Here is a 57,296-nt window from a genome sequence, read left to right as displayed (position 1 = left end):
CCCTGTGAGCGTCCGGAACGCCTGACGGGCCTCCTCCAGGGCCAGTTCCTCGTCGCGGAGGTCCGTGGCGACGGAGAGGGCTTCGGCGCGGGCCAGCTGGTGATCGGCCTCCGAGGTCTCCCCGGCCCGGGCGGTCCGCTGGGTGTCGGCCTCCAATTGGCGGGCGACCTTGAGGCGCTGCCGGGCGAGCTCGGCGCGGCGCTCGGCCAGCGCGACCTGCCACTGGGCCGTCCGGACCTCCCCGGCGACCGCCAGCTGGCGCACGGCGATCTCGGCGTCGGTGCGCGCCTGCAGCGCGTCGGCGGCCCGGACGGTCGCCGCTCCCTGGCCGGGCAGCCAGAGCGGGACGCCGAGTTCGGCCTCGTACTCGCGCCGTCCGATGTTCCGGTTCAAGTAGTCGCTCGTGTGCCGCAGCGTGACCGCCGGAGCGGCCGGGACCAGCGCCTCCCCGGCGCCGCGCCGGGCGGTGGCCACGGCCCTCTGGGCCTCCAGGCTCCTGACTTCGGGATTGAGCCTCCAGGCGCCCTCGACCGCGTCCCGAAGCGTCTGCGCTCCGGCCGGGAGCGCCAGCAGGCACACGGCGACGGTCGTTGCCGCCGCTTGCTTCATGAGCGTCCACCCAGAATCACGCACCGAACGACCCTCCCACTCTGGGGTGGTTCGGCCCACGGGAGGAGAGACGCGGAAGCCAACCCGGCGTGACCGCGGCGTAACGCTCGTACTCGGCGCCGAACACCCGGAGGGCTTCCCGCTCCTCGGACTGGGCCAGACGGACGTACATCAGGACCAGCAGCGGGAACATCGCCAGCGTCAGGATGGTCGGCCACTGGAGCAGGAAGCCGAACAGGATGCCGATGAAGGCGATGTACTGCGGGTGCCGGACATGGGCGTACACGCCCGTCGTGGCGAGCCGGTCTTGCTTCTGCGCCGCGTGGAGCACTTTCCAGGCCGCCGAGAGCAGGACAAAGCCCGCGAGGATCAGCACGTTGCTGAGGATGTGCAGCACGTTGAAGTGCGGGTTGCCCTCCAGGCCGAAGACGGTCGACCAGAGGTGCCCGGCGTCGTGCGACAGCAGGTCGAGGCCCGGATGGCGGGTCTGGAGCCAGCCCGAGAGCAGGTAGATGGTCAGCGGGAAGCCGTACATCTCGGTGAACAGGGCCACGATGAAGGCGCTGAACGCCCCGAAGGACCGCCAGTCCCAGGGCGACTGCGGCTTGCCGAAGCTGAAGGCGAAGATGATGAAGATGGCCGAGTTGAGGGCGACCAGCATCCACAGACCATAGGCCGAGGCTTCGTGCATCATGGCGTGCCCCGCTTGTTCGGCCGGTCGGCGTCACCATTCCCGCCGTGGCCGCCATGCCCGTGACCGCCATGCATGAACAGGTGCATCAGCGGGCACAGGAGCAGGACGAGAAGCGGAAGCGCGTCGAGTGCATGGTCGACGTGGAAGAGCGACAGGTACACCGCCGCCAGGGCGGCCGCGCCGAGTCCGGCCAAGCCGGTCCAGGTCCGGTACCAGGGCGTGCGCGCCTGCGGCTCGGGAGCGTGATGGGTGTGTTCGTGGTGCGTCATGGCCGCCTCCTCACATCATGCCCATGGGGCCGGGAAGCAGCCGGTCCGCGAGCGTCCTCTGCTCGTCGGTCAGCACGGCGTAGAGCGGCTTGGCGGCGGACTCCAGGGCCTTCAGGGCGTCGAGCCGGGTGGCGAGCGCCTTCTGCTGGAAAGCGAGCCGGTCGGGCCAGGAGGTGGGCATGCCGCCTTTGGTCATCTGCTCGTGCATGGCTTGATGGGCCTTGGCGTTCGCCCGCAGGCTGTCGGCGAAGGCGTTCCACTGCGGTGCTTGGGCGTCGGCGATCTTGAGTTCGGCCTTCAGGAACGCGATGCGGCCCTCGACGTGCTCGAAGGGCAAGCCCATTCCACCCTGCTGGCCCATCATCATCTGTCGCATCATGGACATCATGCCGGGCCCCATCATCCCGGACCCCATCATCCCGGCTTGGCCGTCCTGCTGGCCCGACATGCCGCCCATCATCGAGCGCATTCTGAACATCGGGTTCGAGCCATCCCGGACGGACTCCACGCGGGAGCGCCGGGGACGCAAAAGCCAAGCGCACGAGGGCCGGGACCGGCGTCCTTCGCCGAGCCGAGGCTCAGGTCGGGCGCGGGCGGACTCGTGGCGTCAGATGGTCAGAGCGGGGGGCGGATAGCCGGGTCGATGCCGATGCCGTCCGGCGTGGCCAGGGCAGGCAGATGCTGGGACGCGTTCAGGCGCGGGGTGAACGCCTCGACCATCGCAGCGGGGAGGCCTCCGTGCATGGTGACGCACTGAGCGACGCTGCAGCAGGCCCCTTCGTCGAGCAGGCCAAGGTCCCCACACGGAGACTCCTCGTGCTCGTGGTCCGGGACGGTCGCGATGGCATCGCCGTGGTCGTCGATCAGAGCGTGCTCGTGAGGAGTCTGGGACGCATGGTGAGGCCCCAGGTTGGCGTGGCTCGGCGCGGCATAGACGAGCAGCGTGGCCAGCATCAGCAGGCTCACCACCACCCTCCTCACCGACGACCGCGTCACACGCCACATGGCGTTTGCCTCATCTTGTGGGAACCGCGCGGCACCGCAGTGCCCACCGCACCCTTATGGAAACCTACGACCGTTTCCAGGCCCCTGCAACAACAGATGGCTTCGGCAACGATCCCGACCAAGCGTCGGAGAAGGAGTGCGTCGGAATGCCACCCGCACCTTCGAACAGACCGGAGATGCCACAAGACGAACCCTGCACCTTCCAGCCGCTGGAAGGTCAAGGGCAAAATCGAACGCGTCTCCTGTCCGGTCATCGGCGCCGGGTTGATGCCGGTCAATTCCCGGACCTGTGATAGGGGCTACGCTTGGCATGGCCTGGGAGGTCCCAGGTCGTTGGTGACGATGGCAGACATGACGCGGTTGGGCCACATCTTCGCCGTTCTGGCGTTCGCCTTCGCGCTCCTGGTGGGCGCGGCGGGCGGAGCCATGGCGCATGTGGAGGCCCATGGCGGGCCGATCGACCACCGTTCCCATCACACGCCATCGCCTTCGGCCCCGTCGCACGGCGACTCCCACAAGGCCGCCCTCGTGGTCATGGCTCCGTGTTGCCCGGCGGCCGAAGCCCCGGCGGACCATGTCGCCGCCGTCGCGGTGACGATGGTGGAGACGTCCTGGCACCCGCGGCCCGACTACGCCCCGAACGCCCGGGACATCGCACCGGACACGCCCCCTCCGAAGACCGTCCTCTGATCGGCCGAGCGCCCTGACGCCGCCTGCGTCGGACGCCCGGCCACGCGCCGCCCGACCGTCGGCGTTCGCGAGCGATTCCGACCACGCGACCAGAGGACTCTCACGATGTCTGAGAGGCATTTCACGACCCGTCGCGGCTTCATCGCCGGACTGGGATTCGGCGCCGTCTCCCTGTACGGCGCCTGGGCGGCATTCGGGGCCGCGCCGCTCCCCTTCGGCGGCAAAACGGCCGCTGCCCCCGAACCCGACGCTCACGGCGGCGGTCATGGCGGCCATGGTGCCGCCGAAGCACCCGCCGAGGCCGGTAGCCACGGTGGTCACGGGGCTTCGGCGGGCATGGCGCCCGAGGAGTTCCGCTTCGAGCACGACTACTTCATCCAGCGGCACACGCAGGAGGACGGCAGCGTGAACCCGCACGTCAGCGAGGCCACGCACAGCCACGCCGCCGAGGGGCACGATCACGGCCATGACGCCGGTGGCGAGCCGGTGGACGTCTACCTGATGGCCCAGAAGTTCGCCTACAGCCCGGACGTGCTGCGGCTGAAGGCCAGGCAGGCGTACCGGTTCCGCATGATGGCGGACGACATCACGCACGGCGCGTCGATCCAGCTGGGTTCCGCCAGCCGCATCATCCGCCTGCGGCCGAACACCGTCGCCGAGCAGGTCATCACCTTCACCAAGCCGGGCGAGTACCTCGTGTACTGCACCGTCTACTGCGGCCAGGCGCACGACGCCATGCAGGGCCGCATCGTCGTCGCGTGACCCGGGGAGGACCCACCATGGATACCATCTCAACGAACGTCGCCCCGGTCGGCTCCAAGCCCGCCCTGGCGGCGCGCATCAAAGCCCTGCCGACGCCCGACAAGGCGCTCCTCAAGCTGCTGTTCGGTGCCGCCCTGCTGGCGCTGGTGCTGGGCTTGATCGGAGGCTTTGTGACCGCACTGGCCCGTGCCGGTGCGCTGACCTTCTTCCCGGACGATGCCTACCGCCTGCTCACCCTGCACGGCGTGTCGGTGTTCTTCTACTGGCTGTACCTGATCCAAGCGGCCCTCCTGCTCGTGCTCGCCGCTGCCGAGAACGGACGCGGGCTGGCGTTGCGCCCGTTCGCCTGGTTGGGTGCTGCGCTGATGCTGGCGGGCTTCGGTGTCAGCGAATGGATCTCCTACACCGGCACGCCGCTGCTCTACGACGGCAGCCCGGAGCTCGCCACGGACGATCCGCGCTCGGTCGGGTTCTTCGCGCTGGGCTACCTGCTGCTCTCCGGCGGCCTGGTCGCCTTGGCCGTGAGCGGCATCGCGACGGTGCTCCAGCCCCGGCTGCGTGGCGAGGCGGACGCATTCACCTCCATCGGCTTCGCGCTGTTCGCCTGGGCGGGGTTCCTGGTGGTCAGCGCCATCGCAGCGACGAACGCCTTCCGGGCGTGCTGTGGTCGCTGGGCGCCGGGCCCTTCCCGGCCGACCACGGCACCGAGTGGCACATCCTGTTCCACAACCTGCACTATCTGCCGCTGATGGCGACGGTGCTGATGTGGTACGTGCTGACCGAGCACCTGACCGGCGTGAAGTCCATCCACGGCGCGCGCATGTCCAAGATTGTCTTCGCGGCGTATCTGGTCTTCGTGCCGCCGACCAGCCTCTACCACATGTTCCTGGAGCCGAACTTGTCCGAAGGCGTGCGGGTCGTCGGCTCGCTGCTGTCGCTGTTCGTCTCGGTCCCGACGCTGGCGGCCTTCGCCATCATCGTCTCCTCGCTGGAGGCCAGCGCCCGGGCGCGTGGCGCAACCGGTTTCTTCGGCTGGATGCGCGGGCTGCCGTGGGACAACCCGGCCATGACGAACATGGGCTGGGCGGTGGTGAACATGATGGTCGGCATCACCTTCGCCTTTGTCCTGATCCAGGGCGAACTGGCGCCGATGCTGTCGGACACCTTCTTCGTGCCCGGCTACTTCCACTTCTTCGCGGTCGGCGTGCTGACCCAGACCTTCCTGGCCGCCATGATGGTGATGCTCCCGGCGTTGAGCGGCGGCAGCCTGTGGCGCCCGGCTGTGCTGAGGCGCATGCCGGTGGTCGTGACCATCGGACTGCTCATCTTCGGCGCCGCGGGCATCACGGCCGGGTTCATGGGCGTGCCGCGCCGGGTGTTCGACGTGAGCTACGGCGGCATGGCTCCGGCCGCCTGGCCGGTGTTGATGGCGCTGGTCGGCATCGGCGCCACCGTCTTCGCGGTCGCCATCTCGGTCACGGTCTACGGCGTCGTCCGCACGCTGCTGTCGCGGCGCGCGCCAGTCGCGACCAAGGTGCCGGTGGTCGACTGGCGGGCTGGGGCACGCGGCGTCGGCGCGGCACCCGCGTGGACCGGCCCCGTGTCGGTCGCGGCGCTGGTCGCGGCCATGTACGTCTTCACCATCATCGCGTTCAAGTTGATCCAGTCCCTGCCGATCGTCGCGCTCGGCGGCGGGCATGGGCACTGAACGCGGGAGACCCGTCATGAAGAACGATGAACTCTGGCTGGCCCTGGCCATCGTCGCGGTGTGGGCAGTGCTGGCAGCCGTATACGCCTTCGTCCCCAGTCTTGGCATGCCCGGCTACGTCCGGGTCTGGGGCGGCGGCGCCGTCGTGTTCCTGATGCTCGCCAGTGTGCTGTTTGCCTTCGGCCGCAGGTCCCGCAAGGACTGAGCCGCTTCGCGACGGGGCCACGGGGGCCGAAGCATCGCTCCCCCCCGTGGCCCCGGTCTCACTTCTTCACATGGGTCCGCCCAGCGCTTCGTCTCCATGCACGCCGCCGCTTGCAACAGCTTCAACCTCCAGCGCCATCTGATCTCCCGCCGCGCCCTGCGCACCTTTCGGGAGCGGGTGATGGCCGATCGGCGGGCCCCGACCTCCACGGCGTGAACCCGTCGGGGGCTCCGGGCTTCCTGCGCGTCGGTCCAGTTCGCATGCCCTCCGACCAGGGGTTCCGGTGACGCCGCTACCGTGGGTAGCCGGCGAATTTGTTGACGGAGATGGAGGTCGCCGCCACCTGCACATGCCGGGCGAGTTCCTGCTCGGCCGACTCCGGTGTCCAGCGGGTGGTGGGGACGGAAATGTTCAGGCCGGCGACCGCGTGCCCATGCTCGTCGGTAATGGCGGCGGCGACCGAGATGTCGCCCATCACCGTCTCGTTGGTCACCACGGCGTAGCCTTTTTCCGCCGCCTCCTGGACACGGGCGCGCAGACGGCCGGGGTCGTTCACGGTGAAGGGGGTGAGCGGGCGGAGGTCGGTGCGAGCCAGGATTTCCTCCTGCTCCGCCGCCGACAGTCGCGACAGGATGGCGGTGCCCGACGCGGTGAAGTAGGCGGGCAGCCGGCTGCCGACCATGATGTCGATGTTCACCAGATGGCGGCCGGGGAAGCGGGCGACGAAGACGATCTCGTGGCCGTCCAACTCCTGCAGATTGGCGGTCTCGCCGACGCTGCGGCTGATGTCCAGCAGGTAGGGCGACGCCTTCTCGATCAGATCGTTCGCCCGCAGGTAGTTGTAGGAGAACTGAAGCAGCTTGGGGCTGAGCGCGTAATTACGCGTGCCGTGGACGCGCCGCAGATAGCCCAGCGTCTCCAGCGTGTAGACCAGCCGCTGGGCGGCGCTGCGGTCCAGCCCCGCCGCCTTGGCGATCTCGGACAAAGGCATCTGCCGATGCGGGCCGTCGAAGGCGTGCAGGATCTGGAACGTCTTTTCGGTCGAACCGACAAACAGCGACGACTCGCGCGGGTCGGCTTTCGGTTTCACGGCCGGTGCGGTGTCGGTCTGTTGGGCGTCGCCGTCCGCCATGCCGCCCGTTCTGGTGGTCTTTCCGGCCTTCATCGGTGCTCGTCCTCGCGTCGTCGGCATGGTTCGCCTACGCATAGCATCCGGCGCGCCGGATGCCACGCGCAAGCGTTGCCACCGGTCAGGCCACCGCGGCCGCCGGCAACCCTTCATAGGTGGTCAGAAGGCGCGCCAGTTCGCTTTTCAGCGCCTCGCGCAGCTCCGCCCGCGGCTCGCGCAGCGGCGCCAGCATCGCCGGGGCGTTCACGCCGATGAGGTCCATCACCGACTTCATCGGGCCGGGGTTGGTCTCGGCGAAGGCGAGATTCATCATCGGGATGAGGGTGCGGTGGACCTCCAGCGCCTCGGCGGTCTTGCCGGACGAGGCGAGGTCGAAGACCATGCGCCAGGCGCGCGGCAGGAGGTTCGCCGTCACCACGATGCCGCCCTTGGCGCCCGCGGCCACATGCAGCGGGAACAGCGTGTCCTCGCCGCTCAGCATGGCGAAGGACGGGTCCAGCCCGGCCATCGTGCGCAGGAAATGGTACATGTCGGTGTTGCAGGCCTTCATGCCGACGATCCGCTCGTGGCGCGACAGCTCGTGCAGCACCTCCGGATCGACGGCGATGCGGGTGCGGTAGGGGATCTCGTAGATCAGGATCGGCACCGGCGACTCGTCGGCGTAGCGCAGGAAGTAGTCGCGGATGCCGGCCTGGGTCGGGTTGGTGTAGTAGGGCGTCAGGACCAGCAGGCCGTCCACGCCGGCCGCCGCGAAGTCGCGGCCCGCGGCCAGGGCGTCGTGGTAACCGGTGTCGAGCACGCCGGCGATGACCGGCTTCCTGCCGGCCATCGCCTCGACCGTCAGCGCGGCGAAGCGGTTGCGCTCGGCGCGCGCCAGCGCGCCGTACTCGCCGGTGCCGCCCAGCGGAACCACCCCGTCGATCCCCTGGCGGTTCAGCCAGGAGAACAGCGCCTTCGACGCCGCGACGTCGATGGTGCCGTCGGCGGTCACCGGCGTCGGGGTGGCGGGCAGAATGCCGCGGAGTTTGGTGGCATCGAGCATGATGTATCCTTGGAAGTGCGAAGAGGTGGAGCGTCGGTTCCGGTGCGGATCAGGAGGCCAGGCTGCGCCGGCGCAGCCGATCCGCGGCGTAGATCAGCACCGCGACGAAGACGAGAAGACCAGTCGACACCGCCGCAATGACGGGGGAGACCTGCAGCGTCACCTCGTCCCAGAACTGCTTGGGCAGGGTGGCGCTGAGACCGCCCGACGAGAACAGCGAGATGGTCAGCTCGTCGAAGGAGGTGGCGAAGGCGAACAGGAAGGACGACAGCATGCCGGCGCCCAGGATCGGGAAGGTGACGTGGCGCAGCGCGGCCAGCGGACGGGCGCCCAGGCTCTGCGCCGCGAGGTCGAGCCGGGTGTCGTAGTTGCGCAGCACCGCCGTCATCGTCATCACCACATAGGGGACGGCGACGACCGTGTGGCCGATCACCAGGCCCAGGATGGTGCCGACCAGCCCCATCTGGGCGAACAGGTAGAACATGCCGACGGCGATGATCATGCGCGGCACGATCACCGGCGACAGGATGAAGGCCAGCATGGCGCCCTTGCCCCGCATCCGGGTGCGCACCATCAGGAAGGCCGCCGGCACGCCGATCGCCATCGACAGCAGGCCGGTGCCGAAGGCCACCACCAGCGAGCGGGTCAGAGCCTGCATCCACAGCGGCGACTGGAAGAGCTGCTCGTACCATTGCAGGGAGAAGCCGGTGGGCGGCCAGGCCAGACCGGCCTCGCCGAAGGACAGCGGGACCATCAGGAAGGCCGGCAGGCTGATCAGCACCAGCATCGTCCACACCAGCGTCCGCAGGCCGGCGGACGGCATCTCGCCGGTGCCGCGCGGGCGGCGGCGCGGGAACAGGCCGATGAGCGCGTCGCTCGCCGCACCCAGCAGCCCGAGCACCCGGCCGCCCAGCCGCCGCATGGCGGTGTCGCGGTTGTGCGCGGCCCCGGCGGTCTCGCCGGTCAGCGTCGCGAAGCCGAAGACGCGGTCGTAGAGGACGAACACCGCCAGCACCACCGTCAGCAGCAGCACCGAGATGGCGCCCGCCAAGCCCCAGTTCAGCGTTTGCTGGATCTGGTCGATGATGAGCTGGGTGATCATCGTCTCGCGCCGCCCGCCGAGCAGGGCCGGCACGATGAAGAAGCCGATGGCCGTCACGAAGACCATGATCGCCGCGGCGGCGACGCCGGGCAGCGACAGCGGGAAATAAACGGTCCAGAAAGCGGTGCCGGGACGCGCGCCGAGCGTGCTGGCGGCACGGGGCAGCGTGCGGTCGATGTTCTCCATCACCGCCAGCATGGTCATCACCGCCAGCGGTAGCATGGCATGCACCATGCCGACCAGCACCGAGCCGAAGCCATAGAGCAGGTCGATGGGCCGGTCGATGATGCCCAGCGACATCAGCGTGCCGTTGATGACGCCGTTGCGGCCGAGGATGATCACCCAGGCAAAGGCGCGCACCAGGAAGCTGGTCCAGAAGGCCAGCAGCACCCAGAAGATCAGGCGGCTCTTCGCCGGCCCCTTGGTGACCGAGATCAGGTAGGCGATGGGGTAGGCCCCGGCCACCGCGACCAGCGTCGTCGCCAGCGAGATCTTCAGCGTGATCCACAGCACGGTGACGTAAAGGCTGGACGAGAAAAGCTGCTGGTAGGGCGCCAGCGAGAAGCCCTGGCCGTTGTAGACGCTGAGCGCCAGGAGTTGCCCGACCGGGAAGACCAGGAAGACGGTGAGGAGCAGGACGATGGGGGCGCCCATCAGCACCGGCTTGCGCCAGGCCGGCGGGGCGCCGCGCCGTGGGGCGGCGTGGGGCATGGTCATGATCTGGTCGCTCATGTCAGGCCGCCTTGGCCGTGGTTGCGGGCATCGCCGCCGGGCCGCTGTCCGCGATCACCACGGCGTCGCGGCTGTCCCAGGACAGCGCCATGACGTCATCGATGCGGATGGCCTCGGCCTCGTTGCGGGTGGCGAAAGCGGCGACCAGCGGCGGCAGGGCGGCGTCGAGCGGCTGCATGTAGATCTTGGTCAGGCTGCCGGTGACCATCACGTCGGACACCCGGCCCATCACGGCCGTTTCATCGCCGGAAGGACGGGCGATGTTCAGGTTCTGCGGCCGCACCATCACCCGCACCGGGGAGCCCGGCGGCAGGTCCTGGCCGTTGGCGAGCGCGCGGCCCGGAATGCCGGCGCTGCCCAGCCGGATCTCCGCCTCGTCACCCAGCCGCGGCCCCAGCGAGGCCGGCAGCAGGTTGGACTCGCCGAGGAAGTCGGCGACGAACAGGGTGCGTGGACGGAAATAGAGGTCGGCCGGCGTGCCGAGCTGCTCGATGCGGCCGGAATTCATCAGGCAGATGCGATCGGACATCGTCATCGCCTCTTCCTGGTCGTGGGTGACGTAGACGACCGTCGTTCCCAGCTCGCGGTGCAGATGCTTGATCTCAAGCTGCATGTGCTCGCGCAGCTTCTTGTCCAGGGCGCCCAGCGGCTCGTCCATCAGGATGATCGACGGCTTGTAGACCATGCAGCGGGCCAGGGCGACGCGCTGCTGCTGGCCGCCCGACAGCTCGCGCGGATAACGCCCGGCGATGTGCGGCAGATGGACCATCTCCAGCGCTTCCTGGGCGCGCTTCTTCGCCTCGGCCTCCGGGATCTTCCGCATCTTCAGCGGGAAGGCGATGTTCTCGGCGATGGTCATGTGCGGGAACAGGGCGTAGTTCTGGAAGACCACGCCGATGTCGCGCTCGTAGGGCGGAGCGTAGGTCACGTCCTGCGCGCCGATGCGCACGACTCCTTCATCGGGCGGAACCAGCCCGGCGAGCAGACTGAGCAACGTCGTCTTGCCCGACCCCGACGGGCCGAGCAGGGTCAGGAATTCACCGTCGGCGACCACGAGATCCGTGGGGGCGAGCGCCACGAAATCGCCATAGCGCTTGGCGAGGCCCTGGACGGTTAGGCTGGACGACGACATGGCAGGTCTCCTCGCGTCGAAAGGGGAATTGGGAAAATGCGGGAGTCCCGCGACCGGCTCCGCCATGCGGGCGGGTCCGGTCACAGGTCCTCAGTCGGGACGGAGCGTCCCGTCGCCTCAGCTCAGCAGCCAGGCGTTGTAGCGCTCGAGCACCTTCTGCTGGTTGTCCAGCCAGAACTGCGCGTTGATCTTGACGCCCTTCTCGATGTTCGCCGGGAAGGTCGGGCAGTTGGGGGCGATCGCCGGATCGATGTGCTTGAAGGCGTCGGGCAGGGTGACGCCGGCCGGGAAGTACTTCACCAACTCCGCCTGCCGCTTCGGATCGCAGGTGAACTTGATGAACTGGCGGCAGGCGTCGGCGTTCGGGGTGCCGGCCAGGATGGCCCAGTTGTCGAGGCCCCAGATGTTCTGGTCCCAGACGATGCCGACCGGAGCGCCGGCGGCGATCGCCGCCTGCGGGCGCGACACCCAGGTCGGAACGAGATCGACCTCGCCGGAGATCAGCATCTGCTCGACCTGCGCGCCGCTGGTCCAGAAGATGGGGATGTCCTTCTTGATGCGGTCCAGCGTCTTGAAGGCGCGGTCGAAGTCGCAGGGATAGACCTCGCCGGTGGGCACGCCGTCGGCCATCAGGGCCTGCTCGATGGTGTCGAAGGGATGCTTGCGCAGGGCGCGACGGCCGGGAACGCCGGCGACGTCGTAGAAGTCCTTCCAGGAGGCCGGCGCCTTGCGGCCCTTGAAGGCGTCGGTGCGGTAGGCCAGCACGGTGGTGTAGACGTTGGTGCCGACGCCGTATTCCGACATGTACTGCTTGGGAATGGCGGCGACCGCCGGATCGTTCTCCAGCCCGTGCTTCTCCAGCATCGGCTTGTCGCCGCTGGTCAGCATGAGAATGGCCGGCTCGCTGATCTTGGCCATGTCCCAGGTGTAGGACTTCGCCTCGACCATCGAGCGGATCTGCGCCGTCGGCTCGGCGTTGGCCTGGACGCCGACGACCTCGATGCCGGTGACCGCGGTGAAGGGCTTGTAGAAGACCTCGCCATAGGCCTTGGTGTAGATGCCGCCGTCGTCGCGCACGACGATGCGCTTGTTCTGCGCGCGGGCCGGGCTCCAGATCGCCGGCATGGCGAGCGCCGCGGTGCCGGCGGCGCCGGCTTTCAGCAGGGTGCGGCGGGACCAGCCGGTTTGACGTGTGCTCATGTCGGAACTCCTCAGGATGGGCCGGGACGGCGGATGGGCGGGGAAAGGAAGGCGAGAATCAGCCGGGCGGCAGCAGCCGTCCGGGATTGAGAATGTTCTGCGGGTCGAGCGCTTGCTTGACGGTGCGCATCAGCGCCAGCTCGGCCGGCGGCTTGTAGCGGGCCATCTCGGCGAGTTGGACGCGGCCGACCCCGTGCTCGGCGCTGAAGGTGCCCTTGAGCCGAGCGGCCTCGTCGTTGACGGCGTGGCGGAGCGCGGCGGCGAGCGCGTCGCGGTCGCCCGATGCGGCGGCCTCCCAGGCGTCGAAGGTGAAGAAGGGGATGAAGTGGACGTTGCCGTCGCCGAGATGGGCGACGACGATCACTGGCAGGTCGGGCACCAGCGCGCGCACCGCCGCGGTTGCCCCGGCGATGAAGGCGGGCGCCGCCGACAGCGGCACTGCGCAATCGGTGGTCAGGCCGACGCCGGCCTTCTTGTTGGCCTCCGACACGCTGTGTCGGACCTCCCACATGGCGTGGCGCTGCGCCTCGCTGGACGCCAGCGCCGCGTCGCTCAGCAGCCCGTCGGCGAAGGCGTCCTCCAGGATCGCTTGCAGTTCGGCGTCGAGCGCCTCGCCGGACCCGTTGTCCGACAGCTCGATCAGCACATGCCAGTCGGCCTCGCTCTCGATCGGGCTGCGGCGGCCGGGGACATGGCCGACCACCAGATTGAGCTGCAGACAGTTGATCATCTCGAAGGCGGACAGCCGGGCCGCGCTGCGCTCCTGAACGCGGGTCAGCAGGGTCAGCGCATCCTCCGGCGACGCCATCCCGACCCAGGCCACCGCGTGACGCGTCGGCAGCGGGTGCAACTTCAGCGTCGCCGCGGTGATGATGCCGAGCGTGCCTTCCGAGCCGATGAACAGATGCTTCAGGTCGTAGCCGGTGTTGTTCTTGCGCAGGCCGTACAGGCCCGACCAGATGGTGCCGTCGGCCAGCACGACCTCCAGTCCCAGCACGTTCTCGCGGGTGTTGCCGTAACGCAGGACCGAGGTGCCACCGGCGTTGGTGGCAATGGTGCCGCCGATCTGGCAGGAGCCCTCGGCGCCCAGGCTGACCGGGTAGAGCCGCCCGGCCGCCGCCGCGGCCTCCTGCACGGTGGCGAGGACGCAGCCGGCCTCGACCTCCATGGTGTTGTTCACCGGGTCGATGGCGCGGACCGCGCGCATCCGGGTCAGGCTGAGAATGACCGGGGCGGGTCCCGTCTCCGACGGAACGGCGCCACCGCACAGGCTGGTGTTGCCGCCTTGCGGCAGGACCGGCACGCCATGCTTGGCGCAGCAGCGTACCACGTCGGCCACCTGTCCGGCGTTGGCGGGACGCGCGAGGCAAAGCGCCGGTCCGCGATAACGCCCGCGCCAGTCTTCGGTGACGGCATCCAGATCGGAGGGGGCGGTCAGGACGGCGTCGGCGCCGATCAGGCTCGTCAGTTCAGCGATCACGTCCACCCGCGATCTCCTTGATCTATCCAATTTTTCAATCGCTATGCGATTGCATCAACCGAAATATGATAACTTGAGTTTTGTACTCCAACAAACCTCTTTTTGCGGAACGTGTGAATTTTCGGTGCGCGGAAGCGTCGGTCCGCGCACTGCCTGGGGATGGGGTTGATGCATGGTCGGTCCTTCCGCCGTTTTAAAAAGGCGAAGAACGGCTACCCGGTGCTCAGGCGCACGGAGGCGTGAGGGAGGAGCGCTGGCTTGGTTCCTTGATCGTCAGGCGGCGCGGACGGACTCCAGGCATCCAAGGGCGAGCATGCGGCTGAGGACGTGGACAGCAATCTGGGTTTCGACCCGCTGCGCCGGGCGGGAGTGGGCCTGCAAGGCGTCGCCGATGATCCGCTTGCAGCGACTCATCGCGCCCTCTGCCCCGGCCCTGACATTGTAACCCGAGCTTGTCTGCCAGCTCACGCGCCCGCGCTCGGCGATGACCGCGGCAACCGGCTCCGCGACTTGGTCGAGCGAGGGCCGGAGTTCGGCGGCATCATCGACCTTCTTTCCGGTCAAGGCAGCGGCAATGATCGTGCCGCTCCCGACGTCGACGCCCAGGCGCAGCTTCCGCCAAGCCCGCCCGCTCAGCGTGGAGTGATCCAGCACCGGCAGGTCCAACCCCATCAACGCGAACAACGAGCTGACCAGCCCTTCGGTCTGCCGCAGCGGTTGGCGAAACACCGCCCTCAGGATCAACGCCGTCTCGATCGCAAGGTCCGAGTAGCGCGCCTGGCCACCCGGCATGGTGGTTGTGGACGAAGTGTGGCACGCCATCGTGACCGAAGCCGGTGTGAACGACATGTTCGCGCTCAAGGCCGCTCGCGACACAATCAACACAGGCGAGGACGGCACCGACGAACCTCGTGCTGGTACTCACCGGCTCCCGCCGCGACAAGTTAAGCCGTTTGAACACCTCGATAATCCGCATTTCAGCCTCGGTTGATGGTGAGACTGAGGGCGTCCGGGCGTGAGAGCTTTGCCTTTTGAGGGCTGAAGCGCGATTTCTGGCTAAAAATGCGGGAATATGCAGCGGTTTTGGCACTATACGGGCGCAGTTCGCCCCTCGAGCCAGATCAGGCGTCGGAAATTGTGGGCGAGATTGGCGATGCCGATCTTCACCGTCGCGCGCCCAAGACCGATGGTGCGGATGAACAGCCCCATGCGCTCCTTCTGTTCGGCGAACACATGCTCGACGGCGGATCGTACCGCCGAACGGGCGCGGTTGGCGCGTTGGTGCGGCCCCGGCATCGGCCTTCCCTTCGGCTTGCGGACATGCACCATGCTGCGGCAGCGCGCCGCCGCGATGGTCGCTTCGTTGGCCGTCGAGCGGTAGGCGCTGTCCGCCCATGCGCGCCGTCGTGCCGTGCGGCGTCGGTGACGATGAAGCGCCGGATCAGACGGAACCGGCGGTCACTGGTGATGTGCAACTTGTCGCCGAAGGACGGGATCAGAACGCTAACCGCGCCACCGTCTTTCGAGGCGTCCAGTCGCTATAAGATCGCGCCTGCAGCAAGAGTTTGCAACGAAGCCTGCTGCACAGTGGACAACGCAGACATACTCAAGTATTTCACACACCCGTGAAGGTTCCAAGACCATACAATAGTATGGCAAGTTCGAAATCTAATGTTCTGTTGTTCTGATCATTGATTGTTGAAGTTGTAATATTGAGTTGCGCTGACCCGCTCCGCTTTGCTATAGAACTCCACCAATGTGGTGGCGTTGCTTTTTGCTGAAAGCATGAAAGATGCCTACCGATGAAGGCAATGCGCATGTTTTGCGAACCGGGGCGACAAAGTATCGGCAAAAAATGCCGAACGCATGGGAAGCCTGATGCTCTCAATTAACAGAATTCTAATGCATTCTAATGGCGCCGAAATTAACTATGTAATTATCGCATGTGTCGAGCATTTTTTTCTGTTAAAACAACGAGACTGTAATAATGGCTTGCAGCTGTATGATTGATACAAGAGTATTGAAATTTTGCGCTTTTCGAAATCGCTGCGCACCCACTTAGAGCGCGGATCGATAACTCGCTTCTACAGGGCCACTTAATTGATTTTGTTTGGCCTGAACGAGGTCTTGATCAGGGCCCTTCATTTAGAGGCAGAAGAATGAAAAGTACGCTTTTGAACGACTACATCGTTGCTTCAGTGGGCGGCATGCGTGAAGCGTTAATGGTCAAGTCAGATGCCCTAAAAAATGCGGCCTATGAGCAAAAGATATCAGCATTGTGTCTCACCGCACTTTACGCCACCGGGAAAGATGAAGTCATCGTCTTGGTTGACGAGACGTTAACACCCGGTGCCACGCCGGTAGAACGCAGGATTATTGTTCAGTACTCCCAGCGTTCTCGAGTGCATGATCTCGTTGCGCTCATCAGGGGACAGTTGATGAGCCAAGGAGAGCAAGACCCTGGGTGCGCGAATTTTGAGGAAACCGACTTCCGGGGTGTAAGATCGATTGATCACGCCAACGGAATCCGGCGAGATCCATCCTATGAAGGCATTATCTTTGCATTTGGAGACGATGGCCATATATTGATCGACTTTCCGGAAGCTCGCTTCAGCAAAGAGACGATCAATCTCATTGCGGGTCAGCTTGTCAGAATTGCCGAAGAGATTACAAGCTGCGATGCCGAGCGCCTTGTTTCCGACGTGGTGGAGGCACAGAGCACTGATGTTGAACTCATCAAAAGGATTAACAACACAGATACCTCGTTTGAATTTGTACCAGTTCATAAATATCTCTCAATCAACGCGCACTATCGGCCGAGAGATATTGCCTGCATTTCCTCCGATGGACAGCACACCTATGAAGATCTGAACAGATACGCGAATTCCATTGCGCAGGCGCTCCATCATTGCTTAATTCGCAAAGGTGACGTTGTCGCCGTGCATATGGGCCGCCATTCGGCTGCATCGCTGGCCGCAATCTATGGCATACTCAAGCTCGGGGCTGTTTATCTCCCGATCGATCCAGCTTGGCCCGACGCTCGCAAGAACCAGATCCTCAGCACGGCTCGGGCGAAAGCCGCCGTAACAACGACGCTGACAAAATCCTCCTTGTTTGACGCTCTGGACATTCCGACCGTGTGCGCCGAGCAAGCCGCAGCAATGAATGTCCTAGAAGACATCAGCTGTAATGTCGCTCCAAATGATCTCTGCTACATTATATTTACGTCGGGTTCCACAGGAACGCCCAAAGGGGTTATGATCGATCATGGCGGAATCTCAAATCGCATAGTTTGGATGAAGGACGCTCTCGACGTTACTGATCGAGAGATCATTCTGCACAAGACTCCCCTCGTGTTCGATGTATCAGTCTGGGAAGTGTTTCTCTGGGCCGCCGCGGGAGCTAAGGTTGTAGTGCTCAACCACGGGCTGGAGCGCGACCCGGACCAGATCCTCGACGCGATCGAAACGCATCGTGTGACGTTGCTGCACTTCGTGCCGTCGATGCTGGACGCGTTCCTGAGCTTCATAACCGCCATTGAGGCGACAGGTGGGCTCCAAACCCTGAGAATGATCTGCTGCAGCGGTGAAGCTCTGCAGGGCTATCATGTCACGGCGTTCAAGGGCCTTAATCTCGCGGCAACTCTGGTCAATCTGTATGGACCGACTGAGGCGAGCGTCGATGTGACCTGCCTGCTCGAGTCACAGATGGACATGCGCCGCCAGATTACTATCGGCTATCCGATAGCCAATACGAAGCTTTACGTCCTGAACGAACGCGGCAACTTCTGCCCGACTAATGTTCCCGGAGAACTCTACATCGAAGGCATTCAGGTGGCGCACGGCTACGTGGGCGCCCCGGATCTGACTGCCAAGAGCTTCTCGGAAGCGACGCTGGCTTCGGGAAGAAGCCGATACAGAACAGGTGACCTCGCTCGAATCAGGCCGGACGGGCAAATAGAATTCTTGGGGCGAATAGATCATCAGGTGAAGATCAACGGTCACCGGATCGAGCTGGGGGAGATCGAGCATTGCATCCGGGCAGTTCCCGGTGTGATTGAATGCTCAGCTTTCTTGGCTAAGAGCGGCCGGTTTGCGGGCTCGCTATGCGCAACCTACACTGCGAAAGCGGAAATTGCTCCGGCCGATGTCCGGGCGGCGCTGTCCCAACAGCTCCCAAGCTACATGATTCCGTCACAAGTCTTGCTTGTTGCCGCGATACCAACAACGGCAAACGGCAAAAGAGATACAAAGCAACTGGAGAAGCTCCTGTGAACCAGCCAACCGCACAGACGATCGAGCGCACCGTTGCAACGGTCATTCAAGACACGTTCCGGTTGGCCGTCCCCATATCCCGACAGAACTCATTCTCAGAGTTGGGTCTTGACTCGATCAAACAGGTCCGTCTTCTCGGGGAGTTGCGGAAACTCTGGCCTCACATTCGCATGAGGGACCTGTACAAACACAGCACGATTGCGTTGCTGGCGCGCTTTCTAGCCGAAAATGAGACGGGGTCGTCCACCGAGAGAGCCGGTACGCTACCGCTGCCTTTATCGGTCTCTAGGGCGGTTTTCGAGCACGCGGCAAGAAATCCGAAGGCTTGGGCTGTCGAAGACAGTCGTGGAGCGCTCAGCTACGAGACGTTGTGGCGAGCGGCGCACACCCTCTCGGAACGGCTGAACTCGACCTCGCGCAGGTCCGGCCGCGTCGCAATAACCGTTGGAAAGTCAAGGGAACTCGTCGTCGCCTATCTGGCCTGCCTGATCGCTGGTCGGGCGTTTTGTCCGATCGACCCCGCCGAGCCATCCGCCCGGTTGGAGCGCGCGCTGACTATTCTCGATCCCGACGCAATCATCGGGCCGGCGGTCCCCGGCGGCAACCCGCAACTGTGGATCACCAATGCCGATCTCCAAGCGGCCGAACGCGGGAACGGCAAACTGGCAGAACCGCCGCCGGAATGGCCTGGCGAGGAATGCTACGTGTTCTTCACGTCCGGCTCGACAGGCATCCCCAAAGCCGTCCTGGGCCGCAGGTCGAGCCTCTCGCATTTTCTCGCCTGGGAGTTGGAACTCCTGAAGCTGGATAGAACCGCCCGCGTGTCGTTCCTCTCCGCCAAGACCTTCGACCCGAGTCTGAGAGACATTTTTGCGGCTCTGCTTGCGGGCGGGACGTGCTGCATCCCCGATGACGAAGATCTTCTTGATCCTTGCTCCCTCGCACAGTGGTTGGAGACCTCCCGCATCACCACCATCCATATCGTGCCGACGCTGTTTCGGACCATCGCGCCGTTTTTCGAGACGCAACCGTTTAGCGCGCTCCGGCATGTTCTCTTTGCCGGTGAAGTCCTGCGCGGAAGCGACGTCCAGGCGATTGCATCACCAATCCAGGCCGGAATGACCGTTTTCAACCTCTATGGTCCCACCGAAACGACTCTGGCGAAGTTCTTCCATAGGGTATCGGCCGGCGATATGGGAAAAGCCGTCATCCCGGTCGGGCGCCCGCTGCCGGACACGTGGGTACAGATACTTGATGATGGCGGCTTGCCCCCATCGCCCGGCGCATTGGGGCGCTTGGTAATCGAGACGCGTTACCCCTCGCTCGGCTACATCGCAGATCTCGGTGTCGACACCCACCATTTCCGCGAGGGGAAATCCTCCGATGTCGTGCAGTACGACACGGGTGACCTTGCCAGGATGACCGATGATGGGCTCGTCGAAGTCGTGGGACGCAACGACGGCCAGGTGAAGATCAACGGCAGACGCGTGGAATTGGCTGAAATCGACGGCGCCCTCCTGAGCATGCACGGCGTTGCCAACGCCATCAGCGTCGTCGTGCAGATTGCGCCGGAGCGCATCCTGCTGATCGCCGTCATTCAGGCACAGGGTGCGTTCAACGAAAGCGATGTCAAGGAAAGGCTGCGCTCGCTCCTTCCGGAGTACATGCTCCCGAACCGGATACTCTCGGTGCCTCAACTTCCCACCAACAAGCATGGGAAGATTGATCGGAGCGCGATCAAAGCGTGGGTGGAGCAGTCGGTGCGACCTGCGGCACCCGGCATAACCTCCGTGGTCGGCAAGGACTTGCAGCGCGCCCTGACTATTGTTGCCGACGTGCTCGGCGTGGATGCCGGAACGCTGGATGGCGAGACGTCGCTGGCCGCCAACGGGGCGAACTCTCTGCTGATCGGCCGGCTTCGCGCGAGGCTTAACAAGGAGTTTGGGTGCAGGATCTCGCTTGCGGACCTCTTCAAGCTTAAGTCCTTGAACGCCATTCTGCCGCTTACCCAAGCCGCCGGCACACAGGCTGTGGCAGGGCTGGAGGCGGCCGTGGAAGCCCCGCGCGGTGAAGCGGTCAGTTCCATCGAGCGCCGCCTCATCGTCGCCGAGCTAATTTCCAAGGTCCGGGGAAGCTACAACGTTCCCAACGCCCTGGAGTTGCAGGGTCCGCTCGACGTGGAGACGTTCACCCGGGCGATCATTCGGGTTGTCGCGTCCAACCCAGTCCTGGCATCGCGATACACGAACAGCGGCGGCCAGTATTTCGCTGTGCGATCGAAGGATCCCATATGCGTCCCGTTCACGGACGTGACGCAGGGTACGGATGATTTCGATCTGGATCGGGCATTGCAGGATCTCGCCTTCGAGCCTTTCGACTTGGAGCGGACGTGCGCGAGATTTCACCTGTACAAGACGGCGGAAAAGAGATTCGTCTTCGTGTACGTCTTTCATCACGTGGCCTGCGATGCGCGAGCGCTGGACGTGTTCCTCGACGCCCTATTCGCCTGCTACAACGCTGGGCGAGACGGGCAATGGCCCGAACTGCAGCCGAGACCCTACTCGGATTATCGCCTCTATGAACGGAGCGCAGCGTTCGCGCGCCAAGCGGATCTGAACGCCGAATACTGGCGGCAGGCGCTGGACGGCTTCGAACTCAGGAGGTTCCCTTCCGACAACGTCCCGGCCGAACAGGCCCAAGGCCTGTACGCGTTCCGGCGGGACACGATCCTGAACGCAACCGCCAAGGGCAGCATTGAGCGGACGGCCCGGTCACTGGGCGTTACGCCCTTCACGCTTTTCGCCACCGCGATCCAGGTGCTTCGCCATAAGTACGGTTGCGGTCTCGATACGGTGATCGGCATAACCGCGCTGAATCGAGAGGAGGAGTTCGGCGACGTCATCGGCTGCTTCGTCAACACACTGCCGGTGAGGCTGACGAGCAACGGGCAGTCCGGATCCTGCGGGGAACTCATCGCCGAGAACCAGGGTCTTATCGCGCAGGCGCTGTCCCACCAGTACCTGCCTGTGGAAAAGCTGGGGATTGCAGGCTCCTACAGCGGCACGGGCGATGCCCTGTTCGATACCATCCTCACCTATCACTCGCGACGGGAAAGCCCAAGCATTCAGTTCGAGAAAGCCCATCATCCCGATCTGATTAGTCAGCCCTTGGAAATTGGCCGCACGTTCGCCAAGGCGGATCTGGTCTTTTCCATTGTTGAGCGGGAAGACAATTTTTCCTTGAGCATCGATTTCGATGAGGCGCTCTACACACCCGCATTGGCGGATCAGGTCCTGGCGCACTACGTCCGATGCGTGGAATCGCTTGCCGGCCAACCGGCCCTTACACCCAACGATCTGACGCTGCTGTCCGCCGACGAGGTCGGTGAGCAGCTTGCTATCCTAAACAATCTTCACTCCGCCTTCCCGGAACGCGATACGCTCCTTTCCATCTTTCTGAGGGTGGCCGAGGGCCACGCAGACTCCGTGGCGATCTCCGCCGGAGCAGCAAGATGCACATACGAGACCCTGTCCGCCCGGGCCGAAGCGATACGGCGTGAGATCACGGCCAAGCAACTGGATGCTGTGGCGGCACACTTCGTCGCCATCATCGCCGATCCAGGCGTGGACATGATCGCATCCGTGTTCGGCATCTTCGCGGCCAACCGAGGCTACCTGCCGATCGACCCGACCTCACCGCTCGAACGGATCAGGTTCATTCTCAACGACAGCGAAACCCAGACGGTTTTGACCACCAGGAAGTATGCCCATTTGGTGCCGTCCAATCGGATGGCCGTGTACTTCGAGGACATCGGCGAGTGCACGGCCCCGCTGCAACCGCAACAGAGCGGTTCCGCCCTTGACGCCGCGTATATGATCTATACTTCCGGCACCACTGGGCGGCCAAAAGGCGTCGTTATCAGCCACCGGAACGTGGTCCGTCTGCTGTTCCCCGAGAACGCTCTGTTCGACTTCGGCTCTGCCGACGTGTGGCTCCTCTTCCACTCGTTTGCTTTCGACTTCTCCGTATGGGAAATCTTCGGCGCCCTGCTGTTCGGCGGCCGTCTCGTTGTGCCAGCGCGTGAGGATTGTCGGGATCCCGTACGGGTCATCCACATGCTGGTCGATGAGAAGGTCACAATTCTCAATCAGACGCCATCGGCCTTCTACAGCCTGCTGGGCGTACTGGCGGGGCACGACGATTTGCGGCGGAAGATCGGGCGCAGCCACATTAGGAAGGTGATTTTTGGTGGAGAAGCCCTAAGCCCAGTGCGCATCACCCCGTGGACCCAGATGCTGCCCGATTGTGAACTGATCAATATGTATGGCATCACCGAAACCACGGTTCACGTGACCTACCGCAAACTTGATGCCGATGCCCTGCAATCCCCGCGCAGTTCGATCGGCCGGCCCATCCCGACGCTGGCGCTCGCGATTGTCGACGAGGAGCTCAACTTTGCTCCTCGGGGGGTGGCGGGCGAGATCGTCGTCGTCGGTGACGGCGTGAGCGAGGGATATTGGAAACGGCCCGACCTGAACGCGGAGCGGTTCGTTACTCTTCCGTTCTATCCAGGCCGCCGTGGCTACCGGTCCGGCGATCTGGCGCGTCTCCACTTCAATGGAGAACTGGAATTCCTCGGCCGCAAGGATCATCAGATCCAGCTGCGCGGCTTCCGGATTGAACTGCAGGAGATCGAATCCGTTGTTCTCTCGCATCCGGACATACGGGAGGCGCGGGTTATCTGCCGTGGTCAAGGTGAGCACGCGAATCTCGTATGCTGTTACACGTCCGATCGGCAGCTTGGTGCCGCTGCGCTGCGCGATCACATTGCGCAGCAGTTGCCCTATTACATGCTGCCTGGAGCGCTCGTGCAGGTGCCGGCGATGCCGCTGACCACCAACGGCAAGATCGACGCCGCACAGTTGGATCGGATTGTTGCCTCGAACCGCCTTGCTCCGCGGCAGGGGGCTGTGTGGACGCCGACGGCACCGCAGGAACGTGTGCTCCACGACGCGCTCGCCGCATCCCTGGGCGTCCCGGAACTCTACGTCGACGACAACTACTTTGATCTCGGCGGGGATTCGATAAAGGCTCTGACCGCCGTATCCAAGGCGAACGGCCTTCTTTCGATTGCCGACATCTACCGGAACCCAGTGATGAGCGGTCTGATGGCAGGCATTTCATCGGCTTCGAAAACATGCCGATCGGTCACCTCTTTCCATGACCGGCCCGCAAGACCAAAATTCTCGGTAATATGCGTGCCTTATGCAGGCGGCGAAAGTTCTGATTACTTTGCGTTGTCGCAAGCGTTGGAAAGCCGGTGCCCGGACGCTTTCCTGTGTGTGGGAAACTTGCAAGGGAACGGGCACAGCCGCCTGCCCATCAGCGACGACATCGAAGCGCTATACCGGGAGTGGGAAAGCGCAAACGCTCTACAAAAGGATGTTCCGACCATTGTTTATGGACATTGCGCCGGAGCGGGGCTTGCTTGTGGCTTTGCCCACCATCTGGTCACGCGCGGATACACGGTTACCGCCACCGTCGTCGGCGCTACGCTTCCGCCCGCCTTCGCCGGCGCCGACCACCCCGGGAATCCCTGGGACACCGCGTCCGCCGATGACATCTGCACATACCTGGAGAGCATTGGCGGAATCAAAGGTCTTGAAGACGCCAATCTGCGTGCGGCCGTCGTCGGTAACTTCACTCGGGACGTCGCTGTCTACCGCCGAGTGTTCTTCGATCTGAGGGGCGGTACCAAGCTGCCTGTTCCGATGCTTGTGATCTTGGGTGGCTGCGACCCTTCAATAGATGCGACGGTCGATCCTGACCAAGCGTGGCGGCAATACGCGGCCAACATCACCGTCACTCTGTTGGAAAAGGCCGGCCATTATTTCAACCGAGACTGCGCTGAGGAGTTGGCTGAGTTGATACTGGGTATCGGCACCGGCCATCCCCCCGCCGCAGACACAGGCCAACCACGCGTCGCCTGTGCTCCGTGCGTGGCCGAGGCGGCTCTCTGAAGCTCGCGCCTTCTAACCATGGCTGTCCGGCCCGACTCCACGCGAGGCGGGCTGGGCACCGGTGCGGCGGGTGAACCGATGCATCAAGACAAACCACAGCGCATTGACACGGAGGGATGCAAGTGTCCAGGTCAAAGGCGTCGCGCGCGCAAGAAAACATGTATTTCGTCCCCGCCGCGTCGGGCCGGGCCCGTGGGCAGTACAACACCTGTGTCGCGTGCCGGATCGATCGCCCAGTGTCGCGCGCTGATCTGGTTCGCCGGGTGTCGGAGGTCGTAAGCGCCCACCCGATGCTTGGATCCGGCTTCTTTCTGGAAGAGGACGGTTTGCATACCGCATCACTCGGCATCGATTATGAAGATTGTGTGCAGATTATTTCAGATTGGCGGGAGGTGAAGTGGGACTGCGAGTTTGATCCTGAAACTCCTCCTCTTTTCAGGATTTACATTATTGATGAACTGGTCGTTGGCGAAGGTGTATATTTAATATTCGTTGTCGACCATATTCTGGTTGATGCGATCGCCGCCACAATGTTCATGCAGTCCATTGTCTCTGGGCTGCCGGGCATGACGAAAGGTCCGGGGCCATTGTATACGCCCTACGGCGAGTACGTGGCCGAGGAGATGGGATACCTCGGCAGCGACGAATACGCACAGGACGCGGAATACTGGCGCGGCCCGCTCACGACGTACAACAAACTCGATCTGCCGGTGCTTCGGTCAGATAACGGAGCCCCCGACGCTTCCGATTGCGCGGTGTGGATGTTGTCGGAAGAAGAGGATCAAGGACTGCATCGTTACGCTCGGCGCCTTTCGATCCCACCGGCGGTCTGTTATCTGGGCGTGATCTTCAAGGCGTTAGCTGAAAGCCTCAAAGCAAAGGATGTTGCGGTTCTCCTGGCCTATGCAAATCGCCCCTCCCTGGTAAGCGCCTCCGCTTTGGGAATCACGCTCAATTCCCTGCTGCTCCCCGTTGAGGATGTCGGCGCGCGCAGTCTGGACGAGGTCGTGGAGTCCTTGGAAGTGGCATTCTTCTCAGCGATGGAACGGGGACGTTTTCCGATCAGTGACGCCAAGCAAATGGCGGCACGGCCACTGCCCGACATCGTCGTGAACATACTTCCCTCCAACACCACGGACCTGAAGGATTTTGCCGGTGACTACAAGGAATTTCCGTTTTTCGACGACAAGCCCAAGAATGCAATGACAATATATGTTTACCCGGAGCCCTGCGCTTCCATCCGAGTGGTTGCCTCAGGGCTGGATGATTTTTCGATTATTCAGAGTTTGCTGGATTCTGTGAAGAAATTTGTCCATCAACTTGGAGCTGAAAGGATTCCGTCATGAGGGGCGGTTGGGTGCGGGATTACTGGGTGTTCTTTGCGGCATCGTTGCTGGCATTGCTGTCAGTGAACTTCATAGTGTACTCATCTGGGTGGTATCTGCTGCATCTTGGCAGTTCCCCTATGTCTGTGGGAGTGTCGTTCTTCCTGTTCTTTGCGCCGGGTGTGCTCATCCTTCCGATCATGAGCACCGCTCTCGCCAGAAAGGGCGTCGCTCGGTCATTGGTAAAGCTGCAGGTGGGCAGCGCGAGCACGGTTGCCGCGATCGGCGTATGGCTGCTCTTCAGCCCGTCGCCCGCCGCGGCGTATATACTGATCGCCACTCTTGGGATGTTCTTTGGCTATTATTTTCCCTCTTTGTACGTGCTGGTAAAGCGGATTGTGCCGATGGAGCATGTCCCCCAACGCGTGGCGCAATTGGAAGTCGCCGTCCAACTTGGAAGCATCTTGGGGGTGGTGGCCGCGGGGTTTCTGTTCGCACACCTGGGGTTCGTTTTTCTGGTGTTCTCGTCGGCGGCCATGGCGTTGTTGGCAGGATTTTCATACGCATGCATCACACCCGGCATCGTGGATGGGGATGAGCATCCCCGGGATTCTCAGAAAGGATGGGCGTTCGGCAGCACGGTCAAATGCCTGGGGAACCTCGTGTCGCGCCAAGAGGCACGCTCGAGAGGGTGGTTTCTCGTCTGTCATGGGTTGCCGCAGGTAGTGGTTCTTTCCCTGAACATTCCAATTCTTCTGTATGTTCAGGATTCAATGAAGGCGGGCTCTGACATCTATGGAATATTTGATGGTATCTTCGGCGTGGGCTCAATGCTCGCCGGATTTGCATGCATGAGGTTTTCAGCACTTTTTGGAAAAAAAGCGTTTGCCATCGCGCTTCCGGTTGGGACGATGATAGTCATCGCGATCGCACGCTACGTTCCGACGGATGGCATAGCGCCATTTGCCTGGATTTTCATGGCGTCGTTTGTCCTGGGGATCACGAAAGTCCAGGGGCGCACGCTTGCGATCCAATTGTTCTCGGCGTCACAGGCAAGTGGCGAGATTGTTGCCACTCAAATGCTCAATACCATCATTTTGCTGCTATCCTGTTGGGTGTTCACCATCCTTTCTGCGGACGTGTCGGCAGAGGACATCTTTGCAATCTCTGCATTTATATTGGTTCCGTACGTGATAACTTTGCTGATCACTACTGGACTGGCTCGCGATGAACACGCCAATACTCAACAAGGCGCTGTGCGATCTCGCTGAATCTTGAGGTGGCCTGCCCTTCTCCCGACGTTAAGGGGAGAGCAGGTTGAGGGTGGTGAGCCGCGGCGATGGATCAAAACATCTTCGTATGGATTCTCGATCTTGGCGGGGAATCGCTTGGTGGCGGACTTGAGCGTGCCGCGTGTGTTCTGAGCGATGCCGAAAGAATGAAAGCGGCGCAATATGTGAATGAACTGGCGCGGGCGCAATTCCTGGCAGGACGATTGCTGCTGCGGTTTGCGGTTTTCTCGGAATTTTGCGATCCGACAGCCGCTCTAGGTGTCAACCCATGGCGGTGGACCACGGGCGCTCGGGCGGATGGAAAGCCTGTGATATCGGGCACGGACGTTCCCGTCGGCCTCACGTTCAACCTGTCCCACAGCCGGCACATTGTGGCATGCGCCGTGGCCAGAGGTCGCGAGGTGGGAATAGACGTCGAGCATGAGAAGTGCCTTGATTTCGAGGAACTTGTAGAGGTGTGGTGCTCCCCTGCCGAGGCCGCGATCATCAGCACGCGCCACGGAAAAGCGCGGATGGAGATGTTTTACACGCTATGGACGTTGAAGGAGGCCTATCTGAAGGCTCGCGGCGTAGGCCTGATCTATCCGATAAAGGACGTGAGCTTCAAGCAGCCCACCAAAGGATCCATGATCCGAGTTTCTGATTCTAATGACCCCAGTGCCACGCATCAATGGCGGTGCATGCCGCTTACTATGCCCCTAGGGTACCGTGGAGCCCTCTGCTGGGAAATACGACACTCGCGAGAAGCTCTTGAACTTGCCTGCCGGACCGTGGATTTGGCGTCTCTGCTGCATTATCTTAAGGATATTGGCAATCAAGGGCGTATGCAGCAGCATGAATAACAAGGGAGGCACCGTCAAGTTCCGGGTGCCTTCGGCGGGTTGTGTCGGTATGAGTTTGCTCTTTGATGGCGGAATGTTGTTGGGACCCGGTCTGGCGGGCCGTTCAGGAATATGGCTGGAGGATCGAAAGACGCCTGGGTCCTGCGCCACGGTAGGAAGGCTGTTGGCGCAGCCCCATCCGTTGTCGCCATGACGAGCCCAAAGCGCCCCCCGCGCGGCGGCCGGTCAACCCCACAGCCGCCTCCGGCCGTGGCCGCCCTTCCCTTCCGGGTCACCCACATGCTGACCGACCGCGGCAGGCGCTTCACCGCCGCCGGCTTCAAGGCCGCCTGCCACGCCCTGGGCGCGCAGCACCGCACAACCAATCCCTACACGCCGCAGACCAACGGCATGGTCGAACGCTTCAACGGGCGCATCGGACGGGAGGTGCTGATCATGTGCATCGGCACGTACAACGCCCTGGAGCGCCCGCTGCACGGCTACAAGCTTGCCCACAACGCGCCCGCCGGCAACGCGTCCTCAAGGGCCACTCACCCGACGAGATCGTCCGCGTGCGCCTGAACGTAAAACCCGAGCTGACCAACCCCGTCTACTGACCTCCCAGTCCGGGCGACCTCACCAAAACCAAGGTTGCCGCTCAGCACACGGTGTACGTCGCCAAGACCGTATCGCATCCAGGCAGAGCTGGAAATGCGCAACATCGCCCTCGCGATCATCAACCGCATCGTCGATGGCCTGCAGAACGCCGACCTTGCTGGCGCCCCATGCCAAGTCTCCGGCCCGGAGCGGTAAAAGCCCTGTTTAATACAGTGTGACGTTACCGTAGCACGGGCTCTCGCACCCCAGTTGCTACTTTCGAAACCGCCTCCAGCTGCGGCTCAATCATCCCAGGACCCGACATCCTCGGTCCATTCTCCGGGAGCACGCCGGGAGCACGCAATGAAAGGTCGACTTAGTTTCGTTCTCGCGGCTGCCATGGGCATGATGGCGGCGGTGGCTTTGGGCGCAGAGACCGTCCCGATGCCGTCGGAGACCAATTTCCAGGTCGAGACGACCGGGGACCTCGTGCGGCTGTGCGAGGCGCAGCCCACCAACACCACCGGCATCGCCGCGCTGCACTTCTGCCACGGCTTCGCGGTGGGCGCCTACCAATACCACCAGATCGTAACCGTGGCAGAGGGCAGGAAACGGCCGTTGTTCTGCGCGCCCGACCCGCAGCCGTCGCGCAACGAGGCCATCGCCGGCTTCGTCTCCTGGGCGACGCGGAACCAGCAGCAGATGGGCGCGCCGCCGGTCGAAGGGATGTTCCGCTATCTGGTCCAGCGTTACCCGTGTCGCGCCTTGACCTCCACTTTCTGATCTACGAACAGCCTCAGATATCAGCCGGGGTGGGCACGGACATGACACTCGGACATTTTCTCGCCGTCGCGGCCGTGGCGCTTCCGGTTGCCGCCTGCAGCGACATGACCCCGACACAGCAGCGCGCGCTGACCGGCACCACCGGCGGGGCCGCGGGCGGCGCCATCATTGGCGCCATCGCCGGCAATGCCGGCATGGGAGCCGCCATTGGCGCCGGCGCCGGTTTGGCCGGCGGCCTGCTCTACGACCATCACAAGCAGGCCGAGGAATCGGCCTACCAACGCGGCGTGCAGGCGGGATCGCAGGGCCGATAATGGTTCCCGACGCACTCCGCATCCCCAAAAGGGAGACATCCGCCATGCCCTTGATCTCGCTTGCCGGCAAGCGCGGCCTCGTGGCCGGCATCGCCAACGACCAGAGCATCGCCTATGGCTGCGCCAAGGCGTTCCGCGAACTCGGGGCCGACCTCGCCATCACCTACCTCAACGAAAAGGCGGAGCCGCATGTCCGGCCGCTGGCCGAACGGCTGGGCGCCGACCTCATCCTGCCACTCGACATGCGCCGCGAGGGCGATCTGGAGCGCGTGTTCAAGGCCATCCGCGACCGCTGGGGCCGGCTGGACTTTCTGCTGCACTCCATCGCCTTCGCGCCGCGCGAGGATCTGCACGCGCGCGTCGTGGATTGCTCCAAGGAGGGGTTCACGCTCGCCATGGACGTGTCCTGCCACTCCTTCATCCGCATGGCGAAGCTGGCGGAACCGCTGATGACCAACGGCGGCTGCCTGCAAACCGTGAGCTTCTACGGGTCGGAGCATGTGGTCGAGCACTATAACATGATGGGACCGGTCAAGGCCGCGCTGGAGAGCGCCGTCCGCTATCTGGCGGCCGAACTGGGCAGCAGGAAGATCCGCGTCAATGTCCTGTCGCCCGGCGCGCTCGCCACGCGCGCGGCCTCTGGCATCGACCGCTTCGACGAGTTGTTGCAGCGGACCGCGGAGCGCGCGCCGTCGCACAGGCTGGTCACCGTGGACGACATCGGGCCGACCGCCGCCTTCCTCGCCAGCGACGCCGCGAGCCAGCTCTCCGGCCTCGTCGTCTACATCGACGGCGGCTATCACGTCATTGACTGACCGGCAGACCCCCATGAACGCGGTCAACGCACCCGTGCGGCTGGAAAAGATCGACGGCCAGACCCTTGCGGTCATCTGCGCCGGGGACTGGACCGTGCGACACGGCATGCCGTCGGTCGAGGAGGTCGCCCGCCAAGTGGCGAGCCCGCCAGCGCCGGGCCGGGTGACCGTTCGCGCGACCGGCCTGGGGCACTGGGATTCTTCCCTGGTGTCCTACATCGCCGGGCTGGAGGCGGCGTGCCGGGCGCGGACCATCGCCTTCGACAAGACCGACCTGCCGCCCGGCGTCCGGCGACTGGTCGACCTGGCGCTGGCCGTGCCGGAAAAGACGGGGACGGGCCGCGGCGACGGCGGCAAGCCGACGCTCGCCCAGGTCGGGGAGTGGGCACTACGCGGCTGGAAGGGATTCCAGGAAACGCTCGCCTTCCTCGGCGAGGCCACCCTGTCCTTCCTGCGCCTGTCCGCGGGAAGGGCCCGCTTCCGCCGTTCCGACCTGTTGCGGACAGTGGAGGACTGCGGAGCACAGGCGCTGGGCATCGCCTTCGTCATCTCGCTGCTGGTCGGGCTGATCCTCGCCTTCGTCGGGGCAGTGCAGTTGCGCACCTTCGGGGCGGAGATCTACGTCGCCAACCTCGTCACCGTAGCGATGACGCGGGAGATGGCGGCAATCATGACGGCCATCGTGCTGGCCGGACGAACCGGGGCGGCCTTCGCCGCCCAGCTCGGCACCATGCAGTCCAACGAGGAGATCGACGCGCTGACCACGCTGGGCGTCTCGCCCATCGATTTCCTGGTGTTGCCGCGCATGTTGGCGCTGATGCTGATGATGCCGCTGCTCTACCTCTATTCGGCCTTCGCCGGGATGCTCGGCGGCTGGCTGGTCGGCGTCGGCATGCTCGACCTGACCGGCACCACCTATCTGGCGCAGACGCAGGCGAGCTTCTCCTTCACGGACTTCTTCGTCGGGTGGGGCAAGAGCGTGCTGTTCGGCGCGCTGGTCGCCATCGCCGGCTGCATGCGCGGCATCCAGTCGGGCCGCAGCGCCGCCGCCGTCGGCAACGCCGCGACCTCCGCCGTGGTCACCGCGCTGGTTTACATCATCATCAGCGACGCGATCCTGGCGGTCCTGCTGAACATCGTCGGGCTGTAGGGAGGGCGGATTGGCGTCGTCACCCCGCATCCCCGAAGCCGGCACCGCACCGCGCATCGCCGTCCGGAACCTCGACATGGCGTTCGGCAGCTACGTTGTGCAGCGCAATGTCAGCTTCACCATCCCCGCTGGTGAGATCTTCGTCATCATGGGCGACAGCGGCTGCGGCAAGAGCACCATGCTCAGGCACATGATCGGCCTGATCCGGCCAACCCGCGGCGACGTGTTCTACGACGGGGAAAGCTTCTGGCACGGCGACGATCCCGGCCGGCGCATGGCCATCAGCCGACGCTTCGGCGTGCTGTTCCAGAGCGGTGCCCTGTGGAGTTCCATGACGCTGGCCGAGAACGTCGCGCTGCCGCTGACGCTCTACACCAGGCTCGACGCGCGCGAGGTGGCGGAAATGGTGGCACTGAAGCTGGCGCTGGTTGGCCTGCGCGGCTTCGAAGAGTTCTACCCGTCGGAGATCAGCGGAGGCATGCGCAAGCGCGCCGGGCTGGCGCGCGCCATGGCGCTCGACCCCGACATCCTGTTCCTGGACGAACCGTCGGCCGGCCTCGACCCGCTCAGCTCGCGCCGGCTCGACGACCTGATCCTGGAACTGCGCGACAATCTCGGCAGCACGGTGGTCATCGTCACCCACGAACTCGCCAGCATTTTCGCGATCGCCGACAACGCGGTGTTCCTCGACGCCGAGACCCGCACGGCCATCGCGCACGGCAACCCGCGCGACTTGATCGACCACGCGGACAGCCCAAAAGTGCGGAAGTTCCTGCGCCGCGGCGAGGCCGCCCCAGCCGCCATCTGAGCGGCCGCCTGACGGTCCGGCAAAGAGGAGGAAGTGCCATGGCCGCAAACGCTAACCCAAAAGTTGTCGGCGGCTTCGTCGTCGGCGCCATCGCGCTTCTGGTCCTGGCGGTCGCCCTGTTCGGCGGCGGCAATCTGTTCGTCACGCGCCCGCGCGCGGGCACCTATTTCCAAGGCTCGGTCGCCGGTCTGGAGGTGGGCGCGCCGGTGACCTACCAGGGTGTACGGGTGGGCGAAGTGAAGTCGATCCGCCTGGAGGTGGACAACGCGACCTTGACCCCGCGTATGCCGGTCGAGTTCGACTTCATTCCCGGCGCGGTCAAATGGAGCGACCGGCCGCTGCACCCAGGCGAGTTCCAGCGGCTGATCGAGCGGGGTTTGCGGGCCAAGCTGGTGTCGCAAAGTCTGGTTACGGGCCTGCTGGCCATCGAACTTGGCTACTACCCGGACACGACGGCCAAGCTGGTGGGGGGGCTGCCGCCACCGGTGATCGAGATCCCCTCCGTGCAGTCCGACCTGGAATCGCTGAAGAAGACGCTCGGCAGCCTGCCGCTGGACCAGATTGCCAACTCCCTGGTCGAGGTCTTGGCGCGCGCAGACACGCTGCTCGCCGATCCGGAATGGCGGAGCGCCGTCACCGCGCTCGCCGGCGGGATGCAGGCGTTCAAAGCGCTCATGACGACGGCGAACGATCGGTCGCGGCCCTTGCTGGACGATGTCGGGGACATCGCGAAGGAGACCGAAACCGCCGTCAAGGCGCTCCAGGCCGACCTGCAGGCGGCCATCGCCGACCTGCGTGGCTTGGTCGGCAAGGTCGATGGCGAAGTGAAACCGCTCAGCGCCCGCGTGCAGGCCGCCACCAGCGCAGCGGAAAAGGCCTTCCAGCAGGCGGACGGCACCTTGCGGACGGTCAACGCCGCCTTGGACCCGCGCTCGCCGCTGCGCAACAACCTGGAACAGACGCTCGCCAACCTGTCCGTCGCCTCGAAATCCCTGCGCTCCTTCGCCGACCAGCTCGACCGCAGCCCGAATGTCCTGATAACTGGACGGTGACCAGCATGCGCTCATCCGTGATCCGGCGTCGACGTGTCCTGTCGGGCCTGATGGCCGTCGCGGCCATGGCGGGCTGCTCCAGCACGCCGGCGCGCCTCTATGTCCTGACTCCAATGGCGGGGGAGGACCGCGATACCAAAAGGCGCACGGGTCGGTCGGTCGGCGTTCAGCTCGTCTCGGTGCCGGAATACCTCGACCGCCCGGAAATCATCGCCTACACCAGCGCGCACGAGCTGTCCGCCAACCGCGACGACCGCTGGGCCGAGCGGCTGCCGGTCAACGCCACGCGTGTCTTGGTGGAGAACCTGTCCATCCTGCTGGGGACGGACCGCGTTTACGCCGTACCGTCCCGCACCAACGGACCACCTGATTACGAAGTGTCGGTTGAGTTCGACCGCTTCGAGCGGACCGCCTCGGACGACAGCGTCCTCGACGCGCATTGGGCGATCCACGACGGAGCCACGCAGAAGGTGCTCGTCCGCGAAGAGACCCGCCTCGCCACCCGCGTTGTCGACAACGGCTATCCCGCGCTGGTGGCGGCGATGAACGACAACCTGACGGCGCTGAGCCGCGACATCGCGAAGGCCATCGCCAAGCTGCCGAACAAGGGTGGCAGCCGCGCGCGGACCTAAACGGGGGTGCCGGGTGGAGGGTCCTGGGTTCGATCCGGATCAAGAGGTGACATCGATGGGAAGGCTTGTGTGCCTATCTCTGAAATGGCTGTCAGGACCGATGCTGTGCCTTGCCATGCTGCACGGTCCCACGATGGGTGCGGAGACGCGCAGGCGATGGACGGCGGCCATCCGCACACCGGGGACATCGGCTTTCTCGACGGCGACGGCTACCTGCACATCGTGGACCGTCTGAAGGACCTGCTCGTCACCGGTGGGCAGCATATCTACCCGCGCGCCGTCGAAGCGGTCATCACGCAGCACCCGCAGATTGCCGACGCCGCGGCGGTGGGCGAGCCCGATCCGGTGCGCAGGCAGGCGATCCGGGCCTTCGTCGTGCCGCAACCCGGGCCCACGCTGTCGGAAGCGGAGTTGCGCGCCTTCCTCGCCCCTCGCCTGTCACGCTTCGAGCAGCCGCAGCGGATCGAGTTCCGCACGGCCTTGCCGATCTCGACGATCAGCAAGATTCTGAAACGCGCCCTCATCCCCGAACGGCCAGGGAACGATGACCGGGACGTCAATCGGTCATCAGGTCACTGACCGACCCGCCACTGTGGATACGGGCGATGGCCTCCGCGAGCAGCGGGGCCGTGGCCAGCACCGTCACGCGGCGGGACACCAACTTCTCTGGCAGGCGGAACGGCGGCAGCGTGTCGGTGACGACGACATGGTCGAACAGCGGCGAGGCGACGACCGTCGGGGCGCCGCCGACGAACAGCCCGTGCGTGGCGAGGGCGAAGACCGGGCCTCCACCCGCGGCGCGGCAGGCCGAGGCGGCGCGCATCATCGTGGTGCCGGTGCTGATCAGGTCGTCGAGGATCGCCACCGTCCGCCCCTGGACGTCGCCGACCAGCGTCCCGCCCCTTACCACGCCGCCGCTGCGCGTCTTTTCCATGAAGGCAAGCCCGACGTCGCGTCCCAAGGCGCGCTCCAGAGACTCCCGGAGCCGCTCGGCCCGCTTCACCCCGCCGATGTCCGGAGACACCACGGACACGCCCCCCTGCCCGACCAGCGGCGCCAGATGCGCCGCGAACAGCCTGCGCGCCTCCAGATGCTCCGTCCGGCAGCGAAAGGCGTTCTCGAACGCCGCCTCGTTGTGGACATCGACCACGACGACCCGGTCCACGCCGACCGCCTCCATCATGCCGGCCAGATAGCGCAGGGTCACGGGATCGCGCGGCTTGGTCCGCCGGTCCTTGCGCGCGTAGGCCAGATAGGGGGCGACGACGGTCACGCTCGCGGCGGACGCGTCCTTCACCGCGCCGACGAAGAACAGCAGCCGACACAGCTTGTCGTGCACGCTCCGCTCCGCATCGCCGTGCAGGGACTGCACCACGTAGACGTCCCTGTTGCGCACCCCCACCAATGGGCGGACCTTGAGTTCCCCGTCCTCAAAGCCTCGTTCCTCGTGAAGGCTCACCGGCACCTCCAGATGCCGGGCGATCCGCGCCCCATGGCCCCAGTCCGGGTCCAGATCGAACAGCGGGATGCCATCGTTTCCCATGGGAGTCTCCTCTGGCTGGGCATGGCTCAAGGCCGGGAAGCGGGGCGGGCCGCAATTCGTTTCAGGCTGCCGTCCACACGCTTGGCGTACACGTCCACATGGTGGCCGAGATTGCACACCCGCTCCGCATCCCCGAGTGCCGCCTTGAGGGCATCACGCCGGGACGGAAAGAAGCCGGCGCAGTCGCCGCCCTGCATGCGCACGGTCCACGCCTTCCGTTGCCGTTCCACGATGTATTTCAGATGCAGACAGGAATCCATGACACCACCCATCCGTTCCGCCCCGACCGTTTGGCCGTGGCTCTGTTTCACGCGGTGTCGACCCGCCGATCCTCCTCCCGGGCCAAGCGTTCCAGGGTCGGGGCGATCTCCACGTGGAGAGGAGGCCCGGACGTCCGATGGGACAGGGCTTCCGGAAGGGACGCCAGCTCCGCCGCCGCATGGGCCCGGATCGCCTGAAGGCCCGGCAGCGCCACCACCCGCCGGCCGCCGCGCATCACCGGCACCAGCAGGGGCTGGCCCTCCTCATCGCTGTCCAGGGTCGAAAGCCGGTCGGCCTCGATCCGCCCCTCCGGTCCGTGGCGCCGGAAGACCTGCTTGCGTCCGGGCACCGGCCCCTTGCCGGCCAACTCCTCCTCCGAGAGGACCGGGTTGAAGCCTATGGTGTAGAGGTCGCGCACCTCGACCGTGTGTCCGTACTGTTCCAACTCGTCCACATAGGCCCCCGCAGCCTGCCGGATGAAGCTGCCGGAACGCGGGTGTGCGAAGACGACGACGGGCTTCATGATGGATCTCCCATCTCAGGGTCGCGCGGGGCGCGGCCGAGCCCTCGTTCCAGATCCACCACGGCGCGCAACGTCCTCAGCACGCTGTCGGGCGTCAGGCTGATGGAGTCGATGCCGAGCCGCACCAGGAACTCGGCGATCTCCGGATAGTCCGAGGGCGCCTGGCCGCAGATTCCGCACGGCCGGCCATTGCGCCGCGCGCCTTCCACGGCTTGGCGCAGCAAGGCCAACACGCCGGGATCGCGCTCGTCGAAGTCGAAGGCGACCAGCGGGCTGTCGCGGTCCACGCCGAGCGTGAGTTGGGTCAGGTCGTTCGACCCTATGGAAAAGCCGTCGAAGCGTCGGGCGAACTCGTCCACCAGCAGGACGTTGTTGGGGATCTCGCACATCACGTAGATCTCCAGGCCGTTATGCCCACGCTCCAGCCCATGGCGGGCCATGGCGGCGATCACCCGGTCCGCCTCCTCCAGGCGGCGGCAGAAGGGCACCATGACCTTCACGTTGGTCAGCCCCATCTCGGCACGCACACGATCCAGCGCCCGACATTCCAGCGCGAAGCCCTCCTCGTAGGCGGGATGGGCATAGCGCGCCGCCCCCCGGAAGCCGAGCATGGGATTCTCCTCGACCGGCTCGAACCACCACCCGCCGATCAGGGAAGCGTATTCGTTGGTCTTGAAGTCCGATAGGCGAACGATGACCGGACGCGGAAAGAAGGCGGCCGCGATGGTGCCGATCCCTTCCGACAGACGCTCCACGAAGTAGGCACCGCCGGTGGGGTGGCTGCAAGTCAGTTGGGCGATGTGGGCGCGGATGTCGGAATCCTCGACGCGCTCCGGATGGACGAGCGCCATCGGATGCACCTTGATGGCCTCGCTGATGATGAATTCCATGCGCGCCAGGCCAACCCCGTCCACCGGAAGCTGGCCGGTCTGGAAGGCCTGGTCGGGATTGCCGAGGTTCACCATGATGCGCGTCTGTGGGCGCGGCAGCCGACCGAGGTCGATGCGCTCCACATGGAACGGCACAGCGCCGTCATAGACCTTGCCGGTATCGCCCTCGGCGCAGGAGATGGTCACTGTTTGACCGTCGCGCAGAACCTCCGTTGCGCGTTCGGCCCCGACCACGGCGGGAATGCCCAGCTCGCGGGCGACGATGGCGGCGTGGCAGGTGCGTCCGCCCCGGTTGGTGACGATGGCAGCAGCCGTCTTCATCACCGGCTCCCAATCGGGCGTCGTGGTGTCGGCCACCAGCACCTCGCCCGGACGGAAGTCGGACAGCTGGTGGGCGCCGGTCACCACACGAACGGCCCCGGCGGCCATACGCCCGCCGACCGCGCGCCCGGAAACGAGTACGGTGCCCTTCCCTTCCGGAACAACCGTCTCCAGCTCCAAGGCCGAGCGCCGGGAGGCGACCGTCTCCGGGCGCGCCTGGACGATGTAGAGACCGCCGTCCTGCCCGTCCTTGGCCCATTCGATGTCCATGGGCTGGCCGTAATGGTCCTCGATCCGGATGGCCTGCTCGGCGAGCCGCAGCACCTCCCCGTCGGTCAGGCAGAAGCGCTGCCGGTCGGCGCCGGGTGTGGGGACGGTGCGCGTCGGCTCACGCGTGCGGCCCGAGCGATAGACCATCTTCACCAGCTTCTCGCCCAGGCGCCGCCGCAGCACCGCGCGATGGCCCTGCCGGAAGGTCGGCTTGTGCACATAGAACTCGTCGGGATCGACCGTCCCCTGGACGACCGTTTCCCCCAGCCCATAGGCGCCGGTGATGAACACGGCATCCCGGAATCCCGACTCCGTGTCGAGCGTGAACATTACCCCGGCCGAGGCAAGGTCGGAGCGCACCATCTTCTGCACGCCGACCGACAGCGCGACCTTGAAGTGGTCGAAGCCCTGGTCGATCCGATAGGAGATGGCGCGGTCGGTGAACAGCGAGGCGTGGCAGCGCCGCACGGCGTCGAGGAGCATCGCCTCGCCCGCCACATTCAGATAGGTCTCGTGTTGCCCGGCAAAGCTGGCCGTGGGCAAGTCCTCGGCGGTGGCGGAGCTGCGCACCGCCACGGTCATGCCCTCCCCATATTCGGCCAGCAAGGCACGCAAGGCCGTGCGCAATTGCTCCTCCATGTCCGGCGTCAGGCCGGCGGCGTAGACGATCTCCCGGGCGCGGGCCCCGGCGCGGGCCAGACGCTCCACGTCCGCCTTGTCCAGGCCGTCCAGCAGCGCGTGCAGGCCATCCCAGGCGCCGGCGGCGGTCAGCGCGTTGCGGAAGGCGGCCGCGGTCAGGGCGAAGCCATCCGGCACCTCCACCCCCAGCGGCTTCAGGCGTCGGTAAAGTTCGCCGAGCGAGGCGTTCTTGCCGCCCACCAGGGCGACGTCGTCGCGGCCAAGGTCGGAAAACCAGCGGATGTATGGGGTGTCCGGCATGGACGGCCTCCCAACGTGGTGACGCCGGGATCATCATCGGGGTGCAAGGGCGACGGAGCCTTAACCCAGGTAAAGGGCCGCCGACGGAATCAGGCGCCGACCTTCACGCCGCGCGCGCCGGAACGGATGCAGCCGTCACTCGTGGCGCAGCGCCTGGATCGGATCGAGACGGGCCGCGCGGTGGGCCGGGATGTAGCCGAAGACGATTCCAACCAAGGCGGAGAAGCCGAACGCCACGAGAATGATGAAGGGATCGACGAGAAACGGGACGTTCAGCACGGTGGTCGTCACAACCGCCAGCCCAAGCCCCAAAGCGATTCCGAAGATGCCGCCGAACAGGGAAAGCACCACCGCCTCCACCAGGAACTGCATCAGCACCTGTCCCTCCAAAGCGCCGATGGCGAGACGTATTCCGATTTCCCGAGTCCTTTCGGTCACGGACACCAGCATGATGTTCATGATGCCGATCCCGCCGACCAGCAGGCTGACCGCCGCCACCGCGCCCAGAAGGCCGGTGAGCACCGCCGTCGCTCCGGCGGTGGCCTGCACGACCTGCTTCATGTCGCGGACGGAGAAATCGTCCTCCTTGCCGGCGGTGATGTTGCGCCGCTCCCGCAACAGGCGCTCGATGCCGGTCTGCACCTTGGCCGTATCAACCCCGTTCCGGGCCGAGACGTAGACGCGCGCAATGTCCATGTTTCCGGCGATCCGCCGCTGGAAGGCGCGCAGAGGCATCAGCACCGTGTCGTCCAGGTCGGTTCCGAAGCTCGACTGCCCCTTCGCCTCGAGAAGGCCGATCACCTCGCACGAGACGTTGTGGACGCGGATGGTCTCGCCGATGGGGTCGGCACGGCCGAACAACGTCTCCCGGACGGTCTGGCCGATGATGCAGGCGGCACGTCCGGCGCGCTCCTCGCCCTCGAAGAAGCCGCGCCCCCGTGCCAGCGCCCAGTTCTGTACGACGAAATAGCCGCTGTCGGTGCCCGTCACCACCGTGTTGCGGTTTTCCGTGCCGTAGATCACCGGCACCGATTTCTGAGCCACCGGCGCGACCGCCTGCACGCCGGCCAGTTGCGCCCGCATCGCCTCGATGTCGCGGCTGTTGAAGGGCTTGGCGTCGGAGCTGGCGCGTCCGGGGCCGACCTGTCCGGGCAGCACGAACAGCAGGTTGGTGCCGAGCTTGGCGAGGTCGGCGGTGATCCGGGCGGTGGTGCCGTTGCCGATGGTCACCATGCCGATGACGGCGCCGACGCCGATGATGATGCCGAGCACGGTGAGAAAGGAGCGCAGCGCGTTGCGGCGGATCGCCTGGAGCGCGAGCTTGACGGCTTCAACGAGCATCACGCGGTCCTTTCGCTGGAGGCGTCGCTGTCGATGCGGCCATCGACGAACCGGATGATGCGCCGTGCGTGGGCGGCCATGTCCGGCTCATGCGTGACCATGATTACGGTGATGCCTTGTTCGCGGTTCAACCGCACCAGAAGGTTCATGATCTCCAGGCTCATCCGGCTGTCGAGATTGCCGGTCGGCTCGTCGGCCAGCAGAACGGCGGGGTCGGTGACGATGGCGCGGGCGATGGCGACACGCTGTTGCTGGCCGCCGGACAGTTCGCCCGGCGTATGGTCTTCGCGCCCTTCCAGCCCGACACGGGCCAGAACCTGCCGCGCGAGCCGGCGGCGGACGGTCATGGAAAGCCCTCGGTAGACCAGAGGAAGCTCCACATTCTCCACGGCGCTGGTGCGCGCCAGCAGGTTGAAGCCCTGGAAGACGAAGCCCAGGTAGCGGCGGCGGAGCAGAGCGCGCTGATGGCGGGTCAGGCGGCCGACATCGACGCCCATGAAGCGATAGGTGCCGGAGGTCGGGGCGTCGAGGCAGCCGAGGATGTTCATCGCCGTCGACTTGCCGGACCCCGACGGTCCCATGATCGCCACGAATTCCCCCCGGTCGATGCTCAGATCGACCGCGTTCAGCGCCGGGACGGCGGCGGGGCCGCTGCCGAAAACCTTGCTCACACCTTCGAACTCGATGAGCGGTGCCCCGCCGTCTCTGGGCATGCGGCCCTCCTCAGGGGGGCGGTGCCGTGTCCACGATCACCACCGCACCCTCCGTCAGGTTTCCCCGAAGAATCGCGGTTCTCCGGCCGTCGCTCGCTCCGGTGACGACCGGCACCTCCACCGCTGCGCCGTCGCGCAGTGTCCACACGGCGCGCGACGGGCCACTGGGCTCCTGCGGACTGGGGGGACGGAACTGCGGCATGCCGGGCATCATCCGTTTCAGCAGGTCGCCTTGGCCCGCCGCCTCCACCGGCGGCGCAAAGCGCAGGGCGGCGTTGGGCACCAGAAGCGCGTCCGCCACATCCTGCACACCGATCTCCGCCGTCGCGGTCATGCCCGGACGCAACAGCATGGCGCTGTTGTCCACGGTGAGAACGGCCTTGTAGGTCACGACGCCCTGCACCGTCTCCGGGGCGTAGCGCAACTCGCGGATCACGGCGGGAAAATGGTGATCGGGGTGGGCATCGACGGAAAAGCGGGCCGATTGTCCTTCCCGCACCTTGCCGACGTCGGCCTCGTCCACGTCGACCTGCACCTCCATCCGGCGCAGATCTTCGGCGATGGAGAACAACACCGGCGCCTGAAGGGTGGCGGCGACCGTTTGGCCGGGATCGATGCTGCGCTTCAGAACGATGCCGTCGATGGGCGAAACGATGCCCGTCTTGTGCAGGTTCGATTCGTTCAGCGTCAGCTCGGCCTCGGCCACCCCGACATCGGCTCGTGCGCTTTCCAGCGCCGCCACGGCCCGGTCGTGGAGCGCTCTCGCCACGTCCAGGTTCTGAAGCGTGCCGACGCGGGTACGAGCCAACACCCGCTTGCGGTCGAGGTCGCGCGCGGTTTCGACGACGGTGACCTCCGCCTGGGCTACCTTCGCCTTGGCGGCGGCCAGTTTGGCGCGGGAACTGTCGACGCTGGCCTTGAACCTGTCGGTGTCCAATTGCGCCAGCATCTGGCCGGCGGCGACCACGCTGTTGTAATCGACGAGAACCCGGCGCACGGTGCCGGACAGCTCGCTTGAAACCTCGACCTGGCTTGTGGGCTGGACGCTGCCGGTCGCGGTGACGATCACGTGCAGGTCGCCGCGGACCGTCGCTTCGGTTACGTAGCGGATGTTGTCGGCGGAGGAGCGAAGCAGAACGTAGGCGACCACGGCCAGCAGAGCGATCAGAACGGTGGCGAGCAGCCATTTTCGTCCGATGCGCACCCCACCCGAAGCGTCCTGGGGAGAACGGTCCGGCCCCAGCAGCGCATCGATGTCCGCCGCCGTTTCACGCGGCAAGAGTCCAGTCATCGCGACCTCTTCCGCCAGTGCGTTCGACAAAGGTCGTTCAAGGATGCAGACGTGTGCACCATTGTCCTGCCGTCCGGCTCGTTGCGCAAGCGCTCCTGCGGCCAACTCCGCACTGAGGCGGCGGTTCGATCTCCCAGCCGTAGACTCAGGTCCGATGGCGCGCCCTAGATCGCCTCCTCCAGCATGTCGATCGCCCCGCAGGGGCATTCGGCGGCGCACAGGCCGCAACCTTTGCAGAAGTCGTAGTTGAACCGGAAGCGGTCGCCAGGGCCGAGTTTCACCACGGCGTTGTCGGGACACACGCCGAAGCAGTTGTCGCATTCGAAGCAGTTGCCGCAGCTGAGGCAGCGGCGCGCCTCGAACAGCGCGTTGGTTTCGTCGAGGCCACCCGTGACCTCGCCGAAGGTGGTGCGGCGACGCAGGTCGTCGAGCACGGGCTGCACGGTTCGTGGCGCGTCCGTGTAGTACCAGGTGTTCAGACGTTCGAAGGTCGCCAGCGCGTGCTTGGACGCGGGTTCGTACCGGCTGCCGCGCAGATAGGCGTCGATGTGGAGGGCGGCTTTCTTACCGTGGCCGACGGCCACCGTCACCGTGCGCTCGGCGGGCACCATGTCGCCACCGCAGAACAGGCCGGGATAGCCGGTCTGGAAATCGAGCCCGACGGCAATGGTGTGGTCCTTGGTGATGGAAACCCCGGGAACGCCCGTGATCACCGAGGTGTCGACCTCCTGCCCCAAGGCAAGGATCAGCGTGTCACCCTCGATGGTCTCGAACTCGCCGGTCGGCTGCGGCCAGCCATCCGGGCCGAGGACCATCCTCTCCACGGTCAGCGTGCCCTCGTCCATGGTCCTGATGGTGGAGAGCCAGCGCATGACAACGCCTTCCTCAAGCGCCTCCTCGACTTCGAAGTCGTGGGCGGGCATCCTCTCGCGCGTGCGGCGGTAGACGACCAGCGCCTCTTCGGCGCCCAGGCGCTTGGCGGTGCGGGCCACGTCGATGGCGGTGTTGCCGCCGCCGTAGACCACCACGCGGCGCCCCAGCTTCGGCGGCTCGTCGGCCGTCTCCATCGAGCGCAGGAGCGAGACGGCGTCCATGATGCGCCCGGCCGAGACGGCGGGGATGTCCACCCGCTTGGCCAGATGCGCGCCGATGGCAGCGAAGCAGGCGTCGTAACCCCCGTCCTCCATCGCCTTGGGAATGTCCTCGACCTTGGTGCCGAGGGTCAGCGTCACGCCCAGGTCGAGGATGCGCTGCACCTCGGCGTCCAGCACCTCGCGCGGAAGGCGGTACTTGGGAATGCCGAAGCGCATCATGCCGCCGGGCTTGGGGCCCGCATCCACCAAATCCACCGTGTGACCCAGGCGCGTGAGGTGATAGGCGGCGGACAGGCCCGACGGGCCCGCGCCGATCACCAGCACCTTCTTGCCGGACCGGACCGCGCCGACCGGCACCCGCCACCCTTCGCGGATGGCAAGGTCACCGAGGAAGCGCTCGACCGCATGGATGCTGACCGGCTGGTCAAGGCGGGCACGGTTGCAGACGCTTTCGCAGCTGTGGTAGCAGGCGCGCCCCATGAGGGCAGGCAGCGGGTTCTCCTCCATCAGCTTTTCCCAGGCGGTGCGGTAATCACCGCTTTCGGCGTGGAAGAGCCAGCCCTGGATGTCCTCCCCAGCCGGGCACTGGTTGTTGCAGGGCGGCAGATGTTCGGCGTAGACCGGCCGCATGGTCCGCCAGGAACCGGTACGGTTGGCGAGCGAGGAGCCGACATCGAGTGTGATGGCGAAGGGAGGTTTCCTCATCACACCGCCTCCTCGTCACGGAGCAAATTGTAACGACGCATGTTGGCGTCGGCCATGGCTTGGAGCCGGGCGATCGCCTCGCTCCCATGCGGGTTGGCGGGGTCGAAGAGATGGGCGAACCGCTTCTGTGGCTTCAGGTAGTCGGTCACCGGCACCTTGCGCCGGATGGGCCGAGAGGCGGTGACCTCGCCGTGCTCCGCCTCGAACAGCGGAAACAGGCCGCACTCGATGGCCAGGCGCGCCAGCCGCACGGTGTCGTCGCTGGCCGAACCCCAGCCGAGCGGACACGGGACCATGATGTGGATGTAGCGCGCGCCGCGTATGCCCATGGCCTTGGTCACCTTGGTTTCGAGGTCGTGGAGGTCGGCGACCGAGGCGGTGGCGACATAGGGAATGTTGTGCGCCATGGCGATCCGCGGAACGTTCTTGCCGGTGCCGAAGAGGTTGCCCGGCGCCTCGCCCACCGCGGGTGTGGTGGCGGTGCGCGCCGCCGGAGGCGTGGCGGAGGAGCGCTGCACGCCCGTGTTCATGTAACCTTCGTTGTCGTAGCAGATGTACAGCACGTCGTCGTTGCGCTCGAACATGCCGGACAGGCAGCCGAAACCGATGTCGGTGGTGCCGCCATCGCCGCCTTGGGCGACCACACGGACGTTGCTCTTGCCTTTGACGCGCATCGCCGCGGCTACCCCGGCGGCCACCGCGGCGACGTTGCCGAACAGCGAGTGCATCCAGGCGACCTGCCAGGACGTTTCCGGATAGGGCGTGGTGAACACCTCCAGGCAGCCGGTCGCGTTGACGCAGACAAGATTGCCCTGGGTGGCGCGCATCGCCGCGTCGATGGCGTAGCGTGCCCCCAGCGCCTCGCCGCAGCCCTGGCAGGCGCGGTGGCCACTGGTCAGCGCGTTGGAGCGGTCGATCGAGGATTGGACGGTGCGCCTGGCCTCGTCCAACAGCCGGTTGCCGACGGTCAGCGTGCCGGTCTGGTAGAACTTGACGGTCTGGGTCATCGCGTCCTCCCCTACAGCACGCCGCCGGGGATGACCCGGCGCAGCACGTTCTCGGCGATGGGACCGGCGCGGCGCGTCTCGGCGGCGCGGGCCAGTTCGGCTTCGATCACATCATGCTTGAGGTCGAGGAAATGGACGTCCGCATGCGGTTCTCCCTCGACCATCTCCATGAAGCGGGTGAGCGACGCCTGGGTGATGGGCCGCCCGCCCAGACCGGCGATGAGCGTGTAGACGCGCATGCGATGCCCACGCAGCGCCATGCGGACGTGGCTGGCGAGGATGCCGCCCATGCCCACGGCCAAAGCCTTCTCCAGCACCACGACGCGGTGGGCTTCGTACAGGGCCGCCCGAACCGCCTCCAGCGGGAAGGGACGGAAGGAGCAGATCGACAGAGCTCCCACCTCGTGGCCATCGGCGCGCATCGCGTCCACCATGTCCTTGACCGTGCCGATCACCGAGCCCATGGCGACGACGATCGTCTCGGCGCCCTCGGTGCGGTAAGGGCGCACGAGCCCACCGGACTCGCGCCCGAACACCTGCTTGAACTCGGCCGCCAGCGCGGGGATGAGGTCGAGGGCCCGCATCTGCTTGTGGTGAGCGAGGTAGCGCACCTCCATGAAAGCGTCCGGCCCGACCATCGCACCGATGGAAATGGGGTCAGTGGGGTCGATCACCTGCACCGGGTCGAAGGGCGGCAGAAAGGCGTCCACCCACTCCTGACCCGGAACGTCGACGCGCTCGACGGCGTGGGTCAGGATGAAGCCATCGACGTTGACCATCACCGGACAGGACAGCTCCTCCGCCAGCCTGAACGCCTGGATGTGCAGGTCCACGGCCTCTTGGTTGGTCTCTGCGAACAGCATGATCCAACCGGCGTCGCGCACCGACATGGCGTCGGAATGGTCGTTCCAGATGTTGATCGGCGCGCCGATGGCCCGGTTGCCCAGTGTCATCACGATCGGCAGACCCAATCCGGAGGCGTTGTAGACCGCCTCCATCATGAACAACAGACCCTGGCTGGAGGTGGCGGTGTAGGCGCGCGCGCCCGCCGCGGAGGCGCCGATGGCGACCGACAGCGCCGCGAATTCAGATTCGACATTGATGAACTCGCAATCGGTCAGATGCCCATCGCGTACCATCTCGCTCAGCCCCTCGACGATGTGGGTTTGCGGCGTGATGGGGTAAGCGCAGATGACTTCGGGACGGCAGAGCCCGATTGCCTCGGCCATCGCCCGACTGCCTTCAATCTGCTTCAGCATGGCAAGTCCTCCCGGATCAGGCGAGGCAGTGTTGGTAGGCGGCGACGGCCGCCTTGGCGTTTGCCTCTCCGACGGCACCGGAAAAGGTGTCGCGGATGGCGGCCAGCACAGATTCGATGCGGATTTGGCCAGTGATGGCGCCGAAGCCGCCCAGGAGGGCGGCGTTGGGCACCGGGCGGCCAACATGCTGGCGGGCCAAGTCGGTCGCCGGAACGCAACGCGCATGACCGGATGGAAAGCGCTTCATGAAATCGGCGATGTGCAACTCCTCAAAGCTGCGTGAGGAGTTGATCAGCACGTAGCCCGTTTCCGGTAGCCCCTGAAAGACGTCCATGGAATGGAAAAGCGTGGGGTCCAGCACGATCAGCGCGTCTGGCGAGGAGATCGGCTCGCGGGTGCGGATCTCCGCATCGGCGATTCGACAGAAGGAAACAACCGGGGCGCCCGTCCGCTCAGACCCGAAGCTGGGGAAGGCCTGGGCGTGACGCCCTTCCTTGAACGCGGCGACGGCGAGCATTTCGGCGGCCGTTACCGCACCCTGTCCACCACGACCGTGTATGCGCACCTGGAACATGTGGCGCCCCCCATGCTGTGCAGTTCTTATTCTCTTTGTTGAAAGCGTAGAAAAGACCAGAGGCGCGATCATTGATTCAGAGCAAATCTTCAAAAGAAATTTGGCGCTTCCTTATTTTGTCGAATATCAAGAAAATATTTTATAAATGTTAGAGCAAAAGATAGCGAAACTATGGAAACACTCTCGGCTCTGACGCAAAGCAGCATCTTCTCGGAAGCGCCGAGATGAGGTTCCGTTTCGTCGAGGACCACCGGGACGAGTTCCCCGTCCGGCTCATGTGCACGGTGCTCGGGGTGTCCGCCAGTGGGTACTACGCGTGGCGTAGGCGGCCGGAAAGCGGCCGGGCCGCTGCCAACCGGCAGCTTCCAGCCGAGGTCCGGTGCGGCCATGGGCGCCACCAGGCTGCCCCCGCCTCCATGACCGCCCAACCCTGTCCGGACATCATGCGGAATTCCGCCCATAGACCAGCGCGAACATCAGGAAAGCGGCGATCCACAAGGCACCCGCCAGCGGAATCAGCAACATCGTGTGCTGCGGGTCGAGTGAGGCCGCGATCCGTGCGCAGGCTGCCGCAGCCACGGCGAGGTGGATGCCGGTCGTCAGCCGGGAGGCGGTGAGCGCATGCCTGGTATGGGCCGGAGCGGACAGAGTTATCATCACCGCCAGCGTCATGCTGCCGACGGCGCCCGTGGTCCAGGCATGGAGTGCCGCAGTGTTGAAGGCGGTGTCGCCGCCCAGGGAGGCCCAGGCCGCCAGCAAAAACCCGGCCGGGATGAAGGTGTGAGCAACGTGCAGGACGAACACGGACAGCCCGGACGGCGCACGGTGCGGCCGCCACCGTGCGAGCCGCACCGCCTGCGTGAGACCGGCGGCCAGCAGCAAGGCGCCGGTGAGACGTTCGTCCAATACACCATCTTCCCGCAAGATCCAGGTTGCCAGGGCCAGCAGGCCGAGCCCCATCGCCACCCTGTTGATAAGGGTGGAGCGTACGTGCCGAGGGGAAGCGACACACGCCTTCCGCCAGTTTCCGGCGAGGCGCGGAATGATCCCGCCCCCCAACATGGTCCAGGTCAGGAGCACTGCCACCGCGAGGCTCGTGCCGTGGACGCTTCGCCCGAAGCGCCACTGCTCCCAATGGAACAGGCTCTGCGCGCCGACCAGGACGGCAAGGACGGTGAGGATCGTCAGGTTGCGGCCGTTTTCCGTCGGAACGCATTTCCGTCCGGCCACCGCTAAAAGGGTCACAGGGAACAGCAAGGCAAGCAGTGCAACGGCCAGCGGCTCCAGCGCCGCCGATCCGGCCATGCCCAGCCGCCCGACGAACCAGATGGCGATCAGCGCGGCCAGCGGCCAAGCGGCCAAGGGTCGACGCCCGGTCCGGTTCCCCGCTGCCGTCAACAGGAGGCCTCCGACAATGACCGGCATGAAACCGAACAGCAGTTCGTGTGCGTGCCAGGAGGAGGGGGAGAACGCCATTTCCAGGCCGATGAGGCCAAGGAACCATGGCACCCACACGGCGACCAGCGTCGCGGCACAGAATGCCGTGAACAGGAGGAAGGAGTCGCAGCCGGAACCGGTATGGAGCATGGGTTTCATCGGGAGGCGCCAGTGGGGTTTGCCAGTCTTGCCGCAGATCAACACACCTCCGCCTCCTCCGCGCGGGGCCGCGACAGGAAGGGCCAATAGACCTTGAGCCAGAGCAGGAAGGCTGCTGCCCAGAGCAGCGCCGCCAGAGCGTGGGGTGGTCCGGGCGGCACCGGCAGGACGCCCAGTTCCGGCAGGACCCGCAGGGCCACCGCGCCCGCCAGCAATGGAAACGCCAGCCGCGCCGTCGCAGGAAGAGGAAAGGTCCGGCCGGTGTGGAACAGCCCGGCGATGGCGAAGACCGCCAGCACGCCGAGGCCCAGCCCGCCCATCAGCGCCATGTGCAGCGCCGATGTTTCAGGAAAGCCCGCCCCAAGCCGGGAGGCGCCGATCAGCAGCAGACCGGCGCCCGCCATCAGGCTCGACCCGGCCAGGGCCAGGATCTCCGCGCGGAAGACGGGGCGACCGATGAAGGATTCGGCGACCCGGTCGAGGAAGGCCGCCCCGGCGGCGATGAAGAGATAGGCGCTCACCGCGGGCGACAGCCCGGCGACCTCCTCGGCCAGGGCGATGGCGACCAGACCGGGCGCCAAGTTGAGGCGTCCCGGATGGGGCCGGTAGGGCGAACTGCCCTGGCTGGGGTCGAGCACGAGATTCGTGACGGGCACCGAAATGCGCGCCAGAACGAGTCCGAGCAGCCCGAGCAGCACCAGCCCGGCGGCGTGCAGCCCGGCCTGCGCCCGCTCCACATCGCCGATGACAAACGCGGCGTGGACCGCGGCACCCGACACCGCCAGCGCGCTCAGCCAGAGCAGGACGCCGATCAGCCGGCTCGTGCGCTTGCGCCAGGACACCGCCGCGACGTAGACGGGCAGGACGGCAAGCCACGCCGTGTCGGCCAGCGCGGCGATGATGGCCGCCCCGTCGGCGCCGGACAACCCGGCGACCCGCCCGATTCCCCACAGCGCCGCCAGCGCGAAGAGGGCGCGTCCCTGAAGCCGCCGGCTGTCGGTCCATTCCGGGATCGCCGTGGTGATAAAGCCGATCACCGCCGCGCCGAAGGAGCCGAACAGCATCTCGTGCGCGTGCCACAGCCCCGGCGGGATCGCGCCGTCGAACGGCAGGGCGAAGCCGTTGACCACCGCCCACAGCAGCGGCCACAGCGCGGCGTGCAGGGCCGACAACGGAAAGAACAGCCGCAGCCCCTCGTCGCCGAGGATGCCGGCGAGGGTCGGCGCGCGGCCGGCTCGGGTCGCGTCCGTCATTGCGTCCGCCTTTCGTCGATGTCGTGGATGTGGCGGAACAGCGGGTCGTCGGACAGGAACCCGGCGACCAGCCGGTAGACGGTGCCGTCGTCGCGCGCGCCCGGTTCGCTGGGAACGGCGCGCGTGCCGGCGATGCCGCGCCCCTGCGCGTCCATGACCACGACCCGGTGGGCGATGCGCACCGCCTCCATCAGGTCATGGGTGATGAACAGGGCGCCGAACCGCGCCCCACGCGCGGCCTCGATCACCAAATCCTGCATGCGGCGCTTCAGGGCGACGTCGAGCGCGGTGAAAGGCTCGTCGAAATAGACGAAGTCGGGGTCGATCGCCAGCGCCCGCGCGATGGCGGCACGCTGGCGCATGCCGCCCGACAGCTCGACGGGGAACTTGTCGAGGTCGGCGCGGTCGAGCGCCACACGACGCGCGGCCTCCTCCGCTCGCTCCCGCCGTTCGCGGCGGGGCAGACCGAGCAGGCGCAACGGGTAGGCGATGTTGGCCCGCGCCGTCGCCCAGGGCAGCAGGCGCGGGTCCTGGAACACCATGCCGTGGCGGCGGTAGCGCCGCGCGACGCGGCCCCGTGACGGCTCGACCACCCCGGCGGCGATGTGCGCCAGCGTGCTTTTGCCGCAGCCCGAGGGGCCGACGAGCGCCGCCACCTCGCCCGCGGCCAGCGACAGGTCCACGGCGTCGAGGACCGTGCGGCCGAGATAGGCGTGGCCGATGCCGGACAGCGTCAGAGAGGGGGCGGTGCCCGTCGTTTCGCGGGTCATGGCAGGATGCCTTTCAGATGTCGGATGTCAGAAGCTGACCTTCAGGCCGGCGTAGAAGGCTCGCCCGTCGCCCGGCAGATAGACCGCCTGGGTGGGCGACGCCTGATCGACGATCAGGGTCGAGGAGGCGTAGGTCGCGTCGAAGATGTTGCGCGCCTCGCCATAGACGCTGACACGCTCGTTGATGGCGTAGGTGCTGCGCAGGTCGACGGTGGCGTAGCTGTCCGTGTAGACGCTGTTCATGTTGTCCACTGGGGTCCTGCCGGGATACCAGTCCACCTCGGCCCCCACCGACAGCGCCGTCGTGATGTCGTAGCGCGCCGAGGCGTTGATGACGTGGCGCGGCGCGCCGGCCAGCCGGTTGTCGCCGCGCACTGGGTCGTCCTGGAACCGGAAATCCTGGAAGGTGTAGGCGATCCGCCCGCTCAGCCGGTCGGTGAGGAAGGCCGACAGCCCCAGATCGACGCCGAAATGCCGCGTCCGGTCGGCGTTCACTGCGCCGAGCGAGGCCCCGGTGGCGTCGCGCAGGCTCAACAGCTCGTTCCTGACCCAGGAGTAATAGGTCCCGGCATCGACCGCGACGACCCCGAAGTGGCCGCGCCAGCCCGCCTCGACGGTGGTCGCCGTCTGCGCCTTGAGGTCCGGCGTGCGGTAGGCAGTGGAGACGAGGCCGGGCTGGGCCGGGTTCGGGCGCCCGGCGCTACTGTTTGGCGTGCCGTTGACGGTGGCGATCAGGTCGTCGTGGGTGGGCGGTTCGAAGCTCCGGCTGACGGCGGCGTAGAGGGTGTGGTCCTCCAGCGGCTTCCAGGTCAGGCCGAGGCTCGGGCTGAATCCGGTGTAGCTGCGGTCGTAGCTGGTGTCGCCGGCGGGGATCGAGCCGGCGGGCAGCGCCACCCGCGGGTTGGCCGGGTTGAAGGCGATGGTCGGCCGCCGCGCCGCGCCGAAGGTGTCGTCGTTCTCGCGCGTGGCGTGGGTGACGGTGACCGCCGGGGACAGGGTGACCGCGTTGCCGAGCGGCAGGTTCAGGCCGCCGTGGAGCGCCAGGGTGGAGGCGTCCAGTGTGCTGCGTCCGAACAGGGCGCCCTGGCTGCCGGCGTTGTTCAGGTAGTCCTCGCGGTCCGCCGAGCCGACGACGTAGCGCAGGGTCGTCTCGAACAGCGGCAGGGGCTGGCTCGCGTCGGGGCTGTAGGCGTAGCGCGCGACGGCGGTGACGTCGCCGCCCTCCGTCTTGCGGACGCCCGAGGAGATCGGGAAGCGGAACGTGTCGTCCGTGTGGGTGTAGCCCAGCGCCACGTCCAGCAGGTGCGCCCCGAAGGTCGCCGTCGTCCGGTTGCCGGCGCGGAACTGCTTGGCCTCGCGCTCGGGCCGGTCGCGGACGACGTTCGGTCCCGGATTGGTGGCGACGCCGTTGACCACGCGGGGGCCGGTGTAGACCGCCTTGGGGTTCGATTCCAGAAGCTGGCGGGTCAGCGGGCCGGCCACGTCGAAGGACAGGTCGGTGTAGCCAGCGAAGAAGCGGGTGGTGACATTGTCGGACAGCACGGCGCCCACATTGGCGTCGAAGCCGGTGCGCTCGGAGCTGTTGTAGTCGCGATAGCCGTCGCGCTGGCTGCGCTGGACCTGGACCAGCCCGTCGAGATTTCCGGCGCTGCCGCCGGCCTGCAGGCTCGTGTTGAACTGGCCGAAGCTGCCGCCCTCGACGCCCAGCCGGTAGCCCGGCGCGGAGGAGCCGGTGGGGGAGATGAAGTTGATCGCCCCGCCCAGCATGCTGGCGCCCAGCCGGTTGGCGGTGTAGCCGCGGTAGATCTCGGTGAATTCCGCCTGCCGCGGGTTGGCCAGCCCGACGATGTAGGAACCGTCGGCCCGGTTCAGCGGCAGGCCGTTCTGCAGGGCCAGGATGCCGCGCTCCACCGGATTCTGCTGGAGCCCGGAACCGCGGATCTGGATGCGCGGCTGGTCGTTGCCGCCGAAGAAGTTCTGCACCACCACGCCCGGCACCCCGGACAGCGCGTCGGACACGGTGACGTTCGCCTTGCCGGCCAGATCCTCCTCCGCCACCAGGGCGGTGCCGCCGGGGATCGCCTCCAGACGGCGGCGGGCGGTCGCCTCGGCGCTGTCGGCCTGCCCCTCGACCATGACGGGTGCGAGGACGACGGCGGCTCCCGGCGCCGCCGACTGCGCGTGGGCCGGCGGCGAGGCCGCGGCGCCCAGAGAGGCCAGGGCCAGTCCGGCCAGAAGGATGGGCGCGCGGTTGGCGGTGTCCGCTCGCGCTGTTCGGAACGCCGCTTGGCCGGCCTGTCCCCGTGTCGTCATGGTGCTCGTTTCCCCGGAAAAGCCGATGTCTCGGGCTTAAATGCAAATGATTGTCGTTCGCATTTTATCGGCCTTTCGGGCGGGCTGTTTGTCCGCGGTCAAGTTCGAGGCGGAAAAGCAGCGTGCACGATCGATTTTTCCCGCTGGCGCCGCCTTGGCGGTCAGCGCTTGACACCCCAGGGGCGCGCGGCGTTGCGCCAGCGTTCGAACTCGGACCGGATGGGGTGGACCAGCGTGTACTCGACCACGATCAGCCCGGTCACCGCGATCAGCACCCAGGCCAGCGCCTCGGCCACGTCGAGGTTGGCGCGGGCGGCGGCCAGCGCGCCGCCGATGCCCCCGGTGTTGGCGAGAAGCTCGGCCATCACCGCCACCTTGAAGGCCGACCCCAGCGCCACGGTCAGCGCCGGGAACAGGAAGGCGGCGACGTGGCGCAGCCCGAGCGTGGTCAGCCGGGCGAGCGGTCCGGCGCCGAAGGCGCGGGCCATGTCGTCCAGCCCGCGGTCGCGGGTGACGGCGCCCTCGGCGACGCCGACGAAGACCACCGGGGTCGCGGCGACCAGCACCGTTGTGATGATCGTGCCGTCGGTGGAGCCGAACCAGATCATCGCCAGCACGATCCAGGCGATGGGCGGGACCCCCAGCAGGACAGTCAGGATCGGGCGGGCCAGCCGCATCGTCGCCGGCGAATAGCCGGCGGCCAGCCCGCCCGCCGCCCCGGCGAAGGCGGCCAGCGCGAAGCCCTCGACCGCGCGCAGCGTGGTCTGTCCGGCCAGCTCCCAGGCGGCGGGATCGGCAGCGATGGTCAGTCCGGCGGCCAGGGTCGCCAGCGGGGCCGGCAGGATGAAGTCACCGTAGCGCTCATGCCCCGCCTGCCAAAGCGCCGCGAACAGGGCCAGCCCGGCCAGCCCGGCCCAGCCCGACCACAGGAATTGCCCGACCCGGCCCAGCCGGTCGAGAACCGCGTCGGCGCGCGCCGTCGTCATGCCGCACCTCACAGATAAAAGTCCGCCGACGGCAGCGCCCCGCCGATGATCTTCGGGTCGAACTCCGCCAGGGCGCGGAAGACGGCCTCCATTGGTTCGCGGACGGCGCTGGCGCGTTGGGCGACCAGATTGGAATGGGGAATCGCCTGCTCGATGACCGGCCAGGGCAGGCCGAGCGGCGCTGCCGCGTCGTTGGCGGCCCGTGCCGGGTCGGCGTTGACCGAAGCGGTCGCCTTGGCCAGCGCGTCGTGCAGCGTCTCGACGGTAGCGGGGTGCTCCGCCAGAAAGGCGCCGGAAACGCCGAGGCCGGCCTGCGGGAGCACGGTCGCCAACCCGGTGGCGGTGCCCCAGGCTTGCTGGATGTCGAGGACGCGAGTCACCGTCTTTCCGGCCATCCCGGCGCGCAGGATGGCGGCGGAGGCTGCCGGCTCGGGCAGCAGGGCGGTGTCGGCCCGTCCGGTCACGAGAAGCTGGATCGCTTCCATCGGCGTGCCCGTGAATTGAAGGGCGACATCGCCGTCGACGGTCAGCCGCTCCGCCGCCAGGAGGCGCCGGAACACGTATTCCGGCGTGTCGTTGCGGAAGGGGATCGCGACGCTCCGGCCTTTCAGCGCGGCCACCGCAGTCAGCGATGGATCGGCGGACAGCAGATAGAGCAGACCGTTGGTCATCACGTTGACCAGCCGGACGCCGAGCCCCTTGTTGAACAGGTTGGCGGCGGACTGGGTCGGCAGCACGAAGGTCTGCATGGTGCCGGAGGTCAGTCCGGCGCGCAACTCGTCGGGCGTGCGCCACGCCTTGAACACCACCTTGTCGGCAACCGGGCGGAGAAGGCCGGAGGCGATGGCATGGACCAGCGTGATCGACGGTCCCGCCGGTGGCCCCCACAGAGTCAGTTGCCGGAGGGGGGCCGTGGCAGCTGCGGCGGGGCGGCGGAGAACGGGAAGGGCCAGCAGGGTGGCGAGCCCCGCCAGCGCGGCGCGGCGGTTCGTGTGGATCATGGGAGATGCCATCAATGGATTGCCGTCTTGGCGGCGCGACCTGCGTCGTCGTGCCGGTCCAGCGTCATGTGGGCGATGCTCCGCATCAGCGCGGTGGTGGCCTTTCGAGTCTCGTGGATGAAGGCTTGCAGATCTTTGGGCATGATGGTGTCTCCAACCGAGGCCGCATGCTCATGAGCGGTGTCGGAGTCGACAGTGCCGGCCGGCCGGCCGGGAATCGTTGCGCAAGAACAAGCAGGATTACCGGGGGCTTCGAATTTCGTGGTCAAGCTGGCGAGCCCAAGGACCGTAGCCATCAGCCGCCTCGTTCATCTCCTTGTACGCGCGGCGAACTCGGCAGCCACATCGGCGGGGCATGCGGTGATGACGGCGCTGCGCTCGGCCTCGACGGTGTGCTCCTCTTGCGCCTGCGACGCGGAGTCGAGTGATTCTGCCGCTACAGGTCCACCGATGAGGTTCACCAGCGCCGATATGTCCCCTCAAACAGATCCCCAATCGCCTTCCGCTGGAGGATCGTAAGCCGGAACCGACGGCGGTGATGCTCCCGGTCATTGCGGATGTGGCACCGCTGGCACCATGCCGCCAAATTCTTGTGCTTGGAGATCAGCGGCCGGTCGATCGGGTCCGGCGCCTTCAAATTCGTCTGGTCAGAGCTTCGAAGGGGCGGGACGGGGCGCCTCATCCGCGCGTCTGTCGCCCGTCCGCGCTACGGATTTCCGGCTTACGGGAGAGTATCTTAGCGCGGTTGGGTCGACTCATTCTCAAGGGGTGTGCCATGGCGGCATCCGCAACCGAGTCCTTCAAATTCGATGACCTGAAACAGGCCCTTGAACACAGTGACGCCGCCACCCTGGCGGGTCTGTACGCTGATGATGCCGAAATGGTCATCGTCGATCGCAGCCGCCCGCCCAGTTCACCGATGACGTTGTCGGGCAAGGAGGCGATTGCGGCGTTCTGGCGTGATGTCTGCTCACGGAACATGACGCATCGCGTCGGTCGAGAGGTGGTTGGGGCGGACCGCGCCGCCTTCGTTGAGGAGTGCGCCTATCCTGACGGGTGCCATGTGATGGCGTCGATGACCCTTGATTTGCGGGATGGTCGGATCGCCAAGCACCTCACCGTCCAAGCATGGGATGAGGTCACCCGGCCTACGGGGAGATCAGATACCGACTAGCGTGCTGTTGCGAGGACGGACTTTCCTGGCTCGGTGAGGCCTTGTCGCAGTGAGGCGGCCGGTTGTGGGACTCGGGGCGTCACGGCAGAAGGCCTACCTTTTTCTGCCGTCGCGGTCTGATCATGCCATTCGGATCGTGCCGCCGGCCGCCGCCGACGCGTTCAGCGGCACCGCCGAAACCGACCCCACGCAGCGCACGGAAATCTCGGTCGCCGTCGAGATCCTTAACCGCATGCTTGATCTTGGACGCCCGAAGCCCGCCCGCGTCGCGTGAGCAGCGACCTGAAAAGGGATGTCTTCGGCTTGCGGAACCTCGCTGCAACATGCTGTCCAGAGCGCCAAGACCGGAGGCACCAGACGCATCCGCCCCCCTGGCCCCGGTTCGTTCGCCGCATGTCGGCGATGAGGAATACCGCGCTCTTATTTTTCCACCTCCAGCACGGTCAGCGTCTTGGCCTCCCCCGAACGCGTGTACCAGCAGATCGAGTGCCCTTCGGCGACACCGATGAGCGCGGCGCCGATCGGCGTCAGGACCGACACCCTTCCCGCGGCCAAGTCGGCCTCCGATGGATAGACGAGGGTAACGGTCCGGACCCGTCCGGTCGCCTCGTTGCGAAAGGTGACACGCGCGTTCATCGCAACCACGGTCGGCATGACCTCGCCTGACCGTACCACCATCGCTCGCTCGAGTTCCGCGCCCAGATAGTCGGAGACATCAGGTTCCGATGCCGCGGAAGCGGCTGCAAGAACGAGCAGGCGGGCGTAGTCGTCGGATGACAGCGTGACAGCCGGAAACAGGTCTGGAGAGGGCATGGTTCTATCCTTTCGTGCGTGGATCCGGAAATTCGATGGCGAGGCTGGGAAGCGGTCGGCCGCGGCGGCGGCCAACAGAACAAGCCAGAGGGATTGCCCGCATGACACGCGGATCTTCCTCAACTGCGGCGATGTCGGGAATGTGGAGCCCCAGTTCTGGACCGGGGCGCTGCCTAGCGGTCCAGATCCGGGGCGGACGTGCCTGCATGCACGCAACCGGCGCGCAAGAGAGGACGGTTCTGGAGGGCGACGATCATCATGGCGCGCCAATCATGGCCGATGCCGGGCCCGGTAGCAAGCTGGTGTGGCCGGGCTTCCCCGTAAGCGTCGGCCTCCATCGCACAAAGCGCCCTCCCCGGCTGGAAACGAGGTCCGCATCCGAGCCGTCGGCGCCAGTCGTCCCGGGCGCGCCAGTATCGGTCTGACGACCCTGGCCGAGGCGGCGGGCTGACCGCACGGCCGATTACGGATTGCTGCACCATTGATCGGCAGCTCAGCGCGCCTGCACTTGGCCGAGGAATCCTGGGATGACCTGCTGTGGTTGGCCACATCCGTGCGCACCGGGACCGCAGCACCGTCCGCCCTCTTGCGCCGCCTCGCAGCCTGCCCACGGCAGAACCAGCTCGCCTGTCGGCACATGTGGCGCCACTCGGCCGGGTGTGAACCGGCGTGGGGTTTCGATGCCGATTGGCACGGGAACGCGTTGACAATAATGGAAACTGCGGGGTTCCGTCCGTGCGCTGCTTCACAGTGAAGTTTCGCAACTCTTTGCAAGCCACACACCCTCGCCGCATCCTCACTCTCACGGGCAATCTATCGGAATTATGATAAAAATAAGCAAGATATGGAAAATCAGAACGTTGTTCTTTCTTCAAATTCTTGACGGCCGTCAAGTAATTGGGGCGTGAAATCTGGGACGCTGGCTTCAGAAGCAACACTCGCCCTGGATTGCATCATGAAAAACAAGATCTTCCTCGCCACCGTCAGCGCCGCCGCCCTCATTGCCCTGTCGGGGAT

The 57,296-nt window shown here is 65.8% G+C and carries 51 protein-coding genes and 5 pseudogenes (1 of these 56 running past the window's edge); 24 read left to right on the top strand and 32 right to left on the bottom strand.

All coding sequences use genetic code 11. The features are described 5' to 3' along the window. The 5 genes from FHW79_RS29465 to FHW79_RS29445 form a co-directional block, all read right to left on the bottom strand. On the bottom strand, positions 1-609 hold the 5' portion of the coding sequence (locus FHW79_RS29465; protein WP_183182223.1) for a TolC family protein. Its footprint begins 582 nt before the window's first position; only the first 609 of its 1,191 coding nucleotides appear in the window; the start codon lies at positions 607-609; its stop codon lies off the left edge, out of view. 16 nt (positions 610-625) lie between these two features. Then, complete coding sequence (locus FHW79_RS29460; RefSeq protein ID WP_211108544.1) at positions 626-1,303, bottom strand: isoprenylcysteine carboxylmethyltransferase family protein; 678 nt, start codon at positions 1,301-1,303, stop codon at positions 626-628. Further along, entirely contained in the window at positions 1,300-1,572 is a 273-nt protein-coding gene (locus FHW79_RS29455; RefSeq protein ID WP_183182222.1) for a DUF2933 domain-containing protein, read from the bottom strand. The genes FHW79_RS29460 and FHW79_RS29455 overlap by 4 nt, the downstream gene beginning before the upstream one ends. Positions 1,573-1,582: 10 nt before the next feature. Then, positions 1,583-2,050, bottom strand: coding sequence for a Spy/CpxP family protein refolding chaperone (locus FHW79_RS29450; RefSeq protein ID WP_211108543.1), 468 nt, complete (start codon positions 2,048-2,050; stop codon positions 1,583-1,585). 137 nt (positions 2,051-2,187) lie between these two features. Beyond that, positions 2,188-2,538, bottom strand: coding sequence for a hypothetical protein (locus tag FHW79_RS29445; RefSeq protein WP_183182221.1), 351 nt, complete (start codon positions 2,536-2,538; stop codon positions 2,188-2,190). Positions 2,539-2,928: 390 nt separating this feature from the next. On the opposite strand from FHW79_RS29445, the gene FHW79_RS29440 reads away from it, so the two are divergent. The 6 genes and pseudogenes from FHW79_RS29440 to FHW79_RS33035 form a co-directional block, all read left to right on the top strand. Then, on the top strand, positions 2,929-3,267 hold the full coding sequence (locus FHW79_RS29440; RefSeq protein WP_183182220.1) for a hypothetical protein: 339 nt from the start codon (positions 2,929-2,931) through the stop codon (positions 3,265-3,267). A 105-nt stretch (positions 3,268-3,372) separates the two neighbouring features. Continuing rightward, entirely contained in the window at positions 3,373-4,029 is a 657-nt protein-coding gene (locus tag FHW79_RS29435; protein WP_183182219.1) for a hypothetical protein, read from the top strand. A gap of 17 nt (positions 4,030-4,046) precedes the next feature. After that, positions 4,047-4,778 carry a hypothetical protein gene (locus FHW79_RS29430; RefSeq protein ID WP_183182218.1) on the top strand — a complete coding sequence of 244 codons (732 nt, stop codon included), beginning with the start codon at positions 4,047-4,049 and terminating at the stop codon, positions 4,776-4,778. Further along, complete coding sequence (locus FHW79_RS29425) at positions 4,688-5,737, top strand: cbb3-type cytochrome c oxidase subunit I (protein ID WP_183182217.1); 1,050 nt, start codon at positions 4,688-4,690, stop codon at positions 5,735-5,737. Before FHW79_RS29430 ends, FHW79_RS29425 begins: the two co-directional genes overlap by 91 nt. 16 nt (positions 5,738-5,753) lie before the next feature. Next, a complete protein-coding gene (locus tag FHW79_RS29420) occupies positions 5,754-5,942 on the top strand; it encodes a hypothetical protein (protein ID WP_183182216.1) in 189 nt (62 codons plus the stop codon). A 72-nt stretch (positions 5,943-6,014) separates the two neighbouring features. Next, positions 6,015-6,158: pseudogene (locus tag FHW79_RS33035) on the top strand (IS6 family transposase); the annotation flags it as partial. Positions 6,159-6,234: 76 nt separating this feature from the next. On the opposite strand, the gene FHW79_RS29410 reads toward FHW79_RS33035, so the two are convergent. The 8 genes and pseudogenes from FHW79_RS29410 to FHW79_RS33030 form a co-directional block, all read right to left on the bottom strand. Next, positions 6,235-7,107, bottom strand: coding sequence for an IclR family transcriptional regulator C-terminal domain-containing protein (locus FHW79_RS29410; protein ID WP_183182215.1), 873 nt, complete (start codon positions 7,105-7,107; stop codon positions 6,235-6,237). A gap of 85 nt (positions 7,108-7,192) precedes the next feature. Further along, entirely contained in the window at positions 7,193-8,113 is a 921-nt protein-coding gene (gene dapA, locus FHW79_RS29405; RefSeq protein ID WP_183182214.1) for a 4-hydroxy-tetrahydrodipicolinate synthase, read from the bottom strand. 49 nt (positions 8,114-8,162) lie between these two features. Then, positions 8,163-9,947, bottom strand: a complete 1,785-nt coding sequence (locus FHW79_RS29400) for an ABC transporter permease subunit (RefSeq protein ID WP_211108542.1) — start codon at positions 9,945-9,947, stop codon at positions 8,163-8,165. Between the two features lies 1 nt (position 9,948). Further along, positions 9,949-11,079: an ABC transporter ATP-binding protein gene (locus FHW79_RS29395; RefSeq protein WP_183182213.1), complete on the bottom strand. Its 1,131-nt coding sequence runs from the start codon at positions 11,077-11,079 to the stop codon at positions 9,949-9,951. Positions 11,080-11,196: 117 nt separating this feature from the next. Beyond that, positions 11,197-12,279 (bottom strand): ABC transporter substrate-binding protein, encoded by a 1,083-nt coding sequence (locus FHW79_RS29390; protein WP_183182212.1) that lies wholly within the window; start codon positions 12,277-12,279, stop codon positions 11,197-11,199. 58 nt (positions 12,280-12,337) lie between these two features. After that, positions 12,338-13,765 carry an FAD-binding oxidoreductase gene (locus tag FHW79_RS29385; RefSeq protein WP_183182211.1) on the bottom strand — a complete coding sequence of 476 codons (1,428 nt, stop codon included), beginning with the start codon at positions 13,763-13,765 and terminating at the stop codon, positions 12,338-12,340. A 267-nt stretch (positions 13,766-14,032) separates the two neighbouring features. Further along, entirely contained in the window at positions 14,033-14,608 is a 576-nt protein-coding gene (locus FHW79_RS29380) for a transposase (RefSeq protein ID WP_183182210.1), read from the bottom strand. A 240-nt stretch (positions 14,609-14,848) separates the two neighbouring features. Beyond that, a pseudogene (locus tag FHW79_RS33030) lies at positions 14,849-15,285 on the bottom strand (IS5/IS1182 family transposase); the annotation flags it as partial. Positions 15,286-15,918: 633 nt separating this feature from the next. Between FHW79_RS33030 and FHW79_RS29370 the strand changes: the two are divergent. The 14 genes and pseudogenes from FHW79_RS29370 to FHW79_RS29305 all read left to right on the top strand — a co-directional run bounded on the left by FHW79_RS29370 (position 15,919) and on the right by FHW79_RS29305 (position 34,221). Next, positions 15,919-18,033: an amino acid adenylation domain-containing protein gene (locus tag FHW79_RS29370; protein WP_183182208.1), complete on the top strand. Its 2,115-nt coding sequence runs from the start codon at positions 15,919-15,921 to the stop codon at positions 18,031-18,033. After that, positions 18,030-24,053: a non-ribosomal peptide synthetase gene (locus FHW79_RS29365; protein ID WP_183182207.1), complete on the top strand. Its 6,024-nt coding sequence runs from the start codon at positions 18,030-18,032 to the stop codon at positions 24,051-24,053. Before FHW79_RS29370 ends, FHW79_RS29365 begins: the two co-directional genes overlap by 4 nt. 122 nt (positions 24,054-24,175) lie before the next feature. Beyond that, positions 24,176-25,399 (top strand): condensation domain-containing protein, encoded by a 1,224-nt coding sequence (locus tag FHW79_RS29360; protein WP_183182206.1) that lies wholly within the window; start codon positions 24,176-24,178, stop codon positions 25,397-25,399. Beyond that, entirely contained in the window at positions 25,396-26,649 is a 1,254-nt protein-coding gene (locus tag FHW79_RS29355) for an MFS transporter (protein WP_183182205.1), read from the top strand. Before FHW79_RS29360 ends, FHW79_RS29355 begins: the two co-directional genes overlap by 4 nt. Before the next feature lie 68 nt (positions 26,650-26,717). Next, complete coding sequence (locus tag FHW79_RS29350) at positions 26,718-27,512, top strand: 4'-phosphopantetheinyl transferase superfamily protein (RefSeq protein ID WP_183182204.1); 795 nt, start codon at positions 26,718-26,720, stop codon at positions 27,510-27,512. A gap of 255 nt (positions 27,513-27,767) precedes the next feature. Continuing rightward, positions 27,768-27,929: pseudogene (locus FHW79_RS33025) on the top strand (IS481 family transposase); the annotation flags it as partial. A gap of 522 nt (positions 27,930-28,451) precedes the next feature. Beyond that, positions 28,452-28,871: a Rap1a/Tai family immunity protein gene (locus FHW79_RS29340; RefSeq protein WP_183182202.1), complete on the top strand. Its 420-nt coding sequence runs from the start codon at positions 28,452-28,454 to the stop codon at positions 28,869-28,871. A gap of 41 nt (positions 28,872-28,912) precedes the next feature. Beyond that, entirely contained in the window at positions 28,913-29,185 is a 273-nt protein-coding gene (locus FHW79_RS29335) for a glycine zipper family protein (protein ID WP_183182201.1), read from the top strand. A gap of 44 nt (positions 29,186-29,229) precedes the next feature. Continuing rightward, positions 29,230-30,000 carry an enoyl-ACP reductase FabI gene (gene fabI / locus FHW79_RS29330; RefSeq protein WP_211108541.1) on the top strand — a complete coding sequence of 257 codons (771 nt, stop codon included), beginning with the start codon at positions 29,230-29,232 and terminating at the stop codon, positions 29,998-30,000. Between the two features lie 13 nt (positions 30,001-30,013). Further along, complete coding sequence (locus tag FHW79_RS29325) at positions 30,014-31,150, top strand: ABC transporter permease (RefSeq protein ID WP_183182200.1); 1,137 nt, start codon at positions 30,014-30,016, stop codon at positions 31,148-31,150. 76 nt (positions 31,151-31,226) lie between these two features. Beyond that, positions 31,227-31,958, top strand: a complete 732-nt coding sequence (locus tag FHW79_RS29320; RefSeq protein ID WP_183182228.1) for an ATP-binding cassette domain-containing protein — start codon at positions 31,227-31,229, stop codon at positions 31,956-31,958. 38 nt (positions 31,959-31,996) lie between these two features. Then, positions 31,997-33,010, top strand: a complete 1,014-nt coding sequence (locus FHW79_RS29315; RefSeq protein WP_183182199.1) for an MlaD family protein — start codon at positions 31,997-31,999, stop codon at positions 33,008-33,010. Between the two features lie 5 nt (positions 33,011-33,015). Beyond that, a complete protein-coding gene (locus FHW79_RS29310) occupies positions 33,016-33,642 on the top strand; it encodes a PqiC family protein (protein ID WP_183182198.1) in 627 nt (208 codons plus the stop codon). Positions 33,643-33,798: 156 nt separating this feature from the next. Then, complete coding sequence (locus FHW79_RS29305) at positions 33,799-34,221, top strand: hypothetical protein (protein WP_183182197.1); 423 nt, start codon at positions 33,799-33,801, stop codon at positions 34,219-34,221. Here FHW79_RS29305 and prs read toward each other — a convergent pair. The 11 genes from prs to FHW79_RS29250 all read right to left on the bottom strand — a co-directional run bounded on the left by prs (position 34,199) and on the right by FHW79_RS29250 (position 46,373). Beyond that, positions 34,199-35,185, bottom strand: a complete 987-nt coding sequence (gene prs, locus FHW79_RS29300) for a ribose-phosphate diphosphokinase (RefSeq protein WP_183182196.1) — start codon at positions 35,183-35,185, stop codon at positions 34,199-34,201. The two genes, FHW79_RS29305 and prs, sit on opposite strands and share 23 nt — an antisense overlap. Positions 35,186-35,211: 26 nt before the next feature. Next, positions 35,212-35,445 (bottom strand): hypothetical protein, encoded by a 234-nt coding sequence (locus FHW79_RS29295; protein WP_183182195.1) that lies wholly within the window; start codon positions 35,443-35,445, stop codon positions 35,212-35,214. A 47-nt stretch (positions 35,446-35,492) separates the two neighbouring features. After that, a complete protein-coding gene (locus tag FHW79_RS29290; RefSeq protein ID WP_183182194.1) occupies positions 35,493-35,969 on the bottom strand; it encodes an NAD(P)H-dependent oxidoreductase in 477 nt (158 codons plus the stop codon). Next, positions 35,966-38,389 carry a phosphoenolpyruvate synthase gene (ppsA, locus tag FHW79_RS29285; RefSeq protein ID WP_183182193.1) on the bottom strand — a complete coding sequence of 808 codons (2,424 nt, stop codon included), beginning with the start codon at positions 38,387-38,389 and terminating at the stop codon, positions 35,966-35,968. The genes FHW79_RS29290 and ppsA overlap by 4 nt, the downstream gene beginning before the upstream one ends. Positions 38,390-38,524: 135 nt before the next feature. Further along, on the bottom strand, positions 38,525-39,730 hold the full coding sequence (locus tag FHW79_RS29280; protein ID WP_183182192.1) for an ABC transporter permease: 1,206 nt from the start codon (positions 39,728-39,730) through the stop codon (positions 38,525-38,527). Next, positions 39,730-40,443, bottom strand: coding sequence for an ABC transporter ATP-binding protein (locus tag FHW79_RS29275; protein ID WP_183182191.1), 714 nt, complete (start codon positions 40,441-40,443; stop codon positions 39,730-39,732). The genes FHW79_RS29280 and FHW79_RS29275 overlap by 1 nt, the downstream gene beginning before the upstream one ends. Before the next feature lie 10 nt (positions 40,444-40,453). Then, entirely contained in the window at positions 40,454-41,734 is a 1,281-nt protein-coding gene (locus tag FHW79_RS29270; RefSeq protein WP_183182190.1) for an efflux RND transporter periplasmic adaptor subunit, read from the bottom strand. A 164-nt stretch (positions 41,735-41,898) separates the two neighbouring features. After that, on the bottom strand, positions 41,899-43,533 hold the full coding sequence (locus FHW79_RS29265; RefSeq protein WP_183182189.1) for an NAD(P)-binding protein: 1,635 nt from the start codon (positions 43,531-43,533) through the stop codon (positions 41,899-41,901). Beyond that, on the bottom strand, positions 43,533-44,540 hold the full coding sequence (locus tag FHW79_RS29260; protein ID WP_183182188.1) for a thiamine pyrophosphate-dependent enzyme: 1,008 nt from the start codon (positions 44,538-44,540) through the stop codon (positions 43,533-43,535). Before FHW79_RS29260 ends, FHW79_RS29265 begins: the two co-directional genes overlap by 1 nt. Positions 44,541-44,551: 11 nt before the next feature. After that, positions 44,552-45,799 carry a pyruvate ferredoxin oxidoreductase gene (locus tag FHW79_RS29255; RefSeq protein ID WP_183182187.1) on the bottom strand — a complete coding sequence of 416 codons (1,248 nt, stop codon included), beginning with the start codon at positions 45,797-45,799 and terminating at the stop codon, positions 44,552-44,554. Between the two features lie 16 nt (positions 45,800-45,815). After that, positions 45,816-46,373 (bottom strand): 2-oxoacid:acceptor oxidoreductase family protein, encoded by a 558-nt coding sequence (locus FHW79_RS29250; protein WP_183182186.1) that lies wholly within the window; start codon positions 46,371-46,373, stop codon positions 45,816-45,818. A gap of 224 nt (positions 46,374-46,597) precedes the next feature. Here FHW79_RS29250 and FHW79_RS33020 point away from each other — a divergent pair. Then, a pseudogene (locus FHW79_RS33020) lies at positions 46,598-46,738 on the top strand (IS3 family transposase); the annotation flags it as partial. A 76-nt stretch (positions 46,739-46,814) separates the two neighbouring features. Here the strand turns inward: FHW79_RS33020 and FHW79_RS29240 are convergent. The 7 genes from FHW79_RS29240 to FHW79_RS33415 form a co-directional block, all read right to left on the bottom strand. Further along, positions 46,815-47,960, bottom strand: coding sequence for an NnrS family protein (locus tag FHW79_RS29240; RefSeq protein WP_247884667.1), 1,146 nt, complete (start codon positions 47,958-47,960; stop codon positions 46,815-46,817). A gap of 47 nt (positions 47,961-48,007) precedes the next feature. Then, positions 48,008-49,222, bottom strand: a complete 1,215-nt coding sequence (locus FHW79_RS29235; protein WP_183182183.1) for an NnrS family protein — start codon at positions 49,220-49,222, stop codon at positions 48,008-48,010. Beyond that, positions 49,219-49,992, bottom strand: coding sequence for an ATP-binding cassette domain-containing protein (locus tag FHW79_RS29230; protein ID WP_183182182.1), 774 nt, complete (start codon positions 49,990-49,992; stop codon positions 49,219-49,221). Before FHW79_RS29230 ends, FHW79_RS29235 begins: the two co-directional genes overlap by 4 nt. 27 nt (positions 49,993-50,019) lie before the next feature. Then, on the bottom strand, positions 50,020-52,305 hold the full coding sequence (locus FHW79_RS29225; RefSeq protein ID WP_183182181.1) for a TonB-dependent receptor: 2,286 nt from the start codon (positions 52,303-52,305) through the stop codon (positions 50,020-50,022). A gap of 161 nt (positions 52,306-52,466) precedes the next feature. Continuing rightward, positions 52,467-53,291 carry an ABC transporter permease subunit gene (locus FHW79_RS29220; protein ID WP_183182180.1) on the bottom strand — a complete coding sequence of 275 codons (825 nt, stop codon included), beginning with the start codon at positions 53,289-53,291 and terminating at the stop codon, positions 52,467-52,469. 8 nt (positions 53,292-53,299) lie between these two features. Beyond that, complete coding sequence (locus FHW79_RS29215; protein ID WP_183182179.1) at positions 53,300-54,292, bottom strand: ABC transporter substrate-binding protein; 993 nt, start codon at positions 54,290-54,292, stop codon at positions 53,300-53,302. 11 nt (positions 54,293-54,303) lie between these two features. Beyond that, a complete protein-coding gene (locus FHW79_RS33415) occupies positions 54,304-54,435 on the bottom strand; it encodes a hypothetical protein (protein ID WP_282184044.1) in 132 nt (43 codons plus the stop codon). A 632-nt stretch (positions 54,436-55,067) separates the two neighbouring features. Between FHW79_RS33415 and FHW79_RS29210 the strand changes: the two genes are divergently transcribed. Beyond that, positions 55,068-55,466, top strand: a complete 399-nt coding sequence (locus tag FHW79_RS29210; RefSeq protein WP_183182178.1) for a nuclear transport factor 2 family protein — start codon at positions 55,068-55,070, stop codon at positions 55,464-55,466. Between the two features lie 64 nt (positions 55,467-55,530). Next, entirely contained in the window at positions 55,531-55,740 is a 210-nt protein-coding gene (locus FHW79_RS29205; protein WP_183182177.1) for a hypothetical protein, read from the top strand. 146 nt (positions 55,741-55,886) lie between these two features. On the opposite strand, the gene rnk is transcribed toward FHW79_RS29205, so the two are convergent. After that, positions 55,887-56,279: a nucleoside diphosphate kinase regulator gene (rnk, locus tag FHW79_RS29200; protein ID WP_183182176.1), complete on the bottom strand. Its 393-nt coding sequence runs from the start codon at positions 56,277-56,279 to the stop codon at positions 55,887-55,889. 520 nt (positions 56,280-56,799) lie between these two features. Between rnk and FHW79_RS33015 the strand changes: the two are divergent. Beyond that, positions 56,800-56,907 (top strand): annotated as a pseudogene (locus FHW79_RS33015) (Tn3 family transposase); the annotation flags it as partial. Positions 56,908-57,296 lie beyond the last annotated feature (389 nt).

This window comes from Azospirillum sp. OGB3, assembly GCF_014192915.1.
In the GTDB taxonomy this organism is placed as follows: Bacteria; Pseudomonadota; Alphaproteobacteria; order Azospirillales; family Azospirillaceae; genus Azospirillum.
This window is presented reverse-complemented; position numbering and strand designations above follow the sequence as displayed.

Excerpts from the sequence above, each read along its gene's own strand:
- FHW79_RS29460 (WP_211108544.1), bottom strand. The coding sequence starts at position 1,303 with ATGATGCACGAAGCCTCGGCCTATGGTCTGTGGATGCTGGTCGCCCTC.
- FHW79_RS29455 (WP_183182222.1), bottom strand. The coding sequence starts at position 1,572 with ATGACGCACCACGAACACACCCATCACGCTCCCGAGCCGCAGGCGCGC.
- FHW79_RS29450 (WP_211108543.1), bottom strand. The coding sequence starts at position 2,050 with ATGTTCAGAATGCGCTCGATGATGGGCGGCATGTCGGGCCAGCAGGAC.
- FHW79_RS29440 (WP_183182220.1), top strand. The coding sequence starts at position 2,929 with ATGACGCGGTTGGGCCACATCTTCGCCGTTCTGGCGTTCGCCTTCGCG.
- FHW79_RS29435 (WP_183182219.1), top strand. The coding sequence starts at position 3,373 with ATGTCTGAGAGGCATTTCACGACCCGTCGCGGCTTCATCGCCGGACTG.
- FHW79_RS29430 (WP_183182218.1), top strand. The coding sequence starts at position 4,047 with ATGGATACCATCTCAACGAACGTCGCCCCGGTCGGCTCCAAGCCCGCC.
- FHW79_RS29420 (WP_183182216.1), top strand. The coding sequence starts at position 5,754 with ATGAAGAACGATGAACTCTGGCTGGCCCTGGCCATCGTCGCGGTGTGG.
- FHW79_RS29410 (WP_183182215.1), bottom strand. The coding sequence starts at position 7,107 with ATGAAGGCCGGAAAGACCACCAGAACGGGCGGCATGGCGGACGGCGAC.
- dapA (WP_183182214.1), bottom strand. The coding sequence starts at position 8,113 with ATGCTCGATGCCACCAAACTCCGCGGCATTCTGCCCGCCACCCCGACG.
- FHW79_RS29400 (WP_211108542.1), bottom strand. The coding sequence starts at position 9,947 with ATGAGCGACCAGATCATGACCATGCCCCACGCCGCCCCACGGCGCGGC.
- FHW79_RS29395 (WP_183182213.1), bottom strand. The coding sequence starts at position 11,079 with ATGTCGTCGTCCAGCCTAACCGTCCAGGGCCTCGCCAAGCGCTATGGC.
- FHW79_RS29390 (WP_183182212.1), bottom strand. The coding sequence starts at position 12,279 with ATGAGCACACGTCAAACCGGCTGGTCCCGCCGCACCCTGCTGAAAGCC.
- FHW79_RS29380 (WP_183182210.1), bottom strand. The coding sequence starts at position 14,608 with ATGTCGTTCACACCGGCTTCGGTCACGATGGCGTGCCACACTTCGTCC.
- FHW79_RS29370 (WP_183182208.1), top strand. The coding sequence starts at position 15,919 with ATGAAAAGTACGCTTTTGAACGACTACATCGTTGCTTCAGTGGGCGGC.
- FHW79_RS29355 (WP_183182205.1), top strand. The coding sequence starts at position 25,396 with ATGAGGGGCGGTTGGGTGCGGGATTACTGGGTGTTCTTTGCGGCATCG.
- FHW79_RS29350 (WP_183182204.1), top strand. The coding sequence starts at position 26,718 with ATGGATCAAAACATCTTCGTATGGATTCTCGATCTTGGCGGGGAATCG.
- FHW79_RS29340 (WP_183182202.1), top strand. The coding sequence starts at position 28,452 with ATGAAAGGTCGACTTAGTTTCGTTCTCGCGGCTGCCATGGGCATGATG.
- FHW79_RS29335 (WP_183182201.1), top strand. The coding sequence starts at position 28,913 with ATGACACTCGGACATTTTCTCGCCGTCGCGGCCGTGGCGCTTCCGGTT.
- fabI (WP_211108541.1), top strand. The coding sequence starts at position 29,230 with ATGCCCTTGATCTCGCTTGCCGGCAAGCGCGGCCTCGTGGCCGGCATC.
- FHW79_RS29325 (WP_183182200.1), top strand. The coding sequence starts at position 30,014 with ATGAACGCGGTCAACGCACCCGTGCGGCTGGAAAAGATCGACGGCCAG.
- FHW79_RS29320 (WP_183182228.1), top strand. The coding sequence starts at position 31,227 with ATGGCGTTCGGCAGCTACGTTGTGCAGCGCAATGTCAGCTTCACCATC.
- FHW79_RS29315 (WP_183182199.1), top strand. The coding sequence starts at position 31,997 with ATGGCCGCAAACGCTAACCCAAAAGTTGTCGGCGGCTTCGTCGTCGGC.
- FHW79_RS29310 (WP_183182198.1), top strand. The coding sequence starts at position 33,016 with ATGCGCTCATCCGTGATCCGGCGTCGACGTGTCCTGTCGGGCCTGATG.
- FHW79_RS29305 (WP_183182197.1), top strand. The coding sequence starts at position 33,799 with ATGGACGGCGGCCATCCGCACACCGGGGACATCGGCTTTCTCGACGGC.
- prs (WP_183182196.1), bottom strand. The coding sequence starts at position 35,185 with ATGGGAAACGATGGCATCCCGCTGTTCGATCTGGACCCGGACTGGGGC.
- FHW79_RS29295 (WP_183182195.1), bottom strand. The coding sequence starts at position 35,445 with ATGGATTCCTGTCTGCATCTGAAATACATCGTGGAACGGCAACGGAAG.
- FHW79_RS29290 (WP_183182194.1), bottom strand. The coding sequence starts at position 35,969 with ATGAAGCCCGTCGTCGTCTTCGCACACCCGCGTTCCGGCAGCTTCATC.
- ppsA (WP_183182193.1), bottom strand. The coding sequence starts at position 38,389 with ATGCCGGACACCCCATACATCCGCTGGTTTTCCGACCTTGGCCGCGAC.
- FHW79_RS29280 (WP_183182192.1), bottom strand. The coding sequence starts at position 39,730 with ATGCTCGTTGAAGCCGTCAAGCTCGCGCTCCAGGCGATCCGCCGCAAC.
- FHW79_RS29275 (WP_183182191.1), bottom strand. The coding sequence starts at position 40,443 with ATGCCCAGAGACGGCGGGGCACCGCTCATCGAGTTCGAAGGTGTGAGC.
- FHW79_RS29270 (WP_183182190.1), bottom strand. The coding sequence starts at position 41,734 with ATGACTGGACTCTTGCCGCGTGAAACGGCGGCGGACATCGATGCGCTG.
- FHW79_RS29265 (WP_183182189.1), bottom strand. The coding sequence starts at position 43,533 with ATGAGGAAACCTCCCTTCGCCATCACACTCGATGTCGGCTCCTCGCTC.
- FHW79_RS29260 (WP_183182188.1), bottom strand. The coding sequence starts at position 44,540 with ATGACCCAGACCGTCAAGTTCTACCAGACCGGCACGCTGACCGTCGGC.
- FHW79_RS29255 (WP_183182187.1), bottom strand. The coding sequence starts at position 45,799 with ATGCTGAAGCAGATTGAAGGCAGTCGGGCGATGGCCGAGGCAATCGGG.
- FHW79_RS29250 (WP_183182186.1), bottom strand. The coding sequence starts at position 46,373 with ATGTTCCAGGTGCGCATACACGGTCGTGGTGGACAGGGTGCGGTAACG.
- FHW79_RS29240 (WP_247884667.1), bottom strand. The coding sequence starts at position 47,960 with ATGCTCCATACCGGTTCCGGCTGCGACTCCTTCCTCCTGTTCACGGCA.
- FHW79_RS29235 (WP_183182183.1), bottom strand. The coding sequence starts at position 49,222 with ATGACGGACGCGACCCGAGCCGGCCGCGCGCCGACCCTCGCCGGCATC.
- FHW79_RS29230 (WP_183182182.1), bottom strand. The coding sequence starts at position 49,992 with ATGACCCGCGAAACGACGGGCACCGCCCCCTCTCTGACGCTGTCCGGC.
- FHW79_RS29225 (WP_183182181.1), bottom strand. The coding sequence starts at position 52,305 with ATGACGACACGGGGACAGGCCGGCCAAGCGGCGTTCCGAACAGCGCGA.
- FHW79_RS29220 (WP_183182180.1), bottom strand. The coding sequence starts at position 53,291 with ATGACGACGGCGCGCGCCGACGCGGTTCTCGACCGGCTGGGCCGGGTC.
- FHW79_RS29215 (WP_183182179.1), bottom strand. The coding sequence starts at position 54,292 with ATGATCCACACGAACCGCCGCGCCGCGCTGGCGGGGCTCGCCACCCTG.
- FHW79_RS33415 (WP_282184044.1), bottom strand. The coding sequence starts at position 54,435 with ATGCCCAAAGATCTGCAAGCCTTCATCCACGAGACTCGAAAGGCCACC.
- FHW79_RS29210 (WP_183182178.1), top strand. The coding sequence starts at position 55,068 with ATGGCGGCATCCGCAACCGAGTCCTTCAAATTCGATGACCTGAAACAG.
- rnk (WP_183182176.1), bottom strand. The coding sequence starts at position 56,279 with ATGCCCTCTCCAGACCTGTTTCCGGCTGTCACGCTGTCATCCGACGAC.